Below are 57,671 nucleotides of genomic sequence, written 5' to 3'. Positions count from 1 at the left end.
AGATGAAACGGCGCTCGCCGCGCACATCGGTGGTCACAGGCCGGAACAGCGGAGCTGAGGCCTGATTGGTGCGGTTCGTGCGGCCAAGGCCCTGAATGGCCGCATCCGCGCGCCAACCCGGCTCGAGCAGGAAGTGGACGCGCCGAGCCTGGTTCCTCGCGGCAAGGTCGGCGTGATAGCTGCGGCCTGTACCGCCGGCATCCGAGAAGACGAGGATGCGCTTGTCGCCGTTCATGAAGGACTGCGTCTCGGCCACGTTCGCGCGCGGTGTGCGCGACTGGAGCTTTTGCCGCCCATCGGAGCCGACGATGAGTCGACGCGTCCGGCCCGTCACTTCGGCGACCCTGTCGGTCCCGAAGCGTTCGATAATCGCATCGAGCGCGGTCGCGATCGGCGGCAACGCGCAAAGCTGCTCGACCATCCGGTCGCGTGCGGCGAGCGCCGCCTGACAGAAGACCGGGCAACCTTGCTCGTCGCTCATCGGTTCAGAGCGGGGATTGCCATTCTCGTCGGTAAAGATCGCCATCAGCCGGACGGGAAAGCTCTTCATCAGGTAGTCGACGACGTACTCGCGGGGGCTGAGATCGATCTCGAGCGTCTCGCGTTCCTCGTCGGTGAGGTCGGCCAGTCGGCGGTTCAGCATCGCCTCGGCTGTCGAGACAAGCTGGACCACGACCGCATTGCCCTCGGCGATTGCGGTGTCGATGGCCGGTAACAGGCTCGGCAGCTTCATCGACAGGAGCAACTGCGCGAAGAAGCGTTGCTTCGTGCCCTCAAAGACCGACAGCGCTGCCGACTTCGCGCCGCTATTGAGCGTGCCGCCGGTTTCCCCATCGACGATGCGAGTGGCTTCGAGGGCGTCGCGCAGATTGGCATGGATGATCGCCCAGGCATCGGCATAGGCATCGTAGACCGAGATCTGGTCTGCGCTCAGGGCGTGTTCGAGGATCTCGTACTCGACCCCCGCGAAGGAAAGGGCCCGCGCCGTGTAGAGCCCGAGCGCCTTCAGGTCGCGGGCGACGAGTTCCATCGCTGCGATACCGCCCGCGCGGATATCGGTCACGAACTCCTCGCGTGTCGCGAAGGCCGTTTCGGGCCCCCAAAGGCCAAGCCGGGTTGCATATGCCAGATTGTTGACGTCCGAGGCGCCAGTCGCCGAGGCGTAGAGGACACGGGCGCGGGGCAGCAGGTTCTGCAGGCGCACACCGGCCACGCCTTGCTCTGAGCCTTTGACCTTGCCGCGCGAACCTTCTCCGCCCGCTGCGTTGGCCATCGCATGAGCTTCGTCGAAAACGATCACGCCATCGAAGTCTTCGCCGACCCAGGCGAGAATCTGGTCGAGCCGCGTAGTATCCGCCCTGCCCGAGCGAAGGGTCGGATAGGTCACAAAGAGGATGCCCTCCTGCATCGTAACAGGGCAGCCGAGCTTCCAGGTCGCGAGCGGCTGGATGTCGATGGGCAAGCCGCCGAGCGCGGACCAATCGCGCCGCGCGTCCTCGAGCAAGGCTTCGTTCTTTGAGATCCAGATATGCCGCCGAAAGCCCTGGACCCAGCGATCCAGAATGACGCTCGCGACCTGCCGACCTTTGCCCGCGCCAGTGCCATCGCCGAGGAAATATCCCATGCGAAAGGCGTTGCCCTCAGCGCTCGGTTTGAGGATGCAGCCCTTGTCTTCGGGCTCGAAACGCCCGGGCAGATCGCGGGCATGGGCATTCACCGCATAGATCAGGGTCTCGATTTGGGCAGCCGAGAGCAGGCCCTTGGCGACGACATTGCCCGGAAGCGTTGGCACCTCGGTTGGAACCGGCGCGGTGATTGAGCCCATGGCGACGGATTCCACGAGTGGTGTCGGGTGCTGAGCCGCACCTGCTACGGCAATCCGGCTCGGGCGGTAGGGGAGATAGTGGCCGACCTGCTCCGGCGTCGCCGCAGGGACTTCGAGTGCGGAGAACGCGACAAACGCCGCTCCGACAGACGATACCGTCCGGGGCGATGGCGCGAGGACAGGTCGCGCTGACGGGCGCAGGAGCGGCAGCACGTTGACCGGCCGCCGCGGGGAAGACGATGTGGTGGCGGTGGCCGCGCGCGGGGGCAGCGCGTCGACGAATACGGATTGTTCGCTGAAGTCCGAAGTACGGCCGGTGAGCGTTTCGTCGCCGCAGTCGACCTTGTCGATCACGAGTAGCCGCGTCGTGATCGACGTACCATGCGCGACAAACCCGCGCTCGATCACAAGATCGAGGCGCAGGGTTGCCGGGCCGGCAGCACGGTCGAAAAAGCCCGCAAGGTCGAACCACTCGGGCAGGATCGCCGTAAGCCGTCCGCCCGCAGCGAGACGGCTCCATGCCGAGCGGAGGTGGCGCAGGGCAGTCTTGCCATCGCGGCCGCGCTCGGCGCTCCAGGAATAGGGCGGGTTCATGAGGACGACGCTGGGCCGCACTGATGCGGGCAGTAGCTCATGAATGAGCTCGCCGTCATGGCCGGTGATTGCCGCACCGGGAAACAGGTGCCCGAGGCATTCACGGCGAAGCGCGGAAATCTCGTTGAGCGCGAGGCCGCTACCAACCTTCGCTGCCCATACCGCTAGCATTCCTGTCCCGGCCGAGGGCTCAAGGACAAGCTCGCCGCGCGCTGGTGCTGAGGCGCGCGCGGCCAGCCACGCGAGACGCGGCGGAGTGGCAAACTGCTGCAGTTCGATCTGCTCGTCGCTGCGAACGGTCTGACGCGGCACAAGAGTGTCGAGCTCGTCGAACCGCCGTGCAGCGTCCGCTGGGCTGGAGCTAAGGAGAAGCTGCACCCTTCCCTGCAGCCAGATGACCTGAGCGAGCTCAAGCGAAGCGTTGGCGTCTCGGACCGACCAGCGTCCGGCAGCGTCCGTGCCGCCGAACTGGTCGGTCAGTTCGACGCTCAGGATCGATCGTGAGATCGGCTCTGACCGGTCGAGCCGGGCGGCAAGTGCCCGGGCAACCGAAAGGACCGCAGGCTCACCAGACAGCGGCAAAGCAAGAGTAGGGAGAGTGGACATGAAAACCTCCTGACGACACCCGCGCCATGCGGGTCTCGAAAGGCTCCACGCCTCCTCCCCTCTCCTGTGGATCAGACTAAGACGGGCTGCCGGGCCCGCAGAACATCGTTGAAGTCGGCACCCGGCTGCTTGGGACGGTGCGTCACGATCACGCGCCCTTCCCGCTCGTAGGCAGCCCGGGCGCGGCGCTCAGCTTGGTCGCCCGCTGCGTCGTGATCGATGAACAAGTGCAACTCGCTCACGCTCTCCGGGACCGAGACCAGCCCGTAACGCTCGGTGCCGAGCGTCGCCCAGCAGGGGATGCCGAAGAGCTCCCGTACAGAGAGGGCCGTCTCGATCCCCTCGGCCAGACCAAGCTTGCCGCCGCGAGGCCCATGAAGGCGCACCGCACCCCGACCAAGCGCGCCAAGAGCGCGCTTCGGCCCGTCGAACCGGGCAACCGTGAAAGTCTTGCACTCGAGAAAGGTGCGATGCAGCGCGACTACTCCGAGGTCGGTGCGCACCGCCGCGAGCAGCGCTGGAAGGAACCTCACCGCGCCCTTGGGCCCAAGCGGTGTGCGCGGGTGATACCGCAGATCGGGAGATCCCGCCGAGATACCGCGACCTACGAGATAGCGCTCGGCAGGGCTGTCCGCGAGGTACGTTGCTTCCCGCCAGAGCCGCTGGATGCTCTCACTCGGCACCGTTTCCGGCAGAGCGGTTCGAATGGGCTCAGTCCGCCCGTCGAACAATGATGAAGCCTTCACGCCGCGCTGAGCGAGCGCAGCCAGCACCTCGTCATTCGCACATCCGGCAAAGCAGTGGAACAGGATCGCACGCGAGCCCAGCGTCACGCTGAGCGACGGGGTGCGGTCTTCATGCGCCGGACATCGGCACATGCCGCGCGAACACGACCAGGTGCCGCCAAGGTCGGCAACGATCTGGCGGGCACGGACTTCAAGGCGATCGGTAAGAAGGGCAGTCGGCATCGGGCATCTCCATCAAGGATGCCACCGCACGCGCAGCCTCCGCTCTGCGCCCATTCGAAACGCGCTTTATCGCGCGCAATGTTCTATATATGTTCTTGCACGAGTCGGCTAGAGGAACATTCGAGATGATCGGTTCGCTTCGATGTGCAGTGCTGGCTGCACTGACGCTGGCTTTCCCCAACACAGCTTTGGCTGCAGAAACTCCGCTCGCAAGCGAAGCAGATAACGCAAGTTCAAGCGCCGGCGTAAGGACCGAAGCCGGTCAAGATGGCTTTGCACTTGTGACATTCGGCGCTTGGACACGTCCAGAAGCGGATCGTCAGAATATCCGGTTACAGCCCATGGCTGAACGCCCTCCCAGCTTTGTCAGGGCAAACGATAAAGCTGATAGGTTCAGACGAGCGATCTACCTGCTGCATGTAGCTGCAGCGGAAAGACAGTATGCTCTGCCTCCCGGACTGCTCGATGCGCTGATCTGGACAGAATCCCGCTACAATCCGTTGGCGCTGAGCAAGGCTGGTGCAGCTGGCCTTGGCCAGTTAATGCCTCGAACAGCTCAGGCTCTGGGAGTTGGCAATCGCTATGATCCGCTTACCAACATTGCAGGGGCTGCGCGCTATCTCAGGACACTGCTTGACCGCTTTGGCATGGTGCATCTTGCTATCGCCGCCTACAATGCAGGGCCGGGCGCGGTGGCGCGCTCGGGGCGAATTCCAATGAACGGCGAAACGCCGAGCTATGTGCGGGATGTACTGCGCAACTGGCGCTCTTCCCTGCGGGCGCGTTGGCCCGATATGTTCGCCATTTAGCCGCCTCGATGGCGCGGTTCATAAGTTTACGGCCTAGGCTTATCCGAAGATTTAGCAGATCGGTCGGGTCCTCGACCTGCGCTGGTGCAACTGCGCGTCACACTGTTCGAGGATGGATGGTGCGGACGAAACTCGTGCCAATGGCAGGCGCGTGCAAGGACATGCTCTTGCGTGATCAAAACCTCAGCATCGCTCAGTACGCAAATAAACGTATAGCTTCAACACATCGTGCGCCAGCCTCCGGACCGTCTCACGAACCGCATGAATCGAAAACGACTACAAAACTAATGTTCCCCCGCGATGACTTGCAGCCACAACCGCGCGAGGCCTCAGCCAACGCACCGCACAAACGTGGGTCGGATGCCCTAAATTTGATCATTGGTGACCGCAATCTGTACGCCGCGGCGGCCAAGGGTACCGTGTCCCGCTCAACCGCCCCGCATATTCTGAAATGATTTTCGTGATTTACCGTTCTCGACGGCGCACTTCTGTTGCGAGCGAGGACCTGCTGCGGTCCTGGGGCGCAATCCACACTATGAGTTCGCCTTATAATCGATTCGTCTATGGCGATCTCTGTATTTTCCCGCGTAACTGCCGGCCATGATCGGTAGCAGGCAGATAAATGGGTAACTTTCACCAGGACGTACATAAATATGCCTATACCGAATCGCCGGACAGTCCAAATTCGACCCGATGGTCGCTTGGAGATGAGGCCGCTTGCGGGTTGCGCGCATACATGCGTCCTTGTCAGTTGCAGGATCGCAGCGCAGCTGTCGACGGTAGTCATCCCTTGGCCAGTGTGTGCCAGACCGACCACGAAATGGTCTTTGTGGTGGAAGACGATGACGCCCTGCGCGAAGGCATTGCCGAGACAGTACAAAATCTCGGTTTCTCAGTAAGCGCACATTCGAACGCCAGCAAGTTGCTTGATCTGCTCGCCCAATACAAGACCGGCTGCGTTATCTTGGACATCCGCCTGCCGGGCCTCGATGGCGTGGCTGTGCAGGAGTGGATCAACCGTTCAAGTGCTGCACTCCCGGTCGTGTTCATTTCCGGCATCCAGGACGTGGTCACTGCAGTGCATTGCATGAAGGCCGGCGCCTTCGACTTTCTCCAGAAGCCATTCGGCGAGATGGCGCTGCGCAGTGCCATCAATGCCGCTGTCGGCAGTTCGCGGCGCAATTATTGCCGGCGACAGAGCGAAGAATTGGCACAGTCCATGATCGCCTTGCTCACCCCGACGGAGCTGCATGTTGCCCGCATGATCTCGAAGGGCTACCCGACAAAGATGATCGCCGCCGAGATGGCCCGGAGCGAAAACACGGTGAAAATTCACCGCCACCGGATCTTCACGAAGCTCAAGGTGAATTCTGCAGCCAGTGTCGCGAACATCACGCGCCATGCCGAAGAGGTCTGAGTTCGTCCTTGCTTTCCAACCTGTTAGCTCAAGCCTTCGCGTGCGCAGAACCAGCGGCGGGGCAAGAGGTGAGTTTTCTCGAGGTTCGCTCCGATGCCGAAACCGATCAAAATCGCCTTGCTGGAATCCTACCGAGGTGGCGCCCGATCGGTCATGGCTCGGCTTCAGCCGGACCACATGACGTTGCTTGCCGCAGAGCGATATGGAGATCACATCCATGCAGGCGAGCTTTGCGGGGAGGTTTTTGCAGCCTCAGCCATGGGCTACGCCAACGTGGCAACGTGGTTTGCCGGTTTGTTCGATCACCCGAGCTGCGTCCGGATCGAAGATGGGCCCGAGCTGCAGCGCACACGCTCATTGGCAGAATGCGATGCGGTCCTCCTTTGCGCGAATGAAACCTCGGCCCTGAAAGCCTTGATCGAGAAAGTGCAACGCAGGACACCGGCGGCTGCCATCTTCACCGTGAGCGGAATGCTGACACCTTCTGAGCGGGCGATGGTATTGAATTGGGGGGCCGAAGACGTGCTGGATATCGGCATGCCCGCTCGCGAAGGCGCAGCCCGAATTCGCGCCGTTTGCCGACGCATCGCCCAGACGAGAGCGGCGCGGCGGGTTCATTAGAGGGCGAGCCAGGCGATCCCCAGAATTTGTTTGACGGTAAACCGCTAGCGGAGAAGCCATGCGATCCGCGGCAGCGCATTTTTACGGTGGTCAGTAGGCTTTCTGGTGAACGATCACGCGGACCGTCGCGGCGATGATCCCGAGATCCCGCCAGAGGGTCCAGTTGCGGACATATTCGAGATCGCACTGAAGGCGAAGAAGTAGATCCTCTTCGTTATCGGTTGCCCCGCGTAAGCCGCGGATCTGCGCCAGGCCAGTCAAGCCGGGTTTCAGCGTATGACGTTGCCAATACCGCTGATCGACTTCCCAGAACAGCATTCCTCCGGCCCGCGATCCGGTTGCATGCGGACGCGGCCCAACAATGCTCATGTCTCCCAGCAGCACATTCATCAGCTGCGGCAGTTCATCGATACTCGTGCGGCGTATGAACCGCCCGACCTTTGTTATGCGATCGTCATCGACATCGGTAGATCTAGCCCCATGCGGATCCAAACGCTCGACCCGCATCGAGCGGAACTTGTACATGCGGAAAAAGCGATTGTTGTGTCCGGTCCTCTTCTGGACGAACATGATTGGCCCACCGTCCTCGATCTTGATGACGAGCGCGACCAGGCCGATCAGGGGTGCGAGGACGGCAAGCGCGGCGCCGGCAAACACAATATCGAAGATGCGCTTCATAAGACGCTCGTGGAGAAACAGCGGCGGCAAGGCGACGATCAGGGAGGAATAGGTCTCCGACTGGTATATACCAGTCGCACCGATCAGGTGCGCCCTGTCATCGACGAACTCGCCCTGAACGCTCAGGCTTTTCATGATGACCGACCAGGCCTGACGCCGTTCCGGAGGGCATGCTACCACGACCCGGTCCATGTACATCAAATAACCACCGATGATGTGCATCGACTCAGGATTGTTGTAATCCACAAGCGCCACATCGCTGCCGATGTCGACGCTAAAGTGACGATGGCGGATTTCAGGAAGTTCGATGCCGTCCCGCACATAGAGCACGTTCTCCAACGGCCGCAGGCGAAGCCTCTGCACCACCAAATGGACAATCAACCGCGCGGCAATGAGGAAACTGACGCTATATATTAACAACAGCACCGCATGGCCGCGTGATGCATAAATTGAAGACTTGTTAATAAAATTGATGATTACGATGATAAACTGAACCGACAGCAACGCCTTTATCGCAGATATCGAATTTCCTAAAACACTTTTGTCGTCGCTACGCGCATACAACTTCGTGTATACAGCTAACGTCAAATATATACCGATAAGCGTTTCGACCCGATTTGGGTAGTTATCTATTGGCGCCGGGTTGTGAAACGCCAGATCTGCAATCCAGTTGGCTATCAGCAACGCCGCTGCATCGAGCAGCATCAGAAGGACATGCAGTCGAAGCCGGATAACGTCTAGCGGCTTTGCTGCTGACGGTGGCAGAGACGGGAAATGCTGAGACATGGTCGACTGCGTTCGCGCATGAAGCTGGCCCACGCGGTTGGTATGAGTCGGCCGCTGCGACGATGGCTGGGAAGATGAGTGTAGAAACGCGCCGAGGTGCCAAAGGCGCTTATTGCGGCGCGGTGTCGAGCCAGTCGGCGAGCCGGTCCGGGTCGACATACCCGCGCATCACGGTTCCATCGCTACGGACCATGACCGGAACCTCGGTGATTCCGTGCGCGTCAGCGAAAGCCTCGTTCTGGTCAAGACCCGCCGTGTCGCAGTTACCGGCAGGCAGAGGCACTCGGCCATAGGCATCGCGCATGGCTTTGGCCCGGTCTGGTGCGCATATCACAGCTTTCGCGAGATCGCGCGATCCCAGGATCGAGATGGGATATTCGATGACATGTGCGCCGAGCTCAGTAAGCTGCGCAATCATTGCGCGGCTGAACGGGCAGCGATAATCGGTGAATATCGCGACAGCAGGCACGCTGCGCGGGCCCCACTCGACGCCCCCGGCGAGAGGGAGCTCATCGAGTGACAGACGCTCGCCAGTCGCTTGCGTGAGTGCTGGCGGAACGGCTTGAACCGTAGGTGCCGAAAGCGATGCGAAGCCCAGAATAGCAGCGGCTGGTCCGGGATACCTCATCGACACCGCCCTTTAGTGGTAGCGCCGGAGCGCAGGGTCACCTGCGCGCCGGGAATGCTACCGAACTGCTTGCGCAATGACATTCAGGCTGACGCGAAGAGCCCTGCCTCGCCCTCGCCCGCATCCCTGCGCTTCGCAGCAATGAACAGGACGCCGAGGAGCAGCATGCCAAGCGGCAAAATGCCACCGTCGATTTCCGGAACGCCCTTGAACGAAGAAACCTCGAGTTGTGCAGAGTTAAGCAAAGCATTGTTGGTGGTACCAACAACCCTGAAGGAGATCGTCTGTCCTAAGCCGACGTTGAATGTACTGGTCCCTGACTTGGGTACAGCCGCCGTCGCCGTGTTGGTCAGTAGGGTCTGAGTACCGTTAATCACGACGTAGAAGTTCGCACCAGCCGATGACTGACCTGAAGCGATCCAGTCGAACCTGAATGGCCCCGCCTGCGTTGCAGTCCAGACCAGCGTCGTCGTAATATTCTTCAGCGATTTAATGCTGATCGCACCATACCCGGTTCCATCTATGGCATAGCTCATGCCCCCAGTCGCAAAACTATCCGGGGCGCTGGCGTTCGCTCCGGTAGTTCCATTGAAACCGGCGGCCTGGGCCGTTGCATTCCTGAACGTTGATGACGTAATATTGTTTATGTTAAAGTCTGCATGACAAAAGTTCGTCGCTGCGGATGGTATGCATGGCGCCGCATGAACCGACGAAGCCAGCAGGCTGCTCGCCACCGCGAGTGCAAAAGCTATCGATTTCAACCTACTCATCGCGGTCACTTTCATTTGATTCCCAACCTCCTTAGCACTCTCAGTAGACAGTTCCACCGCACTAAACGTTTTATTTATCAATGTAGTACATTCGTACTATGCATTTTCGATGGTTGAATTCGTCGGACGGCCAATCGGTGCGGTCGGCCTGCACACAAACTACCAGACATCTTCTACAGGTAAGACCAATCACCCGATCCCAGCACATACAGACACAAGAGCAGATTGCTGCAGGCGTGGGCTAGGATGGCATCGCGGCATGAGCGCCGCCGCCAGAAGACCAGTCCGAAAATGAGACCTGCCACCATGCCGGCGGCGACACCGCTATGCATGGCTCCAAAGGCTGCCGCATTGAGCACGAGGGCTAGCGGAGCGAGCAGGCTGCGCGCGACATGCCGATCCAAGGCTCGCATCGCCCAAGGCAACAGCAAAGCCCGAAACGTGAGCTCCTCGGCAATCGGCACGACAAGGATCGAGCCGGCAAATCGCACGATCAGCCACGGCGTCGCCAACAGCGGCGAGGCTCCGAACAGCGTTTCGGCAAACTTCGCGGATGCATCCGCATCTGCCGGAACCAGCATGATCCAGAGCCAGAAGACCAGCGCCCCGGCGCCAACCGGAATCGCTGTGATCGACCAGTCCGGCTCCTGCGCCGGTAGTTTCAATCGCACCAGCAGGAAGGCGGCAGACAGGGTCGGAACGGGGTAGAACCAGTTGAACGTGCCGCTGAACAACCCGACCAGCAAGGTGGCGGCGATCGATGCCATCAACGGGTACGCCACGCGCGTCGGCGGGACAGGCATCAGACCGATGCGAGGCGGCACCAGGTCGATCGGTCCGCTTCTGGCCTTGTCGGCGTAACGGCGTATGGCAAGGAAGAACAGGATCGAGATGCAGACGAAGGAAAACACGCCAAAGTTGGCGTGAAAACCAGTCACCGCAACTTCCGCAGACCATTTGTCTCCGATGTAGAACAGCAATACCAGGCGCACCACATTCACAAGGAATGCGCCGCACACGGCCAGCGTGACCAAAACAAGCGCGAACCAGATGCGCAGCCGACGGTGTTCCATAGCCACGGCGGCCAGCAACATGCCCGCCGTCAGCATCATTCCCTCCAGTCCTGAGCACCCCGGTAGGATGAAAGCGGTAAAGGTGCCGGCGCGGTAGACGGGGATGCCGTTGTCGGCGATCTTCACGAACCATAGCGGGTGCCCCACTCCGTCGCTGATCCAGGTGACGACCGCCATCGTAGCCTGAATGAACGGGCGTGAGCTCGGATAGCCCGATTGCTCGAACAGCCGCCAACCCACGTAGCACACCAGAACGAGCGCCCCGAGTGCGCCAGCCCGCAGGCGGATCGTCCGAGCGAAGGCTTCCCAGCCAGGCACAAGGAGGGCAAAACCCGTCGCCAGATAGCTTGCCCAAAGCACCGGCGCGACGGCGTAGTAGGCTAACCATGCAGATCCACCGCTTTTCAGCGCAACCACGAGGGGTGGGGCGGCGGCAACTGCGATGAAATTCGTGATGGCCAGCGCAAAATGCGCAACAAATATCCGGACCGAAGGCGCCCGCTCCCATGCTTCGTACAAATCCTGCCGATACAGCGCAACGCAGTGCGCGAGTACTGCGACGCTTGCCAGCAGCACTCCGCGCACAATAGCCGGCAACCACGCGAGAACTGCAACCAAGGGGCGATCGGACTGGTCCGCCCCCTGAAACTGCTGAGCCGCCACGAAGCCGGTGAGGCCAAGGATCAGCAGTTGCAAAAGTGTTGTCAAAATGCGGTTGGAAACAATCGTCCGCCGCAATCTCACGTCCACCACGTCGTGCGGAGAGTCGTCAGCCTTTTCGGCGGCCTTGCGTGAAGCTGGCTTCTTTCTGGGCATTGCCACCGCATCGGGATGGATGAACGCGGCGGAAGCACCGCCAGGCTTCTTGCGCCGCACCGTTACTGCAAGGTCGCCAGCTTCCGCGCCGTCCGAACGGGCCTGCTTTCTGGACGCGACGAGCACGACGTGTTCCCCAGCCAAGGGCACACTCTCCGGAGCAATGCGCTTTCGGGGTTTGCGCGGAATCATCAGCCTGCCGCCCAGGTGAGCAGCGCATTGACTCCGCAGGCCGCAAGCAGTCCCAACCCGCTGAACCGGAACTGGCTCGCAAGGCGGCGGGCAGACGGCGAGTAGCGCCAGATGGCGTAGATCACCGCAAGCACAAGGAAGCTTCCACCGGCCACCGCCGCGAAGTCGTGGTCGAATTCCAGGAACGACGTCCGGGCCAGGGCCCAGACGCCCTCACCGCAGATCAGAACGATGATGATCGCCACCAGACCTCGCTGTGTAAGGCGAAGGAAGCGCCAGCTCTCCAAGCGCTCGTCCAGCTTGCCCAGCCCCTTGGGTCGGATGGTGCCTTCGACCGCTGCCACCTCGCGCGGTTGAGACAGATACCAGCCGCCCCAGACGATTGAGAGCAATACGAGCGAGATCTGCAAGATCCAGATCGCCTTGTTGAAGCCGCCTGCCTTCAGATAGGGCGGAAGCCCCCATGTCCCGGAGGCCGCCCTTGCGATCGCAGGGTCGCGAAACTCGATGACCGCTCGCTTGAGTATTCCTCCGTGCAGGGCACTTGCCGCGCGGGCGCGTTTCTGTGCAAGCAATGTTTCCTCGACCACCTGCCGTCCGAACCGAAGGTCGACGGGATCATCCACGACCTCATGCAGAACGACGAACGAGCAGGTGTTGTCGCGGCATTCGGCGTGGACGCGCCGCTGCGTTGAGACCATCTGTTCGAGCAGTTTCATCAAGTCAGGATCGATCTGCTCCGATCCCATCCAGCGGTTCAGCATAATGGTCGCGAATTTGCGGTTTCGGACCCAATCAAACGCATTGGACATCGCTGCGGTGTCAAGCGAGGGCAGTGATCCGATCGATGCCGCCTTGGCGCGCATGATCGAAATCACATCGCGCTCCTCGGCCGTCACAACCACTTCGTGATAGTGCCATGTCTTGCGCTTGCTGAAGAACTGCGGATTGGCGGCAATGAACCGTTCGCTTTCTTCGTTGGTTAGCGAAATGCCCGCAGTGCTGGACGCTTCAAAGATGCCCAGCAGTTTCCTGCGCCGATCCTGTTCGACACTCATCATCAAATCACTGCCCGGGATCAGGGCCCCACGGATAACGTGCTCGACGGCTATTTCGACCGACAATTGCCGCAACGCCTCCAACCGGGCTTGCGGGGAATCGATGGGCTGGAAGCGCAGCGTCTCGTCAGTGCGCATGCGCAGGTCGATGTCGCCCTTGGTCACATCGACGCCGTCGATCGTGGCAACAACCTCGCTGGCGGTTGCGACACATGGCAACGCAATTACCAGGGCCGCAACCAGCCAGATCAAGTGCCGTACTAAACGTATCATCATTCACTCCGGCGCGAAGGCCGTCGCGCCCCGGCTGTACATTCGATTTGGATAGGAACCATCAGTGGATCAGTCTGGGCAGGCACCCCGCAGCGCGCTCTGCGGACTGACCAGTTGCACATCACTCGACTGGCTGTGATTTGGGCAACCGAGAGCCACATCGCCCGCAGCACCGCCACTTCTCACCGCTCGCGTAGACCACGCGCCGGCTCCGCTTATGACCTATGATCAGACAGATCGGATAGACGACCCGATTGCGAAGGAACTGCGCATTCCGGCGCCGGGACGTCTTTCCGAAAACGCGGCCGATGAGGTGGGACAATCGGCTCCCCAACCTGCGGCCCCATCCTCTCCCTGACTTCCTGCGCCGGCGCTGTGTGCTGTGCGATGACATTGATCGAGCGAGCTAGCTGGATGTCGGCCCTGGATCAGCGACGCTTCTTCGCGACGCAGTAGTATCCGCCCGCCGGAAACTTCTCGCCGTTGATGTCGATTGCTGCGGAGTGGAAACCCTCGGCTCGGAAGGTATACTTCTCATCGTTAAGACCTGCGCACACGGACTGAGCATGTTCATCGTCATCAGCCCTGATCGCGCCGAAGCTTCCCACGTTGGTCCACGTTGGAACATCGTGCTTGCCCTTGATGATCCGCGGCGCAGGCGTGCCTTCTACGAGGCCCGGATGGGCCACAGTGGAACAACCAGCCAAAGTGGCCGCTGCAATCGCGCACAATGTAATCTTGTACATATTTGCTCCTCTGAAAATATTCTTAAAATAACTTTATGCATCTGAAGGCTGTCATGACCTTCCGAGATGACGCACCGAGTATCAGGTAATAAGCCGTCCAAGATACTCGCCGTATCTGCTCTTCCCATGTGCGCTGGCCAGTCGCTCAATTTCATCATTTCCGATGAAACCCTTCCGCCAGGCGATTTCTTCGGGACTCGCGATTTTGAGCCCCTGCCGTCGCTCCAGCGTCGCGACGAACTCCGATGCGTCGAGCAGGCTGTCGGGCGTTCCGGTATCGAGCCATGCATAGCCTCGACCCAGTGGGGTGACCGAAAGCAGGCCGCGCTCGAGATAGACACGGTTTATATCCGTGATCTCCAGTTCGCCCCGGTTCGACGGCTTGATGTTGGCGGCAATATCCACCACACCCGCGTCGTAGAAATACATCCCTGTCACAGCCCAGTTCGAACGCGGCTTGTGCGGTTTTTCCTCGATGCTGATCGCCCGCATCTGGTCGTCGAACTCGACAACCCCATAACGCTCCGGATCGTTGACCTTGTAGGCAAACACTGTGGCGCCATGCACGTTCGCGGCACTGGCGCTCAGCACGTCCGGCAGAGCGCTGCCGAAGAAGATGTTATCCCCCAGTACAAGGCAGGAGGGCCCGCCATCGACGAATTCCGCCCCGATGGTATAGGCCTGAGCCAACCCCTTAGGTTCAGGCTGAACGGCATACGTAAGGTGTATGCCCCACTGGTTACCAGTGCCGAGAAGTTTTTCAAAAAGTGCGAGGTCTTGTGGCGTCGTGATTATGAGTATTTCACGGATTCCTGCCAACATCAGGGTAGACAGCGGATAGTAAATCATCGGCTTGTCATAAATAGGAAGTAGTTGCTTCGACACAGGGAGTGTCATCGGGTAGAGGCGTGTTCCACTCCCCCCGGCAAGAATTATGCCTTTCATGCCATCCTCATCGCAATTTTTAGTGGGATTTTGGGCTTTATGTCAGACGGCGGACGCGGATCAGAACCGGATTTTGCTGCACTGACCAGCTGACGCAGACAGAGATGTTCGCCGCTTTGAATCCGTGTTCCGCTTTAAGTATTTTGCCGAAAAAATTCACCCGATCATAGTAATAGGAATAATTATCTGATCATAATTCTTTAATATCTACTATTCTTATATAATTTACAAATTCTTTGATTCATAAACCCATATTAATTATACAATTTGGTTTTTGGGGATTGGTCATTTCCCCATTCGGCAAGCTGGCATTTTCAAGGTCAGCAACGCGAAAGCTTCAGCCTCTCTTGCACAAGGGCATCGACGGTCTTGGGCAGGGATTGGTACCAGTTCGGCATCCTCACGCGATGTGACGCTGCTAGGTTCGTACAGTTGAGCCTGGAATTCGCAGGGCGGCGTGCCGCCGTCGGATATTGATCTGATCGGATGTGGCGAACCGACGCAACTGGGCCACCGATCTCCGAAGATCGACGGAATACAGCCTCGGCAAGCCCTGCCCAACTCGTCTCGCCCGCGCCAGCAAGGTGGAAGATCCCGCGCAAACCGGCGTCGTTGCTGGCAACGAGGTTGCCAGCGATCGCGAGGACCGCATCAGCAATATCCATCGCGCAAGTCGGATTGCCGACTTGGTCGCTCACGACCGATAGTTCATCGCGGGTCGCCGCGAGCGCCAGCATGGTCCTGACAAAGTTTCGACCGAACGGGCTAATGACCCATGCGGTGCGCAAGACGGCGGTGTTGGAATTCTCGGCCAGTACCGCGTATTCACCGGCCAGCTTGGTTGCACCGTAGATGCTCTGCGGGTCCGGCACATCGCTCTCTCGGTAGGGCGTAGATGCCGTCCCGGAAAAGACATAGTCAGTAGACATGTGAATCAGTGGGACCCCCATCGCGGCAGTAGCACGGGCCACCAGACCCGCCCCGCGCACGTTCACTGCAAAGGCGGCCTCGCGATCGCTTTCAGCCTGATCCACAGCGGTGTACGCAGCGGCCGACACGACGACATCCGGCCGGGCCTGCGCCAGCGTCCTATGGACGCCCACAGGATCGTCCTTCGACAAGTCGAGTAGCGGACGACCAACTGGGATGACGGTATGCCGCAGCCCGGCACCGCGCGCCAGAAGGCTCTGCACGACCTGTCCCTGCAGTCCCGTTACGCAGATACGCATGAAATTCTGATCGCTCAGACGGCTGCCGCTTCGGCGATCAGACCGAGCCGCTGCCCATCGTATGATCCGCGCAGCGGACCCCACCACCACTGATTCTCGATGTACCAGCGAACTGTCTGTTCGACCCCGCTATCGAAGTCGTGCCTCGCCCGCCATCCCAGCTCTGTTTCCAGCCGCGTTGCGTCAATGGCATAGCGGGCATCGTGGCCGGGACGATCCCGTACGAAGACGATGAGGTCCGCATAGGGCGTGGATCTTGGCACCAGTCGATCAAGCACGCTGCAAATGCGGCTGACTACATCGATATTGCGCCGCTCATTGCGTCCGCCGACGTTGTAGGTCTCCCCGTTCCGCCCCTTCTCCGCGATCAGGTCGAGCGCGCGGACGTGGTCATCGACATGGAGCCAGTCGCGCACATTATCGCCCTTTCCATAGATCGGCAGGCCGCGACCCTCGAGCGCGTTCAGGATCGTCAGCGGGATCAGCTTTTCGGGAAACTGGTAGGGGCCGTAGTTGTTTGAGCAGTTCGAGACAACCACAGGCAAGCCATACGTTGCCGACCAGGCCTTTGCGAGATGATCGGATGCCGCCTTGGATGCGGAATAGGGCGAACTGGGATCGTATGGGGTGTCCTCTCGGAAGAGACCCTCATCGCCGAGTGAGCCGTAAACCTCGTCGGTCGAGACATGGAGGAAGCGAAACTGCCCGGCGTCGACAGGATCGAGGGAGGCAAGGTACTTGCGCGATGCCTCAAGCAGCGTGAACGTCCCGATGATATTAGTGTCGATGAAAGTCCGCGCGCCGGTGATCGAACGGTCGACGTGGCTTTCAGCCGCCAGGTGCATCACCCGCTGCGGCCGGAAATCTGCGAAGGCACGCTCCATCGCTGCCGCATCGCAGATATCAGCACGAAGGAATTCGTGCCGGGCGCATCCTGCCACCTCCTTCAGCGATTGCTCGTTGCCGGCATACGTCAGCGCGTCGATGGTCAGGACAGTATAACCCCGTTCCAGGACAAGGTGTCGGACAAGCGCCGAGCCAATGAAGCCCGCACCGCCAGTGACTATAACGCGCATGTTCTGTCCTGTATCCTGAATAGGGTCGGAAGGTCGGCGAGCCGTGGCAGCTCGAAATCCTTCGCAGAGAGTGTTGATCGGTCAGCCAGATCCGGCCAGTCGATAGCAATGTCCGGATCATCACACGCCACGCCGCTGTCGTGGCGTGGGCTGTAGAACGCCGTAACCTTGTATGAGACGCGGGCATCGGGGGTGAGTGTGCAGAAACCATGGGCGAAACCGGCAGGGATCCACAGCTGATTGCCGCGTTCCTCGGAAAGCGTCACGCCGACCCAACGCCCGAAGTCGGGCGAGTCGGCCCTGAGATCGACCGCGACATCGAAGATGGCTCCGCCCGTGCAGCGTACGAGCTTGGCCTGAGCGGCTGGCGGTTTCTGAAAATGCAGCCCCCGGATCGTACCGATTGCCCGGCTGAGGGATTCGTTTTCCTGAACGAAATTCTCCTCACCGATTTCGCGATCGAACAGATCCTGTCGAAACGTCTCTGAGAAATAGCCCCGGCTGTCGGCAAAGCGATTAGGCAAAACTTCGATAACCGAAGCCAATTCTGTCGGTCTAAACTTCATGATGTCCACTTGGGAAGTGATGGCCACCCTTGAGTGGCCATCACATGCTGGAGTTCAGTTGCTTTTGGGCACAGCAACCACGGCGGCGCCTGCGACACCTGCAGCACCTGCGATTGTGGGGATCGCTCCCAGCGCTGTGGTGCCTCCGCCGACTGCGGCGCCTGCTGCGGGTGCAGCGCCACCGGTGCCTGCACTGGCGGTGCCAGCTGCACCAGCAGCCCCGGCTGCGCCCACCGCACTGGCCGCACCGGCACCCCCTGCCGCGCCCGCTGCACCGACTTCACCCATGGTCGTCACTGTGCCGGCAGCCTCCGGTGTCGTGACGGCCGGCGCTGAAGGCTGCTGCTCGATCGTGGGCTTGGTCTTGTGCGAGACGCAGCGCGCGCCGTTGTCGGCGACCGGGGTCGCCGCGCGCATCAGGCGATGCTTGATCGCGTGACGGACGACACGCTTCGCGGACCTGCGTCCTGCCACCGCACTGCGAACTGCGGGCTTACGAATTGCGGCCTTGTGCTTTTTCAATCCGGGACGAGCGACCCGTTTGTGCCTGGAAATCTTGCGCTTAGCGCTCGATGCTCGCTTGGCTGGTGCCTGCGGCGTACATTCGTCCGAATCGCCAGTCGAAACGACCATGCCCTGAGCGAATGCGGCTTCCGTAGGGACCGATACTACTGACATGGCAAGTAGCATGGCTGACATGAATATTCTCATGGCTTGATCCTTCTTATAATGAATTGAGCGGCGTTTTACGGGTATTATCGCTTGCGATCACGGCGGCTTGCCGAAGGCCGACCTGAGAGCTCGGCGGTTCGATACTTCTTTACCTTCCATGCTCGAAGACAGAGCCACGTGTTGAATAGGAGGAGCGCCGTCAGCCCTCCCTCCAGCAGGTGATTGAGGTGCAGTCTCCACACCGAAGCGAACAGGATCTGATCGACCTGATGCAGTGAGACTGCGCGGATGACATCAAGGCCCAGCAACAGGAAACCGAGGAACCGGATTCGCCAAACAACGACCGGCAATCCCCGCTGCCTGAGCGCGCGCTGCATGGCCCAGACTATACCCGCGACAGCCGCCAGAAAAACCGCAGCCTGCGCACCGCGTCTCGCGCTGTAGACTTCAATCCGGTTTGCAATGGCGCGCATGGACTCGTGCGCAACCGCATCAAGGTGCAGCGCCTTCTCGATGGCAAGAGCTGCAAAAAGCAATGCCAGAAGGAGCCACTGCCGCCGCCTGGGCATGCCTGAGCGACGAGGCGCCTGCGACCAGGCGAAGAGCATGGCCGCACACGCGAGGACATCACCAAGACTTCCGGCAATCAGCAACATCAGGCCAGTTCAGCGCCGACCGATCAGCCGCTTGGCGAGGACAATCGCAGCTTCGCGACCTACCCTCATTGGATAGCCCACCAGCAAATCCCAAAGCAGTTCCACGCGCGAAACCGGCAGCAGGTTCACCGCAGGATCGAGCGCAAAGGCCCGTGTTGCCATGCGGTCACCGACCCTTGCGCCCTTGATCCGGTTGGACACGTTCTCGCTGTGCACGACCTGCAACCAAGCGGGACGGCCATGAACCTGAAGTACGGTCCACTTGGTGCCGAGTTCGTGATGGCGCGCGGCCCAGATCGTCTGCGCAGACCGCCCACCGGCTTCGATCAGCGTCGTGAACGGATTGCTCGTATCGGTCGCCGTGTAGATCTTGCCATCCTGCAAGGCGAGGCCGTTGCGGAAGTTCAGCACGCAGCCCACTGGCGCGCGCGACGCCTCGTCCTGAATCCGTTCGATGAAATCCTGCGCAACGGCGTCGTCATTGTCGATCCGGCTGGTCAGTATGATCCGGGCATCGTCGCCTGTCCGCTGGGCGACATCCCGCGCGACCAAGGCCTGATCGAAGGGCCCCACAAACCGGGGTTCGAAGTCGATCGACTGCCGGGCGCGGACAATCCGTTCATAATAGGGTATCGGCGTCGCCTCATCGAAATAGACGAGCCAGTGAAATGTCTTGACGGTCTGTGCGGCCATGCTGGGCAGACAATAGGCCTCGAACAGGTCGAACCGGCGATCAAGCCAACCGGCCGAATTGCGGATTGCCGCTTCCCGCCCTTCGCTGGCGATGTTGAACCTCGTGATGACGAAATGCTGCATCATTGGTCTATCGAACCTCACCGCGACCGAGACGGCGCACCCAGTAAGCGCTGGCATAGCCCCTCATCCACCGCTGCGGGTGGAGCGTGACCAGCCTGTACGCGGTGCCGACCCGCCCTGCCGAGCGCCAGAACCAACCGGCAAGACAGCCGAGCAGGTAGCGCTCCAAAGCGATCAGCCAGAACAGCATTACGCCTGCCCACGCCTTGGGCCACGGCCAATGCTTGTGCATAAACTGAGACAGGCCCGTCGCTTGGTACAGGAGGCGCGGTGCGGCAAGGCTGTTGCCACTGCCGGTGAAATGGATCGCGGTCGCGCGCGGCGTCCGCCACACGACACGGCCGGCCTTGCGCGCTCGCAAAAAGAGATCGCTCTCCTCGCAGTAAAGGAAGAAGCGTTCGTCAAATCCGCAAAGCTCATGCCAGACCGCGCGACTGATCATCACGAAGCCGCCAGTCACCAGTTCCACCGGCGTGTCCCGAGACCCGATTGCCCGCTCGGGAGCGGCAGCACGATCACCTTGAAAAGCGAGGCGTGCGGGAAAATCGCGCAGGCGGGGGAAGCGGAGGTGATTGGCAACGTCGGCACTGCCATCTTCGCTGAGAGTAACGCCGCCCCATGCTGCAGCATCAGGTTGCTTGCGGCTCAGGGCAAACAGATGCGCAATGGCATCCGGCGAGACCACCATATCGGGGTTCAGCAACAGCAGGAGTGGCGCCCTGGCGTGGCGGGCCAGCTCATTGTTGCCTGCACCGAACCCGATGTTCCCGCGGCTGGGGATCAGCGTGACCTCGGGAAAACTGCGCGCGACAAAGCTGGCAGTGCCGTCGACGCCGTTGTCGATCAAAAGGACTTCGATCACCAGGCTGCCGGCTGCTGCGAAGACCGAACGCAAGCACAGGCCAATGTGCTCAAGCGAATTGAAGGCCACCACCAGTACGCTGACCTGCGGCACGCCAATCGATGTTGCGGACACCAGCAAGCTCATGAGGCGCCGGTCCCCGCCGTTTCGGGGAAGCGGTGTCCGGCTTGTGCCAGCGACAATGTTGTTCCTATGAGGAAATAGTACCAGGCCTGGGTGATGCCCCAATACGACACTGTGAAAGCCATCAAGGTCAGGATGATGATCGTGATGGAATAACTGAGCAGCACGCGCCGGTCGGAGCGATTGAGTGCGGCCATTCCCCATCCCGCTGTGAAAGCGACGATGACCGGAAGCGAAATGCGCAGCAGAGCCTCGGGCACACCGTATGACATGGCAATGTAAAGCCAATAGTTGTCGATGGATCCGGGCATCCAGGCAGGCCGAAGCCAATCCTGTGACCCAAGACCGAACAGCGGATGCATGGCGACGTTCATCACGCCGTATTTCCAGACGAGTGTCCGGTAATAGGCCGTCCACTTGTCGAGAGTCATGAAGTTGACGACGATCCCGACGATGCCGCCCTGCGTCATCAGCTGCAAGCCGGTCGCGATCAAGGCTGTGCCAACAACGAGGGTTCTCCACCGCAGGAAGTTGAGTTGCGCGCCCAGGTATTCATATCCCACCAGGCCACCTGCAAGAAACAACGCGATCACTGCAGAAGAGCTGACGGTTCCAAGCGAGCAAGCCGCCGCCATGATGCCGATCATGCGTGGCGCGAACTTTATCTTCGCAAGGAGAAACAGTGGCAGGATGCTGGCCAGCTGTAATCCGCCAAGGATGGGATGAGAAAAAGGTCCGGTTCCGCGAATCAGCCCCAGGCGATCATTGACCGAAGCGAACAGCGCCGATTGCAAATTGACGCCCAGCATCTTGGCCATGAACGGTTGAAGCAGATACTGGCCCGACAGTGTCTCGAAGATAACGCACATACCGGCAAGAAGAAACGCTGGCCCGAGCCTGACCAGCAGCACGCGCGCCCGCTGGGTTGACGTGATCGTGCAGCGCGCGGCAAAATAGGACACACCGACGTCCAGCAACGAAGCGCCTCCGTTCGCGATGGCCTTCTCGAGCCCGATCGTGATTGAAAGCGACAGGAAAATCCAAACGATGGTGGTCAGTACCACCAGGTCGGCGAAAGTCGCCCTGACCTTGCGGCTCATGTAGGCGGACACGATGCCCGGAAGCATGCAAATCAGGATGAGCCGGTAGGGGAATACAACGAAGTCCAGCGCCGTGAAGAATAGTTGTTGCGGCAAGAGGAGCGCATAGACGAACAGTACCGCCCAACGCAGTGACAAGCCGTTTTCTGGTTTGATGTCAGTTATGTTCATAGTGTGGAACTTTGCGCCCCGCCCATACCGGACTGCGCAGAATTATGCCGCGCCGACTTTGCCGACGAGGCGCCGGAGAAATCGTACGCGAAGATGAATGACTGCCTCCCTGCCTTCTGTCGGCAGCACGAACCAGCTCAGTCGTGCTGACAGGACGCCAGCAAGTGCCGCGATCATCAGGCTGCCAGGCAGTCCGGGCTCCAACATCCGGATCGCGATTTCCTCTGCTGCAAAAAGGGACAATGCGCCGGCAAAGCTGGCGAAGCCGACGAGACGGCAGTTTGCCATCTTGCGCAGCAGCGCAGCATCGATGGCCATCCGCCCCAGCGAAGCCAGCGCTGCGCCCACCAGACCCAGCTTGGCCACCAGCAGCAGCAGCAAGGGAATGTAGACAACGATCTCCGCAAGGTGGGCGAGGGCGACGGCCCGCGGCCTGCCCTGCGCGTGCAATCGCCAGAACGGGACTTGTCCGAAGACATTGATCCACGCAGCGACCAGCATCACCCTGCCGACGGGTCCGGCGGGACTGCCTAGCTCGCTGCCAAGCCAGAGCTCCATGGCGGGTGCCATCACTGCAATCCCAAACGCGACCGGAGCAGTCATGCAGGCGTAAAGGACACGGGCTCCCAGCTCGCTCAGGCGATCGGCTTCCTCCATGTCGGCAGCAGCAAGCCTGGGGAACACGGCGTTTCCAAGTGCACCCGCAAGCGGACTGAGGCGCGAAGTGATCTGGGTTGGCAGAGAATAGACCGCAACAGCCGCCGCCCCAAGCGCCTTGCCAATGAAGAACCGGTCACCGACCACGAGCAGCGGACTGATGAGGCCCGTGACGGTCACCCAACCGCCATAATGGATCAACTGTGATAGGTAGGCCCGGTCGAATTTCACGAAGGCCGATACGCCAAACTCCTTCTGGCACTCGCGCGCAAGGATGACCGTTCCCACGCCGCGCGCGAGAATCGAGGCTAGCAGTAAGTAGCTCAGGTCATTGCCCAGATAGATGGCGGCCGACAGCGGGACGATCTGGAAGAGCACCGACGAGACGACGCCGATGGCATTGACCGAAGCAAATTTCTCGCGTCCTATCAAGGCGCCGTTCAACAGCCCGAAGGTGGTCGATATCGGAAGCGCCAACGCAAGGATCGGTGCGCTGCCATAGGCTTCGGACCGCAGGGATGCGGACATGCCGATCCCGCCTTGGAACACATAGTAGACTGCCGGCAGCAGAATTGCTGCACCAGCCAGGCCGATCACCAGGTTGGCAACGAGCGCGGTGCCGATGATCCTTGCCCTCGCCTCGGCCGTATCGCCGCGCGATGCGGCGATACGCTGCGTGACAGCCCGTCCGAGGCCGAGATCGAAAACGCCGAAATAGCCCAGGATGATCCACGCCAGCGAAAGTACGCCGTAACGTTCAGCGCCGATCTGCTTGAGGTAGATCGGCACAGTGACCAGCGCCAATACGATCGGGAGAACCGTCCCCACCAGATTGTAGGTTGTGTGGCGTGCGAGGCTCATGCTGCATCGCCATACGCAGGGACAGGCGCAGCACTGCTGGCCATCGCCGCAGCACGCAGACCGCCCTCAAAGGCGCGCGCGATCGAGGCCCGCTTGAACTTGTCGGCCGCACTCGATGTCTGCCAATTCGAAAGCGCTCGTTTCAAGCGCGGTTCGTCCCTCTTGATGTGCAGCATGGCCGCGGCAATCGCGCGAGGATCCTCGGGATCAACCGGAATGGCAAATGGCTCATCCTCGAACCATCCACTGATGGCGCGATCTGCAGGATAGACAACCGGCGCGCCGCAAAAGAGCGCTTCGAGGAACACCATCCCGAAGCTTTCCCGCCGGCTTGGCAGCACAAAGCCCGCAGCGTCATTGTATCTTGCTGCCATGTCCCTGTTGGACACTGCACCGGCAAGCCGGATACCGCGAGAACGCTGGGCTATCGTGCGGACCACGGCCGTGTCCCGTGCGTCCCCGCCGCCAACAACCTCTAGTTCAAGAGTGCTGTCGATCCGGCGCGCAAGGCTTACGGCCCGTGCAAGCCCGGTGAAATTCTTGAGCCGATGGTGGCGCAAATGAAATGCAGTTATCAGACTTGCGCCTGTGACCCTGGGCGCAATCGGTTGGTCCAGCGCGATCGGACACGGCAGATGGATAATGGTCCTCGCTCGAACCCGCAGCAGGGCCTCGATCCGTGCGATGGCCCAAGGCGCAAGCGAGAAAACCACCTCGGCACCCTGCAGTACCCACGCAAATAATCTGCGCAGATCCGGCCGTGCCGCAACGATCTTCGCGTCCGTATTGCCCTGCACAACGAGGGCATAGGGCAGCCCAAGCCGGCGCGCCATTTCGGCGACAACGAGACCTTCGATGGACAGCTTGTACCCGATCAGGAGATCTGGGCGCCGACAATCATCAGTCAGGTTGCACAATCCATCCGCCAGCTTTCGCAAGGTAGTCGCGTGCAGGATGCCCTTTGGAAAGCCGGCATAACGTAAGCTTTCCAGCCTGAAGCCCGTGCGGCGTTCCAGGATTGGGGAATGCCGACCGGTTGCCATTCCAGTCACTGCAGTCCAGTCCGGCATGCTGCGGTTGAGCGAGATCACGCGGTGGTCGAAGTCGTTGGCGACGAGGTCGACCAAATTCCGAACCGCAGGTGTTTTGCGGACATCAAGCGCATCAGGATAATCAGCAGTGACGTGCAAAAGCGCAAGACGTCCTACGCGTTGATGAAGATTGGCTGGCCTCATTGCTGGTCGTCATCGAGCGCGCGGATGGTCATCACATCAAGGGGCGTCGAGGTCAGATCGCCGCGCAGAGCGATCCACTGCACCGGACAATCGTCCTCAACCGAAAACTCGTTTTTGGTCTCGAGCAGCCAGGCAACGGCCAAGGGCTTGATGCCGCAGCCCATGGCCCATTGCCATGTGCCGGGGGTCTGTTGTCCTTGGGTAACGTTCATCTCGTATTCACCGGGCGGCAAGGCCAACAACCGATAGGTCAGCCCCAGCCTGTCCGCGTCGATGGCCTCGAGTCTGTTCGACCTGCCCTGCTTCATGGCATAGCCCTTGCCCAACTGCCACGCGAAGGGGCTGTCCGGATTGCGCGGCCGAGCAGGCCATTCAAGCCTCAGCGGCAAAGTCTGGCCGCCCTCGCGAATGGCGGAGTCGATTTCCAGCGCAGGCTTGAATCGGCCGTGCGCCACGAGTGCCCACATGACTTGCGCCGCAGTGCCAAAGGCATTTTCCTCGGCCCGCGCCGGGATGGCTTGTGCAAGATCAACAACCGCCGGATCGGACAGTGCATTGACGGAAAGCACCAGCCAGCGACTGGTCCACGGCGCTTGCTGACGAAAGTAAGGGAGCAGGGCCGTGCGGAAGGCCGCCACGTTGGCGGCTACCCGCAAGCTGTTGTCGAGATCTTCCTGCGAGCCCGCCACCCGCATGATTGCATCCGCATGCTCGACCGCCTTGCCGAAATCGCTCGCACTAACCGCCATATTGTACAGTTTGCGTTGTACGCTGATGTCACGCCATCCGAGCCTGCCCGCCAGAAGGAGAAACCGGGCGCCGCGCGACTGATCGGGCACTTTCTCTGCGGATGCGCGCAGTTCCAGTGCGTTCAAAGCCGACGCGATCAACGGACTCGTCTGCAAGGCCGCCAGCACACCATCACTTTGCGCGTCGCTGCCGGTTCCGTGCAATTCGCTTCGCATGACTGCGATGGCGCCATATGGGAGATACGCGGCAAGGTCTCCTCGGTTCACCGCAACCAGCAATCGTGCCCCCGCCAGGCAGCAGACGGCCGCGAATAGCACCAGTGTGCATCCAAAAGCTGCTAATCTGCGTCTTGTCACGATCATCGGCATGGGGAGCGGCGGGGGCAGACACATGTAATCCGCCTGCCGTGAGCCTGTGCATTCTAGCTGTAGTTGTAACCGTAGCCGTAGCCGTAGCCGTAGCCGTACTGGTATCCGTAACCCGATGTCTGCGCATCGTACTTCGATACGACCGCGCCCAGGACGCTTGCGCCGTGATTGCGCATGCGGCGGATGGCGGCCTTGACCTGTCCGTAGTGCGCACGCGAGGCCTCGACGACGAAGATCACGTTGTCACTGTGTCGTGACAGCAGCGGCGAGTCAGCTAGTCCGATGACCGGCGGCGAGTCGACGATGATGACGTCAAATTCACGGCGCCGGGCGGCGAAGAACTCGGTCAGGGCATCAGAAGACAACAGCGGAGATGGATTGCTCGGTATCGTGCCCATAGGCAGGAAGATCAGACCCATATCATCAGCGGTATGGATCACATCGTTGTATTCGGACAGACCAAGGATGACATCGGAAAGGCCCTTGTCTTCCTTGCTGATACCGAAGTGCTTGTAGAGGCTCGGTCGGCGCATGTCGCAGTCGATGAGCAGAACCTTCCGGCCAATCCGCGCAAAATCCTGAGCAATGGCCAGCGAAGCGGTGGACTTGCCTTCGTCCGATGCGCTTGAGGTGACTTGGAGGACCTTCTGATGGTTTCCGCCCGAGGCGAAATCGACCGCAGTACGGATCGAGTGATAGGCCTCGCGGAGACCAGACAGCGGACGCTTGAGCTCTTCGTTGATCGCATCGCCGACCCACGGCGTGACCCCCAGAAGCGGCAACCCCAGTTTGCCTTCGACGTCCTCGGGCGTGTGCAGCGTGTCATCGACGATCTGGCGGAGCACTGCGGCCAGAACACCCAGACCAATGCCGGCGACAATACCCAGGAGCAGGTTCTTGAGCAGATTTGGGCTGACCGGCAGCTCTGGCTGCTCCGCCTTGTCGACGATCACCATGTTGTTGTTCTCGACATCAGCGGCCGAGGTGACCTGATTGAGTCGGGTCAGCAAGTCGCGCAATTGCTGGCGCAACGTGTCCGCGTCGCGGGCCAGCAGGTTCAACTCAACCCGCTTGCGCTGTTCGTCGATCGTTTCACCCGCCAGGGCGTCCTTTTGATCGAGCATGGCCCGCTCGGCATTCAGCGCCGTGTTGTACTCCGCTTTTATAGAAAGCTTTATGGACCGGATTGCATCTGCGATCTGGACATCAAGAGCGCGCACGTTGGCAGCCGCTTCAACGACGTCGGGCTGACTCGCAACGTAGTGCGTGCGGAGCTTCTCGAGGTTGGCGACCGCGCCTGCACGCTGCTGCATCAAGGCTTGCAGCGTGCTGTTCTCCCTCGCTTCTGGGAAACTGGCGCCGGTTGCGACCTCGGCCGTGCGCCAGCGCTGCTCGACAGCGATGCGAGCCGCCTTTGCCGCATTGTAGTTGCTGTTCATCGCAACGAGACTGGCGGTGGTGATCGACTTTGCCCCGCCCGCTTCCTTGCCATTGCCGCTGCCGTTGTCGGCGCCCGACGCCGCATCGCTGGCATCGATCAGGTCATTTTCCTGCGCATAGGTGATGGCCTTGGTTTCAGCGTCACTGAGCTGGGCGCGGGTTTCCTCCACCTGCTGGCGGAGAATCTTGGTCGCATAGGCATTCGCATTCGCTTGCTGCTGAACGTTCTGCGCCAGGAAGCGGTCGCCATAGGCGTTAGCGATCTCGGCCGCGAGCGTCGGATTGCGGGAGTTGAACGTGAGCTGGACAATCCTGCTGTCACCGGGAGCGATCATGCCGACGTTTTCCGTCAAAAGCTTGATCACTGCCTCACGCCGCTCGTTCTCGCGCTGCGCCGCCGGCAGATCCGTCGCCGGCACACTCTTGCCCATCGCCTTGAGAAACATGTCGTCTTTGGCAAGCGAGAGGCTTTCCATCACCGACTTTGCGAGGGATCGGCTCGTCGTCAGCTTCGACAGGGTTGTCAGGTAGCGGCTGGTATCACTGAGCGCCACAATGGGATCAACCAGGGCCTGTCCTTCGACAATCTTTGCCCGCTCGTTGTCGATCTTAAGCATCAGCACCGCCTGATAAACAGGAGGAGTCAATGCAGTGAGCGCGATAGCCGCAAGCGGACCGGCAAAGCTGAAGCCGCCGATGAGCCATTGTTCGCGGCGAATGAGCGCAAGAATGTCCGGCAGGCGAATGGTCGCCTTTTCTGCCGGAACCCGCAGCGCAATCGCCGAAGCAGCAGCCACAGCGGGATCGGCTTCGCTGGCCGCGCTTTCAGATTGATAACTCATCGAATTTCCCATCAGAGCCGATAGAAGATGGCAAAGAGCGGCGCAGCCTGCAGCAGATCCTGCCAAGCCTGCCTCATGCCGGAATAGCCCACGATCACCTGGTCGCCCGGCTCGAGGAGCGGATCAGGTTGCCGGCCCGCGCGAACCTGCTTGAGATCGAACACGGCAACCTGCCGAGCCCCGCCCGTCGTGCGGAAGATCGCGATCTGGTCCAGCTTGGCGACCCGGCTTGCCCCGCCGGAGTTCGCGATCGCGCCAAGCAGCGTGGTGCCCTTGCTATAGGTCAACTGGCCCGGACGTACGACCGCCCCTTCCACGATCACCAGGTGGGAGGCATACTCGATGATGTTCACCGACACATGCGGATCGGCCAAGTAGTCCCTCCGCAGCCGAACCCGAATCTCCTCGGCAAAGTCACGAGGCGTGCGACCAGCGGCGGTCAGCAACCCGACATAGGGCACGTCCACCGTGCCGTCATCGGCGATGCGAACACTAGGCAGCGACAAGGTTGGTTCACGTGCGACCGCTATGGAAATAGTGTCATCCACGCGAAGAACGGAATGGAGCGCTTGGTTCTGCGCATCACTTTCCTCACTCCGATCGAGAACGGCCGATGGCAACCTAGGGATGTCCGCGATTGGAAGCGAGGTTCTGCAAGCTGATATCAACACCATTGACGAATAAAATGATACTCGAACGCATGTTTTGAGATAGTTATTTAGCATAATCACTGACCATGGAGAGTTATTTCGGCGTTATTTCTTCAAGTGTAATTTAAAGAAATGCGGCGGATAATTAATTGAGAGCAAGGCGATCGACGTAGCCATCACGATTTCGGATGCTAGTGTCCGCAACGGGTAGTCGAAGATCGAATGCAACAGCAGGAGAAGCACAGGTATACACGCCATGCGGTGCAGCATCTGCATGTCGGTGGCCGCCTTGTCCCGATAGGCGATTGTCATCCGGCTCAAGAACCAGATGATCCCGACACCCGCCAGCAGCATTCCGGCCGCCCCTGCCTCGAAGGCTAGTTCAAGGTAGTCGTTATGGACGTGGTTCAGATAGTGCGGCCCCAGATGCGCGAGTGGCTCAAGCGGGGCGAAGGCGATGGAGAAGGTTCCCAGCCCTGCACCCGCCGGCCAGTAGGAAAGGTTCGCCTGCCAGGCGTCCCGGAAAAAGTCCCAACGCTGATCGGAAGCGAGATCACCTTTTTGCAGCGAAGCAACAAGGCGCGTTCCGCCCAGGGCGACCAACATGGCGATACCGCCAGTGAAGGTGACGGCTCGCAGAAACCCGATCTTGCTTGCGCCGCGCAGCGCAATCCATGACGTTATTGTCAGCGGGACCAGCAAAGCCGTTCCCATCCGCGATCCAGTGGCGAGAACCACACAGGCGAGGACACCCGTAGCGCTGACGCCCAACACTGTTTTGAGATCAGCTGGCAAGCGTCGCCGAGTCCACGGCGCGAGCCGGGTGCGGATCAACGCGAGAGGGAAAAGGCACTCGAGGAACACCGCTTGATGGTTATGGTTCGTAAAGAAGCCGGTCGGCACCAGATAGTCGCCGCGCGAGTAAGGCGAGAGAACCGCGGCACCCTGGAACAGCATCTGGAGCGCACCGAGCAGGAGACCAAGCCCGCCCGCAATCAGAACGCCATCGATAACAGCGACAAGGCGGGCCGCCGGTCCGGTGCGCACGGCTATGTAGGCCGCGAGTGCAGGCAGCAACTGGGTTGCGGTTTCGGCCGTGAGCGAAGGATCTACCGAGAGCGGTCGCCAACCGAGCCTTCCAAATACCGCCATGTCGATGTCCATGGTGAGAGCGCGGCCCGGCAATGCTGTCCAGAGCGAGGCCGGCAATGGGACGAGCTGGGCGATAATAAGCACAACAAGGCCGGCAACCAGTCCGTCGGCAAAGCGAAATGGCAGTGGCCGACGATTGCGCACGGATGCGAGCAGAACCCCGGCCATTATCGCTGCAAGAACAGCCGCAACGAAGCGGGGGGTGGGCACCGTGGCCGGGCCACCACCCAGGAGTGTCATGAGCATGACGAGGCCCGTGACAATCGCATTCTCGCGATTGTCACGGCCATATGTCAAACCGGCCGGAACTACTCTGCGCATCGCGGTAAAATGCAGCGGGGATTGATCCTGTCGAATGGTCATCGACAGTCTGATCAGGCCCGGCTCATAGCCCTTTGGTAGGCCGCTATCAGCACAGGCTTCTGATGGTCCCAGGACAGGCTCTCGTGGAAGCGTTGCTGCGCCGCGCGGCCCATTGCCTCCCGCTGCGCCGGGTTGTCTAGCAGTTCCAGGATCTTCGCGGCCAAGCTTACTGGATTGTTCGGCTCTGCATAGAGAGAGGTCTCGCCAGCCGACACGCGGCCTTCCTTGACCGCAAACTGCACCTGAGCCTTACCGAACGCCATGTATTCCAGCACTTTGTTCATGGTTGAAAGATCGTTCATCGGATTTACGCGATCCGGGTTCACGCCGACATCAGCCGAGCAAAGGACCCGGGCCAGTTCCTCATCGGAGATGCGTCCGGTAAAGTGAACGTACTCCGCAATGCCCATGTCGTGACTAAGCTGCTCCATCGCGCTCCGACTTGAACCGCTGCCGACGAGGCAGAAGCCGATATCCGTACGGCCACATTCATTCACGAGATGACAGACCGCTTGCAGAAGAAGGTCGAGGCCCTCCTGTTCGCCCATCACGCCGACATAGCAAACCATGTAGCGACGTCCGCGCTTCAGCGAGGGGTCGGGCGGTACATGCTTCAAGCGACGGACATCTGGGCCGGAGCGGACCACGAAAACGTCGTCCTTCCGCTTCTTCCCTCGCGTTTGAGCGATCGATCGGTAGCTTTCATTCGTCGAGATCACGACGCGGGCGCACAGGAAGTTTATCTTCTCCAGCGTGACAACCGCCCTCCAGAGCCATCCCCGCCTGCCGAATTTTACTTCGAAGAGCTCCGGATTGATATCGTGGTGGTCGAAGATGTACCGGCGCCCGAACAGGCGGAACTGCATCGCAATAAGGAACCCGAGGTCGGGCGGGTTACAGATGTGGATCACATCGAAGCCGCGGCCGAAGAATATCCGCCATGCCAGGATGGTCTGCCAGAGCAGCGCCGTGCCGTATTCGAACAGGTAGCCAAGAACCGTACTTGCATCTGCGGTAAGTGGATGCCGGTGGATATGGATACCTTCATGGCACTCGTAGCTGCGTTCAAAACCCTTGCCCCTCGGCGAGATGATCGAGACCGTCGCCCCCGCATCGCGAAGCGCGAGCGACTCCTGCCAAACGCGCCGATCGAAAGGGACCGGCAGATTTTCGACAATGATGAGAACCCGCTTGTCCGACAGTGGCAACCTGGCTGGATCCTTGTCGAGCATTCCCCCGGCTTGTTCGCCTGAATCGGGAGCCCAGATCGCCACTGAATCGGTCATATCGCGCTCAAAGCGACGATGCGGTGACCGGACAGGTCGAGTGAATTGGCGGTCGCATTGCAGACAATAGTCCGCGAAAACCGGCCCCGTTCAGCCGCTTCCCGGGTCAGCAGCATCTTGTCCAGATGGCCAAGGCGGGCCGAGACGTATCCCAGATTGGCGCCCTGCAGCATTTCCGGTTCGATGGCAGGGTCGTAGATCGAGACATCAAACCCATGATCGAGCATCATGCGGGCCAGATCGACGTTGGGACTTTCGCGCAGGTCGTCAGTCCCTGCCTTGAACGCAAGGCCGACCAGCAGCACGTGTTCGCCCCGCTGCAATTCGGCCGATGCCCGTTCAAACATGCAGTGCTTGTGGGCATCGTTCGAACGCAGAAGCGAGTCGATCAGCTGGGTGCTCACCCCTTTGTCGGCGGCAATGCGCTGGAGTGCCCGCACATCCTTCGGCAGGCACGACCCACCAAAGGCCCCGCCCGGACGGAGGTAATGCGCAGAGATGTTCAGCTTGGTATCCGAAACGAAAATCTCGTGAACCTTGTCGGAATCGATATCCATGCCGAAGCAGATTCGACCGATCTCGTTGGCGAAAGCCACCTTCACCGCGTGCCAGGTGTTGTCGATGAACTTGGTTGCCTCAGAGACGCGGAACGGGACATTGAAGAAGGGCGCCTCGATGTCAGCATAAAGCGCTTCCATCAGGGCCGAGCCCCTGCCGTCTTGAGTGCCGACCACGATCTTGGGCAGCGAAAAATAGTCGGCCACCGCAGTCGCTTCGCGCAGGAATTCGGGATTGTAGACAATTTGCACCTGATCCTCGCAAGCATCCCCCAGCACGGACTCAAAAATGGGCTGCACCAGGTCCTCGATCGTTCCAGGCCGGAAAGTCGAACGGAACACCACCGCGAGAGGCTGGTCGCGAAAATCGCTGTGCTTGACGAGGCTTTCGGCGATGTCTTGTGTGACGTTGGCAATGTAGCGCATGTCATGCGAGCCATCGACCGAGCTGGGCGTGCCGACGCAGACAACCGCAATGTCACAGTCAGCCAGTTCGTCGCCAACATCTGTAAGCGCGCTAAGGCGCCCTTCTCGCAAGCCATGCAACAGCATTTCCTGCAGCCCGGGCTCCACGATGGGCGGCTCGCCGCCCATGATCTTGGCAACCTTATCTTTGCTGAGATCGACCCCAACAACCTGATGACCCTGGCTAACAAGGCAACACGCCTGGGTGAAGCCGACGTATCCTAAGCCAAAAATGACAATCTTCACGACGCAATCCTCGCTTAGATCAAAATATACAAGGGATTTTGACTTGACGAAAATGCAAACTTACTTGGATGGATAACATATCGCTCTGATATGAATATCGCAAAGCTACCGCACTCCCTGAGAATCGAGGTGCTCAGGGAGAAATTTCGTCAATTCCTCCCCCGCCTACAGCTCGTGACACCGGCGATGATATAGTCCGATGGCCTATGCCCGCATTGCCGGCCCCCGCGGTTTGGAAATCGCTCAGATTATCGGGGCTTAGTGTTCGACGGGGTTGGGCCAGCAACTCCAAGCAGCGCGTTCAATCCAGCTGCGCAACCGCTCCCCGCGTCCAATCCGGGTGATGGCATTACCGACCGACCGGTGCGATAGCAGCCGGTTCCACGACCAACCTGTTTTCCATGCCGAGCAATCGGAAAAGAACCATGATCCTGCCGTGAGCATCAAGGCTCTCGATTGAGGCAAGATGGCCATAGAACGGCCCCGAAATGAAGCGCACTTCATCACCCCGCGAAAGCCCGCTGGATGCGATGCCCGCGTCATCGCAGCGATCAAGCAGATCCTGCATGACAGCAGGACTGACAGAGGATGGGCTTCTGGTGTCGCTGGTCAGCAATCCCCTGACACCGTAGGTTGAGTTGATAAGTCGAACCTGTTTCCGGTCCAGCGCAGAGTTGATGAAAACGTACCGTGGAAACAAAGGCACCAACACATTGCGGAAGATCTTGCCCTGCTTTCGACAAGATTGAAAATGAGGATAAAAAGTTGTAAAGCCCTGCATCTTCAAATTCTGAAGTGCGTATCTTGATTTGCTTTGCAAAATCTCGGCGACGTACCATTTTTTTGTCGCCAGCTTGGGTTCTGCTGAGGTCAATGTTCGCGGGGCCGAGGAATAAGACACCCACTCCCGTTAGATCAAATTTCGGCTGGTTGAATAGTTTTAAGGTCCAACTCCATAGCCCAAATGACTACGTCTGTCGGCCCAAGGCCGCCCCTCAGATGCGCTCCAAGGCATTGGCCGGCCGATACGAGGGAGATTCTAGCCGAGGCAGCAAACAGGCGGTCCATTCGTCAGCACGCACAGCCGACGGTATCAAAGCACAATATTGTGCTTATCCAGATCACGGACGCCGGCCAGAAAACTACTTGCACAGATGAACGTCGTTTCGACAATAACTGCGTCAACCTGGAGGATTTCGACGGGAATGTAAAAATACGACCAAAGCTTTCCCCACCTATAAGAAATCGAGTTCGGAAAATAATAAGCATTTAATTCATTTACTAATTTCAACACAGCGCCTTCCGATACCCCATCCCGGACGTCGACATAAGTAAAAATTTTTATGAACTTTCCACCGGTAGCCACCGATATCCATAACGGCAATGCAAACCCGTCAGATATGTAGAAGCCCCCCCTCCTCATCGATCTCGTAAGGCAAAGAACTATTGCTCAGAATCGCTGCTAGACGGCGTTGCATCGGCATCAGCTGCTCCGCTTCATTATATCTCGCACCCATAGTGCATCCCGGCAAATGCACCCAGCCCACACCTGAGGTACGGATAGCCATTCGCTAAACCTCAGCGGACAGCGCCCGCCGCCAGTAAAAACTTCCGCAAGTGCTTTATAATTTAAAGAGAGAACCTTGAATATGCTAGATTACCTAGGTGATGGATTTTCAATCTGTGGCTGCGCCGTCTCATTGTGAATCGGGACCACCGCGCAAGCAAAGTTTGCTCTCCGGCGAACACCTGACGCCGAAAGTGGAGCCGGATAAGCATCCCCGTTCTAGCCGCGGCAGGATCGCAATCTCCGCCTGCAACTTTGCGATGACACCGGCATCAGCGAGCAGGCGCTGCCGGCTCGGGACCTCGATCAGATAAGCATCGCGCGAAACGCCGGCGCATCCGCCAGAGCCGGTTGTCGTAAAACTCCCGGCTATGGACGTACGCCTTTGGAAGTCTCGCTAACTTCGGGTGTTTGCTGCAAATGGAAGGTTCCAGAAACCCGAGCTCGGTTGCCTGACCATGGACACCAGCGGCGCCGAAGAAGGTACCCATGTCGCGTCCAGAGGATAGCCAGCCTGCGTTCGTTGTCGTCGCCTGGCGCCGCCTTCGCCGGTTGTTCGATCGCATGGCGCGCAAGGCCCGCAGTCAGCCAAAGGCCAAGGCAGCGGCAAAAAAGGTTCCGGGGCGGACGTGGGTCAAACTGCGCAGGACGCTGAAGCTTGCGTTTGCCTGGCGCAAACCCAAGAGGCCCGCGCGGCGGCTGTCGGTTCAACGCGCACTGCGCAAATGGGCGCGGCGCCTCGCGCGTTTCCGGACAACATTGTCGCGACGGCGCTACTGGCTGATGGTGGTAGCAGCGGTGGCCCTCCTCACGGGGTCTTTGATCGCCGCGTATAAAGTCTGGCGCCACGAACAGATCCGCCGCGAGACCATTGCGACCGTCAATGACGAGCCGATTACCCGTTCCGAGCTTGCTGCAGAGGTCATTGCAGCTGGTGCTGACTACAGTCAGCTCAGCGCCTCAGCACGCAAGCAATTGCTGGATCGGATCATCGAACGGCACTTGCTCATTGCTATTGCAGGCAAGCAGGGCATGACAAAGGATCCGCGCACAGCGGCCTTGCGTGCGCGCGCTGATGCAATGATCCTCGCCAACACCGTCGTGCAGCGCTTTGCCGGCACGCCCCCGCCGCCAGCAAGTGACGAGGAGGCCCGGCAGTTCATGGCCGCACATCCCGCCGTGTTTGCGGAGCGCCAGACCTTCGTCATCGACGGCTTCAACTGCGTCCTCTCGACCAGCCCAACGAATCCGGAGGTGGTGTTCGCAACGATGGATAGGGCGGAACGCTACCTTCAGGAGGTGCAGGCCCCGTATCGACGGAGGCTCCAGACGTTGGACAGCGCTGATTTGCCTGCACCAGTGACTGACAAGCTATTGAAAATGAAACCCGGCGATGTGTTCGTAATGCCCCAGGGTCGTGCAGCCCTTATCGGCGTCATCCAAGGCCGGGTACCAACGAACACGCCGCCGGAGATCCAGCTCGAAGCCGCGCGCGAGATTGTGAACAAGCAGAACCTCGACAGGCGCCTGAAAGCAGCAATCGACGAGCTTCGATCCAAAGCCGTCATCAAGTACTCGGCGCAGTGAACGGGAGATGGGCCCTGCGCAGGCCAGCCGGCCTGTCGGTGTGCGCTGCAGGCCTCGCGCACATGTCTTCGCGCGAGTTGCTGCTGTGGGTCGCCTTGCTGTGCTCCGCGCTGCGCATGGCCGGCATCATGGCAACCGAACTGGCGGCGGGAACCGATCGCGCATCCTGGAGCATGATCGAGGTCATCGTCTGGGGATGTGCAATCACGCTGCTCGTTCGCGACAAGCTGACCCCGGCCGCAACGTCCGGGCAGGTCTGGTCGGTTGTTTCCTTGCTGGGACTGACGATGATGCTGTCAGGCAACATGCTGTATGTCGGCCTGCTGCTGATCGGATGGATCGTTCTTCGTACGAAGGGCTGGTCAGACAACCAGCGCAAGTTCGCTGTCATCCTCATGGCGATCGGCCTCTATCGGATCGGATCGCGTCTGGTCGTCCTCCTTTTGGGCGACGTGATCCTGAGAATGGACACGGCCCTCGCCGGTGTGCTGATGACGGCCGCCGTGCCGGGTTCCACCTGGTCGGATAATCACATCACCCCGCCGAATGACGTGGGCATCACGGTTGGGATGGCGTGTTCGTCCTTCGCCAATCTCTCGCTCGTGTCGCTGTGCTATACCAGTATCGCCATACTTGACGGCGCAGCATGGACCCGGCGCAACCTTGCCTCGATCGGAATGGTGTGGCTGGCAATCATCCTGCTCAACACCGTGCGGCTGGTCCTCATGGCACGCAGTCTGGATGCTTACGAGTATTGGCACAACGGCGAGGGTGCGGAGATGTTCGGCGTCGGCCTCTCGCTGGTGACAGTCGCCTTGTGCAGCCTCGGATCGCGCTGGGCAAATCGGCGGTGTTGAGCACCTGGGCCCTGCGCGCCGCGTTTCTTGCGGCCCTTGTGAGCACGGTTCCGCACATCCTGCAGCAGGAACCGCAGGATCCGCGTGCCCTGCTCCAACGGACAGGGCAGGTCTTCCGGCGGGCTGGCTATCGCACCGAACTGAAGGTCAATCAGGCATGGGGCCGCAGCACGCGCGCGGCAGAGGTGGCGCTCCTCGCCCGTTCGCCGCTCTGCGGCGCGGATGTGCGGGTTCGTGCACTGTCGATCTCGAATCTGGCCGACGACTTTCAATCCGCAACGCTTCAGCCGGGAACCAGCTACGCGTTTGGCGAGTGGACCGACCAGCAGATCTCGCGCGTGCGGCTGATGGCAGAACTTGTGCGGCTGCGGCTGCGCGGTGCCTTCAGCTTCGGGCAATCCCCTTGGTCGCGCACGGCATTGCTGGTGATTGACGACCCGTGCGCCTGCATGGCGATCCTGCCGGTGCCAACCGGAGACGTCTGGACATAATCGCACTACCAGCACGGGCTTCCAAGCGCTTGATTGGAAACTACCGCGATAACCTGAATGGCTATTTCGCGGGTCTGCCGCATGTCTAGAATAATGAGGGTCGCAATACGTGCGCACTTTTCGAGGTTATGTCGGGGGCAGAGATTTATGAACACTACATTGAGAAACATGAAGGCTTTCGTGTCGGCAGCTGCACTGGCTACAACGGTCACGCTCGGTTCTGTTGCGAATGCCGCCACATTCACGATCAACGCCTTCGATTCTATTTATGGTTCCTACACTGGTACCGTCAGTGGTGACGTAAGTGCTCCATCGTCATTCAGCTGGCAGAGTGCCGGCTACTTCTGGTCGGGGAACATCGCCCTTACGAACGGTGGCAATGTCATCGCTAATATCGTCAGCAGCAATGATCTCTACACGCTGTATACGGGCGACAGCACCATCGGCCTGCCCAGCACGGCAACTGCAAGCCTTGATGTGGCCTATGGCCAGACAGTTTCGCTTTACAGCACAATCTCAAGCCTCAACGGAGGATCTGGCGTTTGTTGTGACTCCAATGGCTGGACCCCACGGATCACGTACGGCCCTGCGGCACCCTCGCCGCTGGCTGGTAGTGGACTGCTTTCGGCATTCGCCGTTCTGGCTGCACTGGCTTTCACGCGGTTCCGTCGCGGCGCAGCTTTATCCGCTTGAGCTCATTGGCTCTTTTGACAGCTGAGTTGAGCACAAAAACCGAGAGGCGGGGAGTTCAACCTTCCCGCCTTTTTGGCAACCTACAGCATCCGTTTCAGAGGTTCTGCACAGAACCTTACCGACAAGTTGCATACGTTCCATCAAGCCAGTCGACGCCTCAGCTTGGAGAGCCAGGGCCTCAATTTACATGGACACGCCTGGATCGAGCGAGAGTTCATACCCCTGCCCCAGCCGGGCTACGATCGATGCGCCCTTGCGCAGCTTTTTGCGCAGGCAGCAGATAACCACTCTCAGATAGAGGGCCGAGGCACCGGCCACGTCCTCGCTGATCAGCCTCGAAAGAAACGCATGTGAAACCGGTCTGCCAAGTCGCTTCGCAAGCGCTTCAAGAATGCGCCGCTCGCGAGCAGTAAGGGCCGATATTTCGGCAATGCGCGAGAGATTGGAGTTCTCTGCCGCACTCAGCGCGGCGTCGGCAGCGCTGATCTGGTATCGGCGCACAATGGCTCTGACCCGTGCGACCACCTCCTCAGGTGTCGCGCGTGTGTAATCGATGACATCGTCAAATCCGGCCATCAATGCCGCTGCGCGGTCCGCAGGAGACATTGCCTTCACCAGGAGAAGCTTCGGCTTGTCCGAGATACTGCCTATGTGCACACGCAGCATCCTGATCACGCGCGGCGCGTCGTTCGAGCCTACAAGTACAACGTCGAAGCGGGATTGGTAAACAGTCGAAAACAGCTGATCGACTTTGGCGGCCTCAAAAGCGAGATGCCCCGGAAACACGCGGCTAACCCAATCACGCCGTTCCTTCTCTGTGCGATCGTTATAAAAAACGAACGCTGCACCAATATCGGATGGATCAATTTGCGCGAAATACGTTTCGCCTTGAATATCTCTGACGTTTAAAACAGCCCGATTAGACGGTCTTGCGGCACAATTTCGAGCGAGATTTTGCACTGATAGCTACCGTCCATATCACAGTCATTTGGTAGGTTCCTTATCCCTCTCGATAGCATATCAATATAGTTCTTCTGTTTACCCCGCAGTTGTGAGAGCTGTGCGCAGGTAGATCGCAATACGAGCCTGTGCGCGGCCACGGGGAATGGCCCGATCGAAGGGTCTCTGGTCGCTGTGGACCAGATGGGCTTGCGGTCTTGCCGCGTTAATGAACGCCGTGCAGTATCTAGAGCGCTTTCGAAGCAGGTTGAATCACCTGCTGGCTCGGAAAACGCGGTAGAACAAATGCCTGGAGCAGTCGGTCCGTTGCAATCGCATCGGAATCTGCTCTAGTCAGTCGGCTGCTCGACCACCCGGTCGGCGTCGAATTCTAGCTTCTGATGCTTGGCTGCCGAGGACTATTCCAGCTTCCTGCGCAATGGAGAGAAGGCAAGCGCACACCACGGCATCGACACCCTCTTGATCCTTGCCGAAGTGAAGCAACGCAAAATGGTTTGCGGGCAGGATAAAACGATCCTCGGTAACGCGCTTGATCTTGCAAGATCACTGGCTGCCGAATGCCGTTTTCAAAGACAGATCACAGCCGGGTGTCCCTGTTCAGGTCCAGCACGGTCCTGCCTTGCTCGCGCACGATATCGGCCACTGGCTTGAGCGCCGTACTCTTGCCGGTGCCCATGACGCCCTGGATCGCCACGATTCGATTGGTTGAGCCGAGCAGTAGGCGTCCTGCCCTTCCTACCCCGCGTTCAAGGTGATGCCATATTTGAGCTGCGAGAGGCACTGCAGCCACATGCCCGCTTCATCGGTGCCGATGATCGGCGAGACCTTCCCCCTGCCTGCTGCCAAGGCCGCAACGATGCGCTGTTCGGATGCGACCGCTTCTTTCGTGGTCAGCGTGCCCTGGTTGACGCCGGCGCCGCGTTGAAGTGCGCCTTGCCGGACCAGCTGCTGCACCCGCGGCTCGTTCGCAGGCAAGGCCGCGGGAAGGCCAAAATCCAGCGCTGCGCGGTAGACGTGGACCTACAACGACCACATCATCGCTCACCTACGCTGGTGCAGAGGTCGCCCGCGTCATCACGTCAAGGCAAAAGCTTCAAACAAGTGTGGCATCGGTACGGTCGTATTGGAGACATCGGATCCATTGCCGACGCTGGGACTACCCTGGAAAGCAATATCGGGCCCATTCGCTCATCAGGGTTTTGCGCCTTTCGAAAAAATCCGTGCGCCGATAGGCTGCTTCTACCTTGTTCGGAATCGTATGCGCCAGCGCCGCTTCAGCCACCTCGCCGGGATATTGGGTCTCCTCAGCACACCAGTCCCGGAAAGTGGAACGGAAGCCGTGAACAGTGACCGGGACATCCATCATCTCAAGCACCTTGAGCAAGGTCATGTCAGAAAGCGATTTCCTGGCTTTTTGACCCGGGAAGATCAGGTCGGAAATCTCCGATTCGAATGGTCTGACGCGCCCCAGCACTTCAAGCGCTGCGTCGGACAAGGGGACGCGATGCTCCTTGCCAGCCTTCATCCGATCGGCCGGAATGAGCCAGACCTTCTCCGCCAGATCGACCTCCGACCAGCGTGCCCCGCGCACCTCTCCAGATCGGGCTGCGGTAAGGATCAAATATTCGAGCGCCAATCGGGTAACCGACCCGCGTTGGCGAAGACGCACCAAAAACGCGGGAACATCGCTGAAAGGCATGGCTGCAAAGTGCCCGTCCTTGCGGGGCTGGCGCGGCAATCCTTTTGACAGCGAACGCATGGGCGCCTCGCTGGAGCGATACCCCTTCGCATAGGCCCAATCGAGGACTGCGCCAATCCGCTGACGGACACGCCGCGCGGTTTCAGGCTTTGCCAGCCAGATGGGCGCGAGAACATCTCGGATCGCCGGTCCTTCCATCTCGGAGACAAGCAATTTGCCCAGCCTCGGAAAGGCATAGGTTTCGAGCGTGTTGATCCATTGGGCTTGATGCTTGCCATTCTTCCAGGCGCCCTGGTGCTCACGATGGACTGTTTCTGCTGCATCCTTGAACGTCGGAACGATCACCTGTTCCTTCTTTCGCTCGGCCAGCGGATCAATTCCCGAGCGAGCCTGTTTGCGAATCTCGCCTGCTGCCGCGCGGGCATCGGCCAATCCAATATGCTCCAGCGAGCCCAGTCCGATGTCGCGGCGTTTGCCGCCATATTGCACCCGGACCGTCCAATGGCCCCGACCGGGCGCCTTGAGATCCAGAATCAGTCCGTCCCCATCAGAGTAGCGACCAGGTTCCTTGAGGCTTTTGATTTTGAGGGCGCTGAGATTTCCCATCGATCCGGCTCCTATTCAACCCCACACTTGACCCCACACTCTCCTCTGGAATGACCAGAACATATTAAGAACAACGTGGATCAGCAAGGTGGAAAAACCGCAGCATTTCTGCGGCTTTTCGGACTTTAGTGGATTGTGCTGGATAGACCACTTGGCGGAGCGGCAGGGATTCGAACCCTGGATACGCTTTTGGCGTATACTCACTTTCCAGGCGAGCGCCTTCGACCACTCGGCCACCGCTCCGCATGCACTGGAAGGCGTTGCCCCTAACGGCAAGCAACCACTTCCGCAAGGCTGCGAAGGCTGGCACAAGTCGTTTGTGATGAAACATCCCTTTCTGCTCTCCGTTGCCCTGCTCGCCAGCTGCAACGCCGCGCCCGCCCCTGCCCCCACGAAGGAGTCTGCGCCCGCCGCTGCCCCTGCAAAGACGTCAGCGCTCGCGCCGACCGAAATCGTTGCGGCAGCCCCGGCGGCGGACTGGGCGGCGATTGCGCCGTCCGATCTGCTGGTCATGGACTTGGCGCCCGATGCCAAGGGCGCGGCGCGGCGGGTGGTGATCCAGTTGCTGCCAGCGCCGTTTTCGCAAGGGTGGATCGGCAATATCCGCAAGCTGGCGGCGGCGAAGTGGTGGGACGGCACGAGCGTGAACCGCGTGCAGGATGGCTACGTCGTGCAATGGGGCGATCCGGACGGCGAGGACAAGGCGAAGGCCAAGCCGCTGCCTGCCGGGCTGAAGGTGGTGCCGCAGGGAGACTATGAGTCTTCCTACGTCCAAGCGGTGACCAAACCATTCAAGGAGTTCCGGCCATGGCCTCAGCTAAGCCAGCGTGATCCACAGCCAGTTAAGAGCCAACCCAAAACCGTCGACGAATTTGCTGATCTTCTCGGTGGAACGATGGACAAAGTGGGCGACAGCATAGCTACCGCCCGACTTGGCGACGGATATGCACCGATCATCGGGTTCTCGTCCGGGTTTCCAGTGGGCGCTGAACTGAAGCCAAAAGAAGATCCGCGCGCGTGGCCCATCCACTGCTACGGCACAGTCGGCGTCGGCCGCGACTATCCGCCCGATACCGGCTCGGGCGCCGAACTCTACGCCGTCATCGGCCAGGCCCCGCGCCAGCTCGATCGCAATATCGCCGTCGTCGGCCGGGTGATCGAGGGGATGGAGTACCTCTCCAGCCTGCCGCGCGGCACCGGCGATATCGGCTTCTACAAGACGGCGGAGGAACGCACTCCGATCCACAGCATCCGCATCGGCAGCGATGTGGCGGGCCTACCGCGTTATGAATTCCTCTCCACCGAAAGCAAAAGCTTCGCCAGCTACGCCGATGCGCGGGCCAACCGGCGCGATTCCTTCTACATTCGGCCAGCGGGCGGGGTGGATATCTGCAACGTGCCGGTGCCGGTGCGGCGGGTGCCTAAACACTAGTTCTTCCGCACAAAAAACGTCACCCTGAACTTGTTTCAGGGTCCATCTCTCCGCCCACGCGGAGGCTTGCGGTGAGAACACCATGCCGCGCGGTTTGCCCTCTATCGGCAAACACCGCGCTTGCCGCACGATGGACCCTGAAACAAGTTCAGGGTGACGAAGTGTGTGTAGAGGGGACGCAGACCGCCTGCCCTCACCCCAGCCCCAGCGGCGCGTAAGCGCCAAAGATCAGCTGCTCGAACACGCCCGTGCCCACCTCGCCTGCGCTCGTCGTGACGCGGCTGACGATCTGCACATGGAAGTTGTCCATCCGCTTCGGATCGACCTCCGCCAGCACGATATCCTCGCGCTCCACTTCCAGCACGCCGTGATAGAGCCCATGCCCCCACGTGGGCGAGGTATAGCCCAGCCCGCGCATCTGGAAGCGCTGCAAGGGTTCGAAGGTCAGCGTCAGCGGATCATCGCCGCCGCCCACAGTCAGCGTGCCGCCCGCAGGCCACAACGTGCCCGGCTGCAAGGGCGCATCGAGCAACGCGGAAGGCGTCTCCGTGAAACCATCATGCCCCGCCCCATCGGGTGCGATCACCGCGCGGGTGTTCCAAGGCGCGCCATGCGCATCGGCGTTGATGTGGAAAAATACGCTGCGGCTGGGCAGGTTGATCGGCGTCCACTGCCAGAAGAACTGCGCCGCCACGCCGTGCCCGTGCGGCTGCGTATCGCTCGTGCCAACCGGGCGCACGCCCCAGCTGCGGTCGCGCGTGCCTGCCGTTCCCGGCTTCAGCACCGTGCGCACGCCGTCGATCTCGACCCAGCCGGTATAGTGCCCGTTCTGCGTCAGCCGCGTGTAGTCCATGAAGGTGCGCGGCCCGATGCGGTGAATGAAGCGCGGCTCCTCGATGGGAAAGGCGCGGCCGGTGAACACGATCTCGGCGCGGATGCCCTCCCCCTCAACGCTGATCGAAAGGCGCTTGAGCGGTTCTTCCACGCGGATCGCAATCGGCCCGCAGGTCAGGTCCAGCCGCTCCATCGCCAGTTCGCGCGAGGCGTGGAGCGAATGCTGCACCCCGTCCTTGATGAAGCAGAAATGCGCGTCCGCCACGTTGAGGTGCGGATAGATGCCGAAGGCCGCCGCAAAGAAGTCCGAGCCGTCCGGCGCATAGCCGTTGAAGAAATAGCGGTCGTAGAAATTGCGGTCGGTGCCGGAGTAGGCGACTGGCTCCGGGGTCTGGTGCAGCGGGAAGTCGTCGCCCTTGGTCAGCATGTCCTTGTCTCCATCATGGCGTCCAAAGCGCCAATGCTATCGTGATCGAGCGCGAGTTCGGCCGCCCCCCGCGCCATCGAAAGGAAGTTGGCGTCGCCCCGCTCGGTGCGCACCACGAAGGCCGCGCTGAAAACTGCGGTGAACAGCCCATGCAGCGCCCCGATGCGGTAGCGCCGCATCATGACATCCTGCACAATCGGCGCCCCATGCCGCGCCATTTCCTCGGCATAGAGCCCCAGCAGCGCCGCCTCGTTGGGCCGCCGCAGTGCGCTGCCGATCCCGCAGCCCATGAAGTAGCCAACATCGGTCATCCCGCAGCCAATGGCGCAAGTCTGCCAGTCGACGATCGCGATAGGCTCCGCCCCGCCACCAACACCGAACAGCATATTGTCCAGCCGGAAATCGCCGTGGATCAGGCAGGGCTCCTCGGGCTGACGGCCCAGCCAGCCCTCTACCCGCCGGTCGAGTTCGTCGCACAGCGCCATAGCATCGGGCGCAAGCTGCCCGTCGTAGCGCTCACGGAAGATGGCGTGGGCCTGATGGTAGAGCTGACCGATCTGCGTCAGCAGCCCCTCGCGCCCATGCAGCCAGTCCGCCCCCAGCACCGCCGGATGTCCCTTGGTGGCCGCATGCAGCGCCGCCGCCTGCCGGATCGCCGCCTCGGCATCGGCAAGATCGCAGCCCTCCAGCTGGTTCCCGCCCCGCTCCGGCGCCAAGTCCTCGAACAGCAGCACGAAATCGGTGCCATCAGCATTGATCTCGGCGGCATAGACCTTAGGCGTGCGCACCGCGATTTGAGCCGCGAACGCGCGGTAGAAGCCCACTTCCTTGACATAGAGCATCATGGCCGCCGCCGTGCCGCGACTGGTCGGATCGGCCGAGGCGAACTTGCCCGCCAGCGTGGCGGGCGCGGCTGTGGGCCGGTCGTAGGTCAGCGTGAAGCGCGCGGTATCGCCCACCTGTCCGGTGCCGATGGCTTTCCATTCCAGCCCGGTAATCCGCGCATCACCCAGCAGCCCGGCGCGCGCCAGCCCAGCTTCGATCCAGCCCGGCGTTACCGCCGCAGCCGTCGTCGGAAATTCACCCATGCATCACTCTCCGCCAGCAAGGCTGGCAGAGAGCGACGCCGATGTGAAGTGTTTTTAAGCGGCCAGTTAAATCAGGCGAGACGGCCAAACGCCGCCGCGCCTGCATAGCGCGCCGACTGACCCAGCTCTTCCTCGATGCGGATCAGCTGGTTGTACTTGGCGAGCCGGTCCGAGCGCGCGAGGCTGCCGGTCTTGATCTGGCCGCAGTTGGTGGCAACCGCGAGGTCGGCAATCGTCGCGTCCTCGGTCTCGCCCGAACGGTGCGACATGACCGCGGTATAGCCATTGCGCTGCGCGATGCTCACCGCTTCCAGCGTCTCGGTCAGCGTGCCGATCTGGTTGACCTTGACCAGCAGCGAATTGGCGAGGCCCTTGGCGATACCCATGGTCAGGCGCTTGGGGTTGGTGACGAACAGATCATCGCCCACCAGCTGCACCTTCTTGCCGATCTTGTTCGTCAGCGCGGCCCAGCCCTCGAAATCGTCTTCGCTCATGCCGTCCTCGATCGAACGGATCGGATAGGCATCGGTCAGCGCGGCAAGGTAATCCGCCATGGCTTCCGGCGAGAGCGAGAGCCCCTCGCCGCTGATCTCGTACTTGCCGCTCTTGAAGAACTCGGTCGCCGCGCAATCGAGCGCGAGCACGATGTCCGTCCCCGGCTTGAACCCGGCCTGCTCGATCGAGGCCATCACGAAATCGAGCGCATCGCGCGTGCTGGCGATGTTGGGGGCAAAGCCGCCCTCGTCGCCCACGCCCGTGGCGAGGCCCTTCTGGTGCAGCGCCTTCTTCAGCGTGTGGAACACTTCGCTGCCCCAGCGCACCGCCTCGGCCAGCGTCGGCGCGCCGACCGGCATGATCATGAATTCCTGGAAGTCGATCGGATTGTCGGCATGCTCGCCGCCGTTGATGATGTTCATCATCGGAACCGGCAGCAGGTGCGCCGAAACCCCGCCAACATAGCTGTAGAGCGGCAAGCCGCGCGCGTCCGCCGCAGCCTTGGCCACCGCAAGGCTGGTGCCCAGGATCGCGTTAGCGCCAAGGCGGCTCTTGTTCTCGGTGCCGTCGAGCGCGATCATCGCAAGGTCGATATCGCGCTGGTCTTCGGCGTCCATGTCCACCAGCGCGCCGGCGATCTCGCCGTTCACCGCGCCGACGGCTTGCAGCACGCCCTTGCCCTTGTAGCGCGCGGGATCGCCATCGCGCAGCTCGACCGCTTCATGCGCGCCGGTCGAAGCGCCCGAAGGTACCGCTGCGCGGCCGAACGAGCCGTCCTCCAGCAGGACATCGACTTCGACGGTCGGGTTGCCCCGGCTATCGAGGATCTCGCGGGCGTGAATGTCGATGATCGCGGTCATGGCATTTCCTCGTTTGGTGACGTGAGAGTGTGACGACGTGATGCCGCGCCCCTATCGGCGCTTTGCCGGGGTGACAAGGTCAAGCTTGGAACCGGCACGCCCTTGCGCAGTTATGGAAGGCAGGCGGCAAATTCGGCCGGGCAGCCGCGCCCACCAGTCTCTGGCACACGCTAAATCCAGGTGCGCGCGCCTTTCGCACTTGCGGCAATTGGTCTAGGACTGTTCACCATTCCAGAATCGCCCCCGCGAAAGGACCCGCACGATGACCGATACCCCCGAGAACGCGGCTCCCGAAGCCGCCGCCAAGTCCAAAACCCGCAAAAAGGCCGCGCTCAAGGTGGTCGAAACCGTCGCTGAAGCCGTGCCTGCCGAGATCGCGCAGATCGAGGAAACCGTCACAGAAACCGCAGATGCCGTCACCACCCGCTTCGGCAAGGCGATCGAGGATGCCAAGGCGAGCGCCGCGAACCTGACCGGCGAAGCGCGCGAACGCACCGCCGCGATCACCGAGACTGTGGCTGCCACCGCCAGCGAGTACACCGAAAAGGCCGGCGAATATGCCGAGCAGGCCAAGGTCGTCGCGCTCGATCTCGCGCGCCAGGGCAAGGGCAAGGCCACCGCTGCGCTCTCGACTCTGGGTGAAACGATCGAGAGCAACGCCGGCGTGATCGACGAAAAGCTCGGCGTGCAATATGGCGACTACGCCCGCGGCGCGGCGCACACGCTGCAGTCGACTGCCGCCACGCTCGAAGCCAAGGACATTCCCGAGATCGGCGAAGAGATCGTGACCTTCGTGAAGAAGAGCCCGGTCAAGGCGCTCGGCATCGCAGCGGTCGCCGGGTTCGTGCTCACGCGCTTCCTGCGCCGCAAGCCGGCGAAAACAGACAGCGAAACGACGGAAGCCTGAACCCGCGCGTGACCGAAGAGGCGGCCCGCACCACGGACGAGGCGGCGGCAGGGGATGATACCCTGCTCGGCGGCGCGCGCGCACTGCTGGAAGACGGCCAGACGCTCCTCGCAGCGGAGATCGAATTCCAGAAGGCGCGGGCAGGCTTCGTGCTCGGCCGCGCCAAGGGCATCCTCGCGCTCGCCGCGCTGGCGCTCGCGCTGCTGTTCTTCGCGCTGATGGCGCTGGTGATGGGACTGCTGCTCGCGTTGGCCCCGCTGCTCGGGCCTTGGGGTGCGCTGGCCGTGGTCGTCCTCGGCCTCCTCGCGCTCACCGGCCTCAGCGTACTCGGCGTCGTCCGCGGCGTCGGCTCCATCGCCCGCGCGCTCAAGGGCAAGGACGGCCCGGCATGAGCGATGAGACGCTGCACGAAGCCCGCAGCCGCCGCGATCAGGCCTGGGCGCGTGTGCGTGGCCAGATCACCACGTTGCGCACCGACCTTACCGAACGTCCGATATCCACGCGCATCAAGGAAGCCGCGATGGACCGGGTGCTCGACACCGTGGACGAAGCCAAGGCCATCGCCAAGGACAACGTGCCCGTCATCGGCGGCACGCTGGCGCTCCTCGCCGCGTGGTTCTTCCGCCGCCCCCTCATTGCCCTGATCAAGAACCGCTGTGCCCCTGCGGCCGGAGCGGACGAGGACGAAACATGAGCGATAGCGAAGCCCCGCAGTCCGAAGCGCCCGCGACGCCCGAAACCGCCACCGATCCGCTCGGCAAGGTCAAGGGCTTCGTCGATGAGCATCCCGTCGCAATGCTCGCCGGCGGCATCCTGCTCGGCGCGCTGGTCGCCGGAGCGATTGCCCGCACCGGCAGCGGCGTTGTCGGTGACAAGGCGACCCGCAAGGGCACGCTTTCGCGCATGTCGCTGCCCCGCCGCGCGGCGGATATTGCGGCGGTCGGCCTCGAGCTCGCCGCAGCCTATGTGGCAGGCGCGGTCGGCGAAAAAGCGGCTGCCAACAGCAGCGCTGACGAAGCCGAAGCGCCCGCCAAATCGGACAAGGCTCGCCTGACTGACCTTGCCGGCAAGGCCCTGCGCACGCTCGCACCGGTGATCACGCGCCGCCTGCCGGGCAAGAAGGCTGATTAGAGCCCTTTCCGTAGCGTCCGGCGCTTGCGTGCCCCTCTCTTTTTTGCCAGTGCCGCGCTTCCTTCCCAAGGAAACGGACAAGCCAGCCATGCAGAAACTGCACCTCGTCATGGGCGGGCGGGTCAAGGACCCGCAGCACCTTGAATTTTCCGATCTGAACGCGATCGATCTCGTCGGCGTCTATCCCGACTATGCCAGCGCCGAAGATGCCTGGCGCAGCTGTGCCCAGCGCACTGTGGACGATGCCGAAATGCGCTACGTGGTCGTCCACCTCCACCGCCTGCTGGAACCGGCCCTGCACAAGCCGGAGTGAGCGCCAAAACAAAAGCGGCCGGAGGCACCACGCCCCGGCCGCTTTGTTCAGATCAGTCCGCAAAGACCGATCAAATGAACTCGATCTTCTCGACGACGTAGAACCGGTCGCCCGAAGGCACCGTCACTTCGATCTCGTCCTCGACCCGGCGGCCGATCAGCGCGCGGCCCAGCGGCGAATTGTAGCTGATGCGGCCGACCTTGGCGTCCGCCTCGGCCTGGCCCACGATCTGGTAGCGCACCGGCTTGTCTGCATCGTCGAGCAGCGTGACGGTCGCGCCGAACACGATGCGATCGCCGGACAGCGTCGTCGGATCGATGATCTGCGCGCGGCTGATCTTGTCTTCAAGATCGCTGATCCCGGCCTCGACCTGGCCCTGTCGCTCTTTCGCAGCATGATATTCGGCATTTTCGGAAAGATCGCCGTGCGCGCGGGCTTCCTCGATCGCATCGACGATCAGGGGACGCTCTTCGCGCAGCACCTTCAGCTCCGCCGTCAGCTTCGCATAGCCTTCAGCCAGCATCGGCAGCTTCTCAACACTTGCCATCCCTAATCCTTTACCCTTTCAATCCCTTGCCACGCCGGACAAGAGGAAAACCGTTCCACCCCAGCCAGCACAATGCCGAACCGGGCCCCAATCGCCGCGATGATGGGGATCATGTGGAGGGCTGATAATAATCCTGCAAGGAGCGTACCGCAAGTTCGGCGCTGCGCAGAGCCTCGATTGCACCCGCCGCTGCGACAGATGCCGCCGCCGTGGTGAAATACGGCACCTTGCCATAGAGCGCGCTACCCCGGATCGATTGCGAATCCTTGTGGCTCTGCCAGCCTTCGGTGGTGTTGAAGATCAGCGCGATCTCGCCATCGATGATCCGGTCGACGATATGCGGCCGCCCTTCGGCGACCTTGTTGACCCGCTCGACCTTCACGCCCGCCGCGGTCAGGAACGTCGCCGTCCCGCCCGTCGCCACGATGCGGAAGCCGAGTGCATCAAGCTTCTGCACTGCGGGCAGGATCACCGGTTTGTCGCCGTCCTTCACGGACACGAACACCGTCCCCGTCTGCGGCAGCACCATCCCCGCGCCCAGCTGCGCCTTGGCAAAGGCCACCGGGAAGCCGCTGTCGATGCCCATGACTTCGCCGGTCGATTTCATCTCGGGCGAAAGCACCGGATCGACACCCGGGAAGCGCGCAAACGGGAACACCGCTTCCTTGACCGCCATATAGGGCACATCGCGCTTGATCGGCGGCAGGTTCCTGATCTTCTCGCCCGCCATGATCCGCGCGGCATACTTGGCAATCGGCTGGCCGATGGCCTTGGCGACGAACGGCACCGTGCGGCTGGCGCGGGGGTTCACCTCGATGAGGTAAACCTCGCCGTCCTTCACCGCGAACTGGATATTCATCAGGCCGCGCACGCTAAGCGCCTTGGCCAGCAACACGGCCTGTCGTTCCATCTCGGCAATGATTTCGTCCGGCAGGCTATAGGGCGGCAGGGTGCAGGCGCTGTCGCCCGAATGGATGCCGGCCTCCTCGATATGCTGCATCACGCCCGCAACAACCACGTCGTCGCCATCGGCCAGCGCATCGACGTCGCATTCGATCGCATCGCGCAGATACTGGTCGATCAGCACCGGGCTATCGCCCGAAACCTTCACCGCGGTCGCAATATAATCATCGAGCTGCGCCTGGCTGTCGACAATCTCCATCGCGCGGCCGCCGAGCACATACGAAGGCCGGATCAGCACCGGATAGCCGATGCGAGTCGCCACCGCGACCGCCTCGTCGCGGCTGCGGGCCATGCCGCCCAGCGGCTGGCGCAAGCCAAGCTTTTCAACGAGGTGATTGAACCGCTCGCGGTCCTCGGCCAGATCGATGGCATCAGGCGAAGTGCCGAGGATCGGAATGCCTGCATCCTCCAGCGCCTGCGCCAGCTTCAGCGGCGTCTGCCCGCCGAACTGCACGATCACGCCCACCAGCGTGCCGTTGGCCTTCTCCGCCTCCAGCACTTCGAGCACGTCCTCGGCCGTCAGCGGCTCGAAATAGAGCCGGTCCGAAGTGTCGTAGTCGGTCGAGACCGTCTCGGGGTTGCAGTTGATCATGATCGTCTCGAAGCCGGCCCCGGCCTCGCCGCTCGCCGGGTCCGTATCGCCCAGCGCGAAGCAGGCGTGGCAGCAGCAATAATCGAACTCGATGCCCTGCCCGATCCGGTTCGGCCCGCCGCCCAGAATCACGATTTTCCTGCGGTCCGTCGGCGCGGATTCGCATTCCGGCGCGCCGAACAGGCCGCTTTCATACGTCGAGTACATGTAGGGCGTCACCGCCTCGAACTCGGCCGCGCAGCTGTCGATCCGCTTGAACACCGGGCGCACGCCCAGCTTGTGGCGCAGCGCGCGCACTTCTTCCTCGCTCGTCGCGCCGGCCATCGCGTTCAGCACGTCGTGGATCAGGCCCGAGCGGCGCGCTGTCGTCTCCGCCATGCCGCCCGCCACGCCGACCGACCGCACCGCCAGCGTTGCCAGCCGCTTGTCGGAAAAGCCCATCGACTTCAGGCGCCGAAGGCCCGCCGCGTCAATCGGGAGCCCCTCCACGTTGATGCGCTTTTCCTCGGCGATGATCGCCTCGATCTGGCGCAGGAACCACGGCTCGTACTTGGTGACGGCGTGGATCTCGTCAACGCTCAGCCCCTCGCGGAAGGCCTGCCCGATCACCAGCAGCCGCTCCGGCGTCGCCCGGCTCAGCGCAGCCACGATTTGGTCGCGCGTCGCACCTTCCAGCTCAACCACGCGGTTGAACCCGTCGAGCCCGGTCTCCAGCCCGCGCAGCGCCTTTTGCATCGATTCCTGGAAATTGCGGCCAATCGCCATGACTTCGCCGACCGACTTCATCGCCGTGCCGAGCAGTGGCTCCGCGCCCTTGAACTTCTCGAACGCAAAGCGCGGGATCTTCGTCACGACATAGTCCAGCGTCGGCTCGAACGCCGCCGGGGTCGCCCCGGTGATGTCGTTCATGATCTCGTCGAGCGTGTAGCCTACCGCCAGCTTGGCTGCGACCTTCGCAATCGGGAAGCCGGTGGCCTTCGAAGCCAGCGCCGAGGAGCGCGAAACGCGCGGGTTCATCTCGATCACGATCAAGCGCCCGTCCTTCGGGTTGACCGCGAACTGCACGTTGGAACCGCCTGTTTCCACGCCGATTTCCCGCAAGACCGCGATCGATGCATTGCGCATGATCTGGTATTCCTTGTCGGTCAGCGTCAGCGCCGGGGCGACCGTGATAGAATCGCCGGTGTGGACGCCCATCGGATCGACGTTTTCGATCGAGCAGATGATGATGCAGTTGTCCTTGCGGTCGCGAACGACCTCCATCTCGTACTCTTTCCAGCCGAGCAGCGATTCCTCGATCAGCACTTCGGTGGTCGGCGAAGCTTCCAGCCCGCCGCGCACGATCTTGACGAATTCGTCCTTGTTATAGGCAATCCCGCCGCCGGTGCCGCCCATCGTGAAGCTCGGCCGGATGATCGAAGGTAGCCCGGTGCGCTCCAGCACGGCGAGCGCTTCGTCCACCGTGTGCGCGATGCCGGAACGGGCGGATTCCAGCCCGATCTTGTCCATCGCATCGCGGAACTTCATGCGATCCTCGGCCTTGTCGATGGCCTCGGCGTCCGCGCCGATCATGATGCAGCCGTACTTTTTCAGCGTACCATCGTTCGCCAGCGCCAGCGCAGTGTTCAGCGCGGTCTGCCCGCCCATCGTCGGCAGCACCGCATCCGGGCGCTCCTTCGCAATGATCTTCGCCACGATCTCGGGCGTGATCGGCTCGACATAAGTCGCGTCCGCCATGTCCGGATCGGTCATGATCGTCGCTGGGTTCGAATTGACGAGGACCACGCGGTAGCCCTCCTCCTTGAGCGCTTTGACCGCCTGCGTGCCCGAATAATCGAACTCGCAAGCCTGGCCGATGACGATCGGCCCGGCGCCGATGATCAGGATCGAGGAGATGTCAGTGCGTTTGGGCATGGACCGGCCTTAGTGTACTAAAGCCCTCCCCCGGTCGGGGGAGGGTTGGGTGGGGGTGCACGACGCATGAGCGAAAAACGCCTGACGCCGGTGGCGCGCAAACTGCGCAAAGATCCTACGGAAGCGGAAAAACGGCTTTGGTCGCGGGTGAGAGGCGAACAACTTGGCGCGCGCTTTACCCGGCAATATCCCATCGGCAATGCTATCGTCGATTTTGCGTGCCGCAGTTTGCGCCTCGCCATCGAACTCGACGGAGGGCAACACGCCGATAGCGAGGCAGATGCGGCGCGCACGCGCCTGATCGAAGCCCAAGGCTACCGCGTGATCCGCTTCTGGAACAACGATGTCCTCGCCAACACAGACGGCGTTCTGACGGTGATCGCGCAGGAACTCGCGCTCGCCCGAAATCGCAGCGATCCCTTCTAGCGCCGAGCACCCCCACCCAGCCTCCCCCGACCGGGGGAGGGGCAGGTTGCGCGATGCGCCATTGCGGTGCTCAACCGAAAAAGCCCTCCCCCGGTCGGGGGAGGGTTGGGTGGGGGTAACCGGGTTATCGAGATAGCGCCTCACCCCAGCATCCCCACAAACTTCTCAAACAGATAAAAACTATCCTGCGGCCCCGGGCTCGCCTCAGGGTGATACTGCACGCCGAACGCTTTCTTGCCGACAATCGAAATCCCGCAGTTCGAACCATCGAACAGCGAGACATGCGTCTCCTCCACGCCCTCGGGCAGCGCGGAATTATCCACCGCAAAGCCGTGGTTCATCGAGGTGATCTCGACCACGCCATCCGCATGGCGCTTCACCGGGTGGTTCGCGCCGCGGTGGCCCTGGTGCATCTTGATCGTGCGTGCGCCCGCCGCGAGGCCGAGCATCTGGTGGCCAAGGCAGATGCCGAAGACCGGAATATCGCGCTCCAGCAGCCCCTGGATCACCGGCACCGCATAAGTGCCCGTCGCCGCCGGATCGCCCGGCCCGTTGGAAAGGAACACACCCGCCGGTTCCAGCGCCAGCACCGTCTCCAGCGCAGTTTCGGCGGGAACCACCGTCACCTGCGCGCCGGCCCGCACCAGATTGCGGAAGATATTGTCCTTCGCGCCATAATCGATCGCCACGACATGCGGCCGCGGATCATGCGGCGAGCGGGCATAACCCTGCCCCAGATGCCAGACGCCGCCTTGCCAGTCCGCCTGCTCCTCGCGGCTCACCACGCGGGCCAGGTCCATGCCTTCAAGGCCGGGCCAGCCCTGCGCCTCGGCGATCAGCGCCGGAATATCGAACTGGCCCTCCGGATCATGCGCGATCACCGCGTTGGGCGCGCCGGCCAGCCGTATGCGCCGCGTCAGCGCGCGGGTGTCGATCCCCGAAAGGCCGATCTTGCCCCGCGCCGCAAGCCAGGCCTGCAGTGGCTCCACGCTGCGGAAGTTGGCCGGATCGGTCACATCCTCGCGCACCACGAGGCCGATGGCGCCCGGCACGTCATGGCTTTCCATGTCCTCAGGGTTTGTGCCGACATTGCCGATATGCGGGAACGTGAACGTCACCACCTGCCCCGCGTAGGAAGGGTCGGTCAGCACTTCCTGATAGCCCGTCATCGCGGTGTTGAAGCACACCTCGCCCACCGCCGTGCCGACCGCACCAAAGCCGCGACCCCAGGCCACCGAACCATCGGCGAGGACGAGAACGCCCGTGGCTCCAGCTGGTTTTGGCGCGTGCGTGTAGGCGGGGTCGGCCATTGTAGGGGGCGCTCCGTGGGCATGGTTCTGGCGATGTCGCTAAGGCTCGGTCGCTAGGCCCCTCGTCCCTTGCCGTCAACCTAGCGAAGGCAGAAAGTTTCGCCTAAGTCACAGGGTCTCGCGCCGTATGACGGCGCTCCATCCACAGGAATACGTACTCTCATGATCCGCGATAGCATCAAGGCCGCCCAGATCAGCGCCATGAAATCCGGCGACAAGCCCCGCCTCGCCGCCGTCCGCCTCATCCTCGCCAAACTGAAGGACAAGGATATCGAGCTGCGCACCGCATCCAGCACGCCCGATGACGATGTGCTGGTGGTCGACGTCCTCCAGAAGATGGCCAAGCAGCGCCGCGAATCGATCACGCTCTATCTGGAAGGCGGCCGCCAGGAGCTCGCCGATATCGAGCAAGCCGAGCTCGCCGTGATCGAGGAATTCCTCCCCGCCCAGCTCGGCGATGACGAGGTGAAAGCCGCGATCGAGGCGATCAAGGCCGAACTCGGCGCAACCTCGATGAAGGACATGGGCAAAGTTGTCGCCACCCTCAAGGCCCGCCACGGCAGCCAGCTCGATATGGGCAAGGCCAGCGGGCTGGTGAAGGCGGCGCTGGCATAGACCCCCCTCCCGCCTGCGGGAGGGGCTGGGGGAGGGCATGTTCGCGCAGCAGCCCGACCATTCGGAGAGCATACTTGGACGAGCATGGCAAAGAGTGGTTCCGGGAGAATGACAAGGGCTACTCCCGCCCCACCCCACGCTCGCGGGAATTGCGCAGGAATGCCACCGAAGCCGAACGCAAGCTTTGGGGCGCTCTAAGAGCGCGACAGGTACAAGGGGTGCGCTTCAACCGTCAGTTTCCCGTCGGTCAATACATCTGTGACTTTGCCTCCCGGGAAAAGCGCCTTGTCATCGAACTCGATGGCGGTCAGCACTCTGCAACAGTGGACTATGATGCGCGCCGGACCCGCTTCCTCGAAAGCGAGGGTTACAAGGTCGTGCGGTTCTGGAATAACGAAGTGATGGACAATCTTGAGGGTGTTGTGGCTCGTATCGGGGAAACGCTCGATAACATGCCCTCCCCCGGCCCCTCCCGCGAGCGGGAGGGGAGTTTGTGGATCCACCCGCTGCGCGGTGGAAGGCCCTGATGTCCCTAACCCCCCAATGGCTCGATGAACTGCGCACCCGCGTCTCGCTCTCCGCGCTGATCGGGCGGAGTGTGCGCGTCCAGAAGGCAGGGCGCGAGTTCAAGGCCTGCTGCCCGTTCCACAACGAAAAGACGCCCAGCTTCACGATCAACGACGAGAAGGGGTTTTACCACTGTTTCGGCTGCGGCGCGCATGGCGACGCGATCCGCTGGATGACCGACCATCAGGGCCTGCCCTTCCTCGACGCGGTGAAGGAACTTGCCGCAAGCGCGGGCATGGAAGTCCCCGCGCCCGATCCCCGCGCCGCAAAGCGAGCTGAGGAGCAGAAGTCGCTCCACGATGTCATGGCCGCTGCCCAGGCCTTCTTCGTCAAAAGCCTCGCCGAGGATCAGGGCGCGCAGGCCCGCGCCTACCTCGCCTCGCGCGGCTTTCCGGCCAATGTCGTCAAGGAGTTCGGCTTCGGCTACGCGCCCGATAGCCGCACCGCGCTCAAAGAGGCCCTCTCCCAGTTCCCGGAAGGCATGCTGATCGAGGCGGGCCTCAGGATCGTTGTCGAAGGCCGTGATCCCTACGACCGGTTTCGCGGCCGCCTGATGCTCCCGATCTGCGATCCGCGCGGCCGCGTGATCGCCTTCGGCGGCCGCATCCTCGACAAGACGAAAACGGACGCCCCCAAGTACCTCAACTCCCCGGATACCCCGCTCTTCGACAAGGGCCGCACGGTCTACAACCTGCACCGCGCTTCTCCGGCGAGCCGCCAGTCCGGCCGCGTCGTTGTGGTCGAAGGCTATATGGATGTCGTGGCGCTGGCCGCGGCGGGCATCGGCGAGGCGGTTGCCCCTTTGGGCACGGCGCTAACCGAAGACCAGATCGAGCGGCTCTGGCGCATGACCGAATGCCCCACGCTGTGCTTCGACGGCGACGCCGCCGGCCAGCGCGCCGCCGCGCGCGCCATTGTCCGCGCGCTGCCGCTGCTGCGCCCCGGCCATTCGCTCCGGATCGCGGTGCTTCCCGCCGGGCTCGATCCCGATGACCTCATCAAGCAGCGCGGGGCCCCTGCGATGGAAGAGGTCCTCGCCGCCGCGCGCCCGATGGTCGAAGTGCTCTGGGATATCGAGCGCCAGGCCGGCCCCTTCGCCACGCCGGAGGACAAGGCCGGGCTCAAAGCCCGCCTGATGGCGCATGTCGAGACGATTGGCGACGGCGATATCAAGGGGCTCTACCGCCGCGATCTGCTCGACCGCTTCGGCGCGCTCGCCTACCCCCAGCGCGAGCGGCCCCCATTCCAACCCGCGCAGCGCAGCCCCGGCTCCGGCCGGAAAGGCCCGTGGAAGCCCGCGCCGCCGCCGCTTTCCGCCGCTGTCACCGCGCGGATGCAGGCCGTGGGCGAAGGCCGCCCCCTCCTCGCCGCCGTCCTCACCGGCCTTATCGACCAGCCGCAGCAGATCGCGCGCCATGCCGAAACGCTCGCCCGGCTCGAGGTTGCCGATCCCGGCCTTGCCGCGCTGCTCGATGCGCTGATCGATATGGTCCACAGCGGTGCCCAAAGTCCTGGGCAGCCGCTTGAAAGCAGCAATGTTCTTACCATATTGGCAAGACGGGGCCTCCGGGCACCGCTGGCGGACGATTACGCCGGAATGCGATTCGGTTTTCTGGACGGCAAGGCACCCGATGCGGCGGAGGAACTCGCCGAAGCGGTCGATCTGCTGGTCGGATTGCCGGCCGTCGAAGCCGCGCTGGCAGAGGCCACGCGTCGGCATGAAGCGGAGTTTTCCGACGAAACATTCGCCGAACAGCAACGTTTGCTGCAACGAAGGCTGGCGCTGCTGGCCCGGTTGGGGCAAATGGGCCGCACCCGCGCCGGGATGTAACAGGGGAGTTG

Annotated in this window: 53 protein-coding genes, 1 tRNA gene and 1 pseudogene (1 of these 55 running past the window's edge); 18 read left to right on the top strand and 37 right to left on the bottom strand. The window is 61.5% G+C overall.

Going from position 1 to position 57,671, the window contains the following annotated elements; all coding sequences use genetic code 11:
* Both Q0071_RS21720 and Q0071_RS21715 read right to left on the bottom strand, forming a co-directional pair.
* Window positions 1-3,025: the 5' portion of a strawberry notch-like NTP hydrolase domain-containing protein gene (locus tag Q0071_RS21720; RefSeq protein ID WP_298174582.1), read on the bottom strand. It extends 1,220 nt beyond the left edge of the window; 3,025 of the gene's 4,245 nt are visible here — the first part of the coding sequence; it begins with the start codon at window positions 3,023-3,025; its stop codon lies off the left edge, out of view.
* Window positions 3,026-3,096: 71 nt separating this feature from the next.
* Entirely contained in the window at window positions 3,097-3,993 is an 897-nt protein-coding gene (locus Q0071_RS21715; RefSeq protein ID WP_298174580.1) for a toprim domain-containing protein, read from the bottom strand.
* Window positions 3,994-4,118: 125 nt separating this feature from the next.
* Here Q0071_RS21715 and Q0071_RS21710 point away from each other — a divergent pair, with 125 nt between their 5' ends.
* The 3 genes from Q0071_RS21710 to Q0071_RS21700 all read left to right on the top strand — a co-directional run bounded on the left by Q0071_RS21710 (window position 4,119) and on the right by Q0071_RS21700 (window position 6,840).
* Window positions 4,119-4,802: a lytic transglycosylase domain-containing protein gene (locus Q0071_RS21710; protein WP_298174578.1), complete on the top strand. Its 684-nt coding sequence runs from the start codon at window positions 4,119-4,121 to the stop codon at window positions 4,800-4,802.
* Window positions 4,803-5,424: 622 nt separating this feature from the next.
* Window positions 5,425-6,219 (top strand): response regulator, encoded by a 795-nt coding sequence (locus tag Q0071_RS21705; RefSeq protein ID WP_298174576.1) that lies wholly within the window; start codon window positions 5,425-5,427, stop codon window positions 6,217-6,219.
* 93 nt (window positions 6,220-6,312) lie between these two features.
* Entirely contained in the window at window positions 6,313-6,840 is a 528-nt protein-coding gene (locus tag Q0071_RS21700) for a hypothetical protein (RefSeq protein WP_298174574.1), read from the top strand.
* 90 nt (window positions 6,841-6,930) lie between these two features.
* Here the strand turns inward: Q0071_RS21700 and Q0071_RS21695 are convergent, their stop codons facing one another.
* From Q0071_RS21695 to Q0071_RS21580, 24 genes are all read right to left on the bottom strand, one after another.
* Window positions 6,931-8,223 (bottom strand): sugar transferase, encoded by a 1,293-nt coding sequence (locus Q0071_RS21695; protein WP_298174572.1) that lies wholly within the window; start codon window positions 8,221-8,223, stop codon window positions 6,931-6,933.
* 190 nt (window positions 8,224-8,413) lie between these two features.
* Complete coding sequence (locus tag Q0071_RS21690) at window positions 8,414-8,773, bottom strand: thioredoxin fold domain-containing protein (protein WP_298174570.1); 360 nt, start codon at window positions 8,771-8,773, stop codon at window positions 8,414-8,416.
* 242 nt (window positions 8,774-9,015) lie between these two features.
* Complete coding sequence (locus tag Q0071_RS21685) at window positions 9,016-9,717, bottom strand: hypothetical protein (RefSeq protein WP_298174568.1); 702 nt, start codon at window positions 9,715-9,717, stop codon at window positions 9,016-9,018.
* 158 nt (window positions 9,718-9,875) lie between these two features.
* Window positions 9,876-11,717, bottom strand: a complete 1,842-nt coding sequence (locus Q0071_RS21680; protein ID WP_298174566.1) for a CAAX prenyl protease-related protein — start codon at window positions 11,715-11,717, stop codon at window positions 9,876-9,878.
* A 65-nt stretch (window positions 11,718-11,782) separates the two neighbouring features.
* Window positions 11,783-13,093, bottom strand: coding sequence for a hypothetical protein (locus tag Q0071_RS21675; RefSeq protein ID WP_298174564.1), 1,311 nt, complete (start codon window positions 13,091-13,093; stop codon window positions 11,783-11,785).
* A gap of 449 nt (window positions 13,094-13,542) precedes the next feature.
* On the bottom strand, window positions 13,543-13,860 hold the full coding sequence (locus Q0071_RS21670; protein ID WP_298174562.1) for a hypothetical protein: 318 nt from the start codon (window positions 13,858-13,860) through the stop codon (window positions 13,543-13,545).
* A gap of 81 nt (window positions 13,861-13,941) precedes the next feature.
* The gene (gene rfbA, locus Q0071_RS21665; RefSeq protein ID WP_298174560.1) at window positions 13,942-14,805 is read right to left on the bottom strand and encodes a glucose-1-phosphate thymidylyltransferase RfbA; all 864 of its coding nucleotides are present in this window, start codon (window positions 14,803-14,805) and stop codon (window positions 13,942-13,944) included.
* Between the two features lie 320 nt (window positions 14,806-15,125).
* Window positions 15,126-16,034, bottom strand: coding sequence for a dTDP-4-dehydrorhamnose reductase (rfbD, locus tag Q0071_RS21660; RefSeq protein ID WP_298174558.1), 909 nt, complete (start codon window positions 16,032-16,034; stop codon window positions 15,126-15,128).
* A gap of 14 nt (window positions 16,035-16,048) precedes the next feature.
* The gene (gene rfbB, locus Q0071_RS21655; RefSeq protein ID WP_298174556.1) at window positions 16,049-17,110 is read right to left on the bottom strand and encodes a dTDP-glucose 4,6-dehydratase; all 1,062 of its coding nucleotides are present in this window, start codon (window positions 17,108-17,110) and stop codon (window positions 16,049-16,051) included.
* Window positions 17,098-17,703 carry a dTDP-4-dehydrorhamnose 3,5-epimerase gene (rfbC, locus tag Q0071_RS21650; protein WP_366886939.1) on the bottom strand — a complete coding sequence of 202 codons (606 nt, stop codon included), beginning with the start codon at window positions 17,701-17,703 and terminating at the stop codon, window positions 17,098-17,100. The genes rfbB and rfbC overlap by 13 nt, the downstream gene beginning before the upstream one ends.
* Window positions 17,704-17,730: 27 nt before the next feature.
* Window positions 17,731-18,093 (bottom strand): hypothetical protein, encoded by a 363-nt coding sequence (locus tag Q0071_RS21645; RefSeq protein WP_298174555.1) that lies wholly within the window; start codon window positions 18,091-18,093, stop codon window positions 17,731-17,733.
* A 338-nt stretch (window positions 18,094-18,431) separates the two neighbouring features.
* A complete protein-coding gene (locus Q0071_RS21640) occupies window positions 18,432-19,004 on the bottom strand; it encodes a hypothetical protein (protein ID WP_298174553.1) in 573 nt (190 codons plus the stop codon).
* 9 nt (window positions 19,005-19,013) lie between these two features.
* Entirely contained in the window at window positions 19,014-19,823 is an 810-nt protein-coding gene (locus tag Q0071_RS21635) for a glycosyltransferase (RefSeq protein WP_298174551.1), read from the bottom strand.
* A gap of 4 nt (window positions 19,824-19,827) precedes the next feature.
* Window positions 19,828-20,808, bottom strand: coding sequence for a glycosyltransferase family 2 protein (locus Q0071_RS21630; RefSeq protein ID WP_298174549.1), 981 nt, complete (start codon window positions 20,806-20,808; stop codon window positions 19,828-19,830).
* Window positions 20,805-22,076, bottom strand: a complete 1,272-nt coding sequence (locus Q0071_RS21625) for a hypothetical protein (protein ID WP_298174547.1) — start codon at window positions 22,074-22,076, stop codon at window positions 20,805-20,807. Before Q0071_RS21625 ends, Q0071_RS21630 begins: the two co-directional genes overlap by 4 nt.
* Before the next feature lie 42 nt (window positions 22,077-22,118).
* Window positions 22,119-23,594, bottom strand: coding sequence for a flippase (locus tag Q0071_RS21620; RefSeq protein ID WP_298174545.1), 1,476 nt, complete (start codon window positions 23,592-23,594; stop codon window positions 22,119-22,121).
* Window positions 23,591-24,721, bottom strand: coding sequence for a glycosyltransferase family 4 protein (locus Q0071_RS21615; protein WP_298174543.1), 1,131 nt, complete (start codon window positions 24,719-24,721; stop codon window positions 23,591-23,593). The genes Q0071_RS21620 and Q0071_RS21615 overlap by 4 nt, the downstream gene beginning before the upstream one ends.
* 104 nt (window positions 24,722-24,825) lie before the next feature.
* Entirely contained in the window at window positions 24,826-25,947 is a 1,122-nt protein-coding gene (locus Q0071_RS21610; RefSeq protein ID WP_298174541.1) for a hypothetical protein, read from the bottom strand.
* A 53-nt stretch (window positions 25,948-26,000) separates the two neighbouring features.
* On the bottom strand, window positions 26,001-28,229 hold the full coding sequence (locus Q0071_RS21605; RefSeq protein WP_298174539.1) for a polysaccharide biosynthesis tyrosine autokinase: 2,229 nt from the start codon (window positions 28,227-28,229) through the stop codon (window positions 26,001-26,003).
* Between the two features lie 11 nt (window positions 28,230-28,240).
* Window positions 28,241-28,777, bottom strand: a complete 537-nt coding sequence (locus tag Q0071_RS21600) for a polysaccharide biosynthesis/export family protein (RefSeq protein WP_298174537.1) — start codon at window positions 28,775-28,777, stop codon at window positions 28,241-28,243.
* A gap of 207 nt (window positions 28,778-28,984) precedes the next feature.
* Window positions 28,985-30,394 (bottom strand): O-antigen ligase family protein, encoded by a 1,410-nt coding sequence (locus Q0071_RS21595; RefSeq protein ID WP_298174535.1) that lies wholly within the window; start codon window positions 30,392-30,394, stop codon window positions 28,985-28,987.
* Window positions 30,395-30,405: 11 nt separating this feature from the next.
* Window positions 30,406-31,680, bottom strand: a complete 1,275-nt coding sequence (locus Q0071_RS21590) for a glycosyltransferase family 4 protein (RefSeq protein WP_298174533.1) — start codon at window positions 31,678-31,680, stop codon at window positions 30,406-30,408.
* Window positions 31,677-32,948: a nucleotide sugar dehydrogenase gene (locus Q0071_RS21585; protein WP_298174531.1), complete on the bottom strand. Its 1,272-nt coding sequence runs from the start codon at window positions 32,946-32,948 to the stop codon at window positions 31,677-31,679. The genes Q0071_RS21590 and Q0071_RS21585 overlap by 4 nt, the downstream gene beginning before the upstream one ends.
* 349 nt (window positions 32,949-33,297) lie before the next feature.
* A complete protein-coding gene (locus Q0071_RS21580) occupies window positions 33,298-33,849 on the bottom strand; it encodes a transcription termination/antitermination NusG family protein (RefSeq protein WP_298174529.1) in 552 nt (183 codons plus the stop codon).
* 1,155 nt (window positions 33,850-35,004) lie between these two features.
* On the opposite strand from Q0071_RS21580, the gene Q0071_RS21575 reads away from it, so the two are divergent.
* The 4 genes from Q0071_RS21575 to Q0071_RS21560 all read left to right on the top strand — a co-directional run bounded on the left by Q0071_RS21575 (window position 35,005) and on the right by Q0071_RS21560 (window position 38,143).
* On the top strand, window positions 35,005-36,102 hold the full coding sequence (locus tag Q0071_RS21575) for a hypothetical protein (protein ID WP_298174527.1): 1,098 nt from the start codon (window positions 35,005-35,007) through the stop codon (window positions 36,100-36,102).
* Between the two features lie 62 nt (window positions 36,103-36,164).
* Window positions 36,165-36,959, top strand: coding sequence for a hypothetical protein (locus tag Q0071_RS21570; protein ID WP_298174525.1), 795 nt, complete (start codon window positions 36,165-36,167; stop codon window positions 36,957-36,959).
* A complete protein-coding gene (locus Q0071_RS21565) occupies window positions 36,953-37,450 on the top strand; it encodes a hypothetical protein (protein ID WP_298174523.1) in 498 nt (165 codons plus the stop codon). The genes Q0071_RS21570 and Q0071_RS21565 overlap by 7 nt, the downstream gene beginning before the upstream one ends.
* A gap of 147 nt (window positions 37,451-37,597) precedes the next feature.
* Window positions 37,598-38,143: a hypothetical protein gene (locus Q0071_RS21560; protein ID WP_298174522.1), complete on the top strand. Its 546-nt coding sequence runs from the start codon at window positions 37,598-37,600 to the stop codon at window positions 38,141-38,143.
* A 183-nt stretch (window positions 38,144-38,326) separates the two neighbouring features.
* Here Q0071_RS21560 and Q0071_RS21555 read toward each other — a convergent pair whose 3' ends face one another.
* Window positions 38,327-39,103, bottom strand: a complete 777-nt coding sequence (locus Q0071_RS21555) for a winged helix-turn-helix domain-containing protein (RefSeq protein ID WP_298174520.1) — start codon at window positions 39,101-39,103, stop codon at window positions 38,327-38,329.
* Window positions 39,104-39,487: 384 nt separating this feature from the next.
* Between Q0071_RS21555 and Q0071_RS22560 the strand changes: the two are divergent.
* Window positions 39,488-39,634: pseudogene (locus Q0071_RS22560) on the top strand (hypothetical protein); the annotation flags it as partial.
* A gap of 46 nt (window positions 39,635-39,680) precedes the next feature.
* On the opposite strand, the gene Q0071_RS21550 reads toward Q0071_RS22560, so the two are convergent.
* From Q0071_RS21550 to Q0071_RS21535, 4 genes are all read right to left on the bottom strand, one after another.
* Entirely contained in the window at window positions 39,681-39,797 is a 117-nt protein-coding gene (locus Q0071_RS21550; protein ID WP_298174518.1) for a hypothetical protein, read from the bottom strand.
* A gap of 41 nt (window positions 39,798-39,838) precedes the next feature.
* The gene (locus tag Q0071_RS21545) at window positions 39,839-40,057 is read right to left on the bottom strand and encodes a hypothetical protein (RefSeq protein ID WP_298174516.1); all 219 of its coding nucleotides are present in this window, start codon (window positions 40,055-40,057) and stop codon (window positions 39,839-39,841) included.
* A gap of 202 nt (window positions 40,058-40,259) precedes the next feature.
* On the bottom strand, window positions 40,260-41,408 hold the full coding sequence (locus tag Q0071_RS21540; RefSeq protein WP_298174513.1) for a site-specific integrase: 1,149 nt from the start codon (window positions 41,406-41,408) through the stop codon (window positions 40,260-40,262).
* Window positions 41,409-41,560: 152 nt separating this feature from the next.
* Window positions 41,561-41,651: transfer RNA gene (locus Q0071_RS21535), tRNA-Ser, on the bottom strand.
* A 79-nt stretch (window positions 41,652-41,730) separates the two neighbouring features.
* Between Q0071_RS21535 and Q0071_RS21530 the strand changes: the two genes are divergently transcribed.
* Entirely contained in the window at window positions 41,731-42,840 is a 1,110-nt protein-coding gene (locus Q0071_RS21530) for a peptidylprolyl isomerase (RefSeq protein ID WP_298174511.1), read from the top strand.
* 193 nt (window positions 42,841-43,033) lie between these two features.
* Here Q0071_RS21530 and Q0071_RS21525 read toward each other — a convergent pair whose 3' ends face one another.
* The 3 genes from Q0071_RS21525 to eno form a co-directional block, all read right to left on the bottom strand.
* Complete coding sequence (locus Q0071_RS21525; RefSeq protein ID WP_298174509.1) at window positions 43,034-44,101, bottom strand: hypothetical protein; 1,068 nt, start codon at window positions 44,099-44,101, stop codon at window positions 43,034-43,036.
* Window positions 44,095-45,189, bottom strand: coding sequence for a phosphotransferase (locus Q0071_RS21520; protein ID WP_298174507.1), 1,095 nt, complete (start codon window positions 45,187-45,189; stop codon window positions 44,095-44,097). The genes Q0071_RS21525 and Q0071_RS21520 overlap by 7 nt, the downstream gene beginning before the upstream one ends.
* 71 nt (window positions 45,190-45,260) lie before the next feature.
* The gene (eno, locus tag Q0071_RS21515; RefSeq protein ID WP_298174505.1) at window positions 45,261-46,544 is read right to left on the bottom strand and encodes a phosphopyruvate hydratase; all 1,284 of its coding nucleotides are present in this window, start codon (window positions 46,542-46,544) and stop codon (window positions 45,261-45,263) included.
* Between the two features lie 262 nt (window positions 46,545-46,806).
* Between eno and Q0071_RS21510 the strand changes: the two genes are divergently transcribed.
* From Q0071_RS21510 to Q0071_RS21490, 5 genes are all read left to right on the top strand, one after another.
* Window positions 46,807-47,451 carry a hypothetical protein gene (locus tag Q0071_RS21510; RefSeq protein ID WP_298174503.1) on the top strand — a complete coding sequence of 215 codons (645 nt, stop codon included), beginning with the start codon at window positions 46,807-46,809 and terminating at the stop codon, window positions 47,449-47,451.
* A gap of 8 nt (window positions 47,452-47,459) precedes the next feature.
* A complete protein-coding gene (locus Q0071_RS21505; protein WP_298174501.1) occupies window positions 47,460-47,843 on the top strand; it encodes a hypothetical protein in 384 nt (127 codons plus the stop codon).
* On the top strand, window positions 47,840-48,145 hold the full coding sequence (locus tag Q0071_RS21500) for a hypothetical protein (protein WP_298174499.1): 306 nt from the start codon (window positions 47,840-47,842) through the stop codon (window positions 48,143-48,145). The genes Q0071_RS21505 and Q0071_RS21500 overlap by 4 nt, the downstream gene beginning before the upstream one ends.
* Window positions 48,142-48,582 carry a hypothetical protein gene (locus Q0071_RS21495; protein WP_298174498.1) on the top strand — a complete coding sequence of 147 codons (441 nt, stop codon included), beginning with the start codon at window positions 48,142-48,144 and terminating at the stop codon, window positions 48,580-48,582. The genes Q0071_RS21500 and Q0071_RS21495 overlap by 4 nt, the downstream gene beginning before the upstream one ends.
* Window positions 48,583-48,670: 88 nt before the next feature.
* Window positions 48,671-48,895 carry a DUF4170 domain-containing protein gene (locus Q0071_RS21490; protein WP_298174496.1) on the top strand — a complete coding sequence of 75 codons (225 nt, stop codon included), beginning with the start codon at window positions 48,671-48,673 and terminating at the stop codon, window positions 48,893-48,895.
* Window positions 48,896-48,965: 70 nt separating this feature from the next.
* Here the strand turns inward: Q0071_RS21490 and greA are convergent, their stop codons facing one another.
* The gene (gene greA, locus Q0071_RS21485; protein ID WP_298174494.1) at window positions 48,966-49,442 is read right to left on the bottom strand and encodes a transcription elongation factor GreA; all 477 of its coding nucleotides are present in this window, start codon (window positions 49,440-49,442) and stop codon (window positions 48,966-48,968) included.
* 109 nt (window positions 49,443-49,551) lie between these two features.
* On the bottom strand, window positions 49,552-52,911 hold the full coding sequence (gene carB, locus Q0071_RS21480; RefSeq protein ID WP_298174492.1) for a carbamoyl-phosphate synthase large subunit: 3,360 nt from the start codon (window positions 52,909-52,911) through the stop codon (window positions 49,552-49,554).
* 66 nt (window positions 52,912-52,977) lie between these two features.
* Between carB and Q0071_RS21475 the strand changes: the two genes are divergently transcribed.
* Entirely contained in the window at window positions 52,978-53,337 is a 360-nt protein-coding gene (locus Q0071_RS21475) for a DUF559 domain-containing protein (protein ID WP_298174490.1), read from the top strand.
* A gap of 140 nt (window positions 53,338-53,477) precedes the next feature.
* On the opposite strand, the gene carA is transcribed toward Q0071_RS21475, so the two are convergent.
* A complete protein-coding gene (gene carA, locus Q0071_RS21470) occupies window positions 53,478-54,647 on the bottom strand; it encodes a glutamine-hydrolyzing carbamoyl-phosphate synthase small subunit (protein WP_298174488.1) in 1,170 nt (389 codons plus the stop codon).
* A 162-nt stretch (window positions 54,648-54,809) separates the two neighbouring features.
* Between carA and Q0071_RS21465 the strand changes: the two genes are divergently transcribed.
* The 3 genes from Q0071_RS21465 (at window position 54,810) to dnaG (ending at window position 57,660) form a co-directional block, all read left to right on the top strand.
* Window positions 54,810-55,262 carry a GatB/YqeY domain-containing protein gene (locus tag Q0071_RS21465; protein WP_298174486.1) on the top strand — a complete coding sequence of 151 codons (453 nt, stop codon included), beginning with the start codon at window positions 54,810-54,812 and terminating at the stop codon, window positions 55,260-55,262.
* Between the two features lie 74 nt (window positions 55,263-55,336).
* The gene (locus Q0071_RS21460; protein WP_298174484.1) at window positions 55,337-55,789 is read left to right on the top strand and encodes an endonuclease domain-containing protein; all 453 of its coding nucleotides are present in this window, start codon (window positions 55,337-55,339) and stop codon (window positions 55,787-55,789) included.
* Complete coding sequence (gene dnaG / locus Q0071_RS21455; RefSeq protein ID WP_298174482.1) at window positions 55,789-57,660, top strand: DNA primase; 1,872 nt, start codon at window positions 55,789-55,791, stop codon at window positions 57,658-57,660. The genes Q0071_RS21460 and dnaG overlap by 1 nt, the downstream gene beginning before the upstream one ends.
* Window positions 57,661-57,671: the final 11 nt, after the last annotated feature.

The organism is Novosphingobium sp., from assembly GCF_027486195.1.
Classification (GTDB): Bacteria; Pseudomonadota; Alphaproteobacteria; order Sphingomonadales; family Sphingomonadaceae; genus Novosphingobium.
This window is presented reverse-complemented; position numbering and strand designations above follow the sequence as displayed.

Coding starts and splice junctions, on each gene's coding strand:
- Q0071_RS21685 (WP_298174568.1), bottom strand. CDS start 9,717: ATGAAAGTGACCGCGATGAGTAGGTTGAAATCGATAGCTTTTGCACTC.
- Q0071_RS21610 (WP_298174541.1), bottom strand. CDS start 25,947: ATGCCGATGATCGTGACAAGACGCAGATTAGCAGCTTTTGGATGCACA.
- Q0071_RS21525 (WP_298174509.1), bottom strand. CDS start 44,101: ATGCTGACCAAGGGCGACGACTTCCCGCTGCACCAGACCCCGGAGCCA.
- Q0071_RS21465 (WP_298174486.1), top strand. CDS start 54,810: ATGATCCGCGATAGCATCAAGGCCGCCCAGATCAGCGCCATGAAATCC.
- dnaG (WP_298174482.1), top strand. CDS start 55,789: ATGTCCCTAACCCCCCAATGGCTCGATGAACTGCGCACCCGCGTCTCG.
- Q0071_RS21495 (WP_298174498.1), top strand. CDS start 48,142: ATGAGCGATAGCGAAGCCCCGCAGTCCGAAGCGCCCGCGACGCCCGAA.
- Q0071_RS21540 (WP_298174513.1), bottom strand. CDS start 41,408: ATGGGAAATCTCAGCGCCCTCAAAATCAAAAGCCTCAAGGAACCTGGT.
- Q0071_RS21500 (WP_298174499.1), top strand. CDS start 47,840: ATGAGCGATGAGACGCTGCACGAAGCCCGCAGCCGCCGCGATCAGGCC.
- Q0071_RS21640 (WP_298174553.1), bottom strand. CDS start 19,004: ATGTTGCTGATTGCCGGAAGTCTTGGTGATGTCCTCGCGTGTGCGGCC.
- Q0071_RS21705 (WP_298174576.1), top strand. CDS start 5,425: ATGGGTAACTTTCACCAGGACGTACATAAATATGCCTATACCGAATCG.
- Q0071_RS21630 (WP_298174549.1), bottom strand. CDS start 20,808: ATGAGCTTGCTGGTGTCCGCAACATCGATTGGCGTGCCGCAGGTCAGC.
- Q0071_RS21645 (WP_298174555.1), bottom strand. CDS start 18,093: ATGCGCGCGGCGACCCCGGTCGCCGACAACGGCGCGCGCTGCGTCTCG.
- Q0071_RS21475 (WP_298174490.1), top strand. CDS start 52,978: ATGAGCGAAAAACGCCTGACGCCGGTGGCGCGCAAACTGCGCAAAGAT.
- Q0071_RS21605 (WP_298174539.1), bottom strand. CDS start 28,229: ATGAGTTATCAATCTGAAAGCGCGGCCAGCGAAGCCGATCCCGCTGTG.
- Q0071_RS21590 (WP_298174533.1), bottom strand. CDS start 31,680: ATGACCGATTCAGTGGCGATCTGGGCTCCCGATTCAGGCGAACAAGCC.
- Q0071_RS21530 (WP_298174511.1), top strand. CDS start 41,731: ATGAAACATCCCTTTCTGCTCTCCGTTGCCCTGCTCGCCAGCTGCAAC.
- Q0071_RS21595 (WP_298174535.1), bottom strand. CDS start 30,394: ATGACCATTCGACAGGATCAATCCCCGCTGCATTTTACCGCGATGCGC.
- Q0071_RS21625 (WP_298174547.1), bottom strand. CDS start 22,076: ATGAACATAACTGACATCAAACCAGAAAACGGCTTGTCACTGCGTTGG.
- Q0071_RS21695 (WP_298174572.1), bottom strand. CDS start 8,223: ATGCTGCTCGATGCAGCGGCGTTGCTGATAGCCAACTGGATTGCAGAT.
- Q0071_RS21560 (WP_298174522.1), top strand. CDS start 37,598: ATGAACACTACATTGAGAAACATGAAGGCTTTCGTGTCGGCAGCTGCA.
- carA (WP_298174488.1), bottom strand. CDS start 54,647: ATGGCCGACCCCGCCTACACGCACGCGCCAAAACCAGCTGGAGCCACG.
- Q0071_RS21715 (WP_298174580.1), bottom strand. CDS start 3,993: ATGCCGACTGCCCTTCTTACCGATCGCCTTGAAGTCCGTGCCCGCCAG.
- Q0071_RS21575 (WP_298174527.1), top strand. CDS start 35,005: ATGTCGCGTCCAGAGGATAGCCAGCCTGCGTTCGTTGTCGTCGCCTGG.
- rfbB (WP_298174556.1), bottom strand. CDS start 17,110: ATGCGCGTTATAGTCACTGGCGGTGCGGGCTTCATTGGCTCGGCGCTT.
- Q0071_RS21710 (WP_298174578.1), top strand. CDS start 4,119: ATGATCGGTTCGCTTCGATGTGCAGTGCTGGCTGCACTGACGCTGGCT.
- Q0071_RS21700 (WP_298174574.1), top strand. CDS start 6,313: ATGCCGAAACCGATCAAAATCGCCTTGCTGGAATCCTACCGAGGTGGC.
- Q0071_RS21620 (WP_298174545.1), bottom strand. CDS start 23,594: ATGAGCCTCGCACGCCACACAACCTACAATCTGGTGGGGACGGTTCTC.
- rfbD (WP_298174558.1), bottom strand. CDS start 16,034: ATGCGTATCTGCGTAACGGGACTGCAGGGACAGGTCGTGCAGAGCCTT.
- Q0071_RS21520 (WP_298174507.1), bottom strand. CDS start 45,189: ATGGGTGAATTTCCGACGACGGCTGCGGCGGTAACGCCGGGCTGGATC.
- Q0071_RS21635 (WP_298174551.1), bottom strand. CDS start 19,823: ATGATGCAGCATTTCGTCATCACGAGGTTCAACATCGCCAGCGAAGGG.
- carB (WP_298174492.1), bottom strand. CDS start 52,911: ATGCCCAAACGCACTGACATCTCCTCGATCCTGATCATCGGCGCCGGG.
- Q0071_RS21510 (WP_298174503.1), top strand. CDS start 46,807: ATGACCGATACCCCCGAGAACGCGGCTCCCGAAGCCGCCGCCAAGTCC.
- Q0071_RS21670 (WP_298174562.1), bottom strand. CDS start 13,860: ATGTACAAGATTACATTGTGCGCGATTGCAGCGGCCACTTTGGCTGGT.
- eno (WP_298174505.1), bottom strand. CDS start 46,544: ATGACCGCGATCATCGACATTCACGCCCGCGAGATCCTCGATAGCCGG.
- Q0071_RS21490 (WP_298174496.1), top strand. CDS start 48,671: ATGCAGAAACTGCACCTCGTCATGGGCGGGCGGGTCAAGGACCCGCAG.
- rfbA (WP_298174560.1), bottom strand. CDS start 14,805: ATGAAAGGCATAATTCTTGCCGGGGGGAGTGGAACACGCCTCTACCCG.
- Q0071_RS21570 (WP_298174525.1), top strand. CDS start 36,165: ATGTCTTCGCGCGAGTTGCTGCTGTGGGTCGCCTTGCTGTGCTCCGCG.
- greA (WP_298174494.1), bottom strand. CDS start 49,442: ATGGCAAGTGTTGAGAAGCTGCCGATGCTGGCTGAAGGCTATGCGAAG.